The 56286-nt window shown below is 64.6% G+C and carries 56 protein-coding genes (1 of these 56 cut by a window edge); 20 read left to right on the top strand and 36 right to left on the bottom strand.

What is annotated here, in order from left to right:
• Positions 1–340 carry the end of a response regulator gene (locus WD006_RS20765; protein WP_011517489.1) on the top strand. It extends 659 nt beyond the left edge of the window, so only the last 340 of its 999 coding nucleotides appear in the window; the start codon falls outside the window, past its left edge; it ends in the stop codon at positions 338–340.
• 236 nt (positions 341–576) lie between these two features.
• On the opposite strand, the gene WD006_RS20760 is transcribed toward WD006_RS20765, so the two are convergent.
• The 6 genes from WD006_RS20760 to queA form a co-directional block, all read right to left on the bottom strand.
• Positions 577–1827, bottom strand: coding sequence for a CaiB/BaiF CoA transferase family protein (locus WD006_RS20760; RefSeq protein WP_011517488.1), 1251 nt, complete (start codon positions 1825–1827; stop codon positions 577–579).
• A 289-nt stretch (positions 1828–2116) separates the two neighbouring features.
• On the bottom strand, positions 2117–3091 hold the full coding sequence (gene secF, locus WD006_RS20755; RefSeq protein WP_011517487.1) for a protein translocase subunit SecF: 975 nt from the start codon (positions 3089–3091) through the stop codon (positions 2117–2119).
• 24 nt (positions 3092–3115) lie between these two features.
• Positions 3116–4981 (bottom strand): protein translocase subunit SecD, encoded by a 1866-nt coding sequence (gene secD / locus WD006_RS20750; RefSeq protein ID WP_024569086.1) that lies wholly within the window; start codon positions 4979–4981, stop codon positions 3116–3118.
• 204 nt (positions 4982–5185) lie between these two features.
• Entirely contained in the window at positions 5186–5512 is a 327-nt protein-coding gene (yajC, locus tag WD006_RS20745; RefSeq protein ID WP_011517484.1) for a preprotein translocase subunit YajC, read from the bottom strand.
• A 219-nt stretch (positions 5513–5731) separates the two neighbouring features.
• Positions 5732–6862, bottom strand: a complete 1131-nt coding sequence (gene tgt / locus WD006_RS20740; protein ID WP_008641921.1) for a tRNA guanosine(34) transglycosylase Tgt — start codon at positions 6860–6862, stop codon at positions 5732–5734.
• 19 nt (positions 6863–6881) lie between these two features.
• Positions 6882–7943: a tRNA preQ1(34) S-adenosylmethionine ribosyltransferase-isomerase QueA gene (gene queA / locus WD006_RS20735; protein WP_060784829.1), complete on the bottom strand. Its 1062-nt coding sequence runs from the start codon at positions 7941–7943 to the stop codon at positions 6882–6884.
• A 161-nt stretch (positions 7944–8104) separates the two neighbouring features.
• Here queA and recG point away from each other — a divergent pair, with 161 nt between their 5' ends.
• The 5 genes from recG (at position 8105) to ubiA (ending at position 13270) form a co-directional block, all read left to right on the top strand.
• Positions 8105–10264 (top strand): ATP-dependent DNA helicase RecG, encoded by a 2160-nt coding sequence (recG, locus tag WD006_RS20730; protein WP_060784878.1) that lies wholly within the window; start codon positions 8105–8107, stop codon positions 10262–10264.
• A gap of 120 nt (positions 10265–10384) precedes the next feature.
• Positions 10385–11341 carry a LysR substrate-binding domain-containing protein gene (locus WD006_RS20725; protein WP_060784830.1) on the top strand — a complete coding sequence of 319 codons (957 nt, stop codon included), beginning with the start codon at positions 10385–10387 and terminating at the stop codon, positions 11339–11341.
• A 167-nt stretch (positions 11342–11508) separates the two neighbouring features.
• Positions 11509–11700 (top strand): hypothetical protein, encoded by a 192-nt coding sequence (locus tag WD006_RS20720; RefSeq protein WP_008641929.1) that lies wholly within the window; start codon positions 11509–11511, stop codon positions 11698–11700.
• 85 nt (positions 11701–11785) lie between these two features.
• Entirely contained in the window at positions 11786–12271 is a 486-nt protein-coding gene (locus WD006_RS20715) for a Dps family protein (protein WP_008641932.1), read from the top strand.
• Positions 12272–12385: 114 nt separating this feature from the next.
• Entirely contained in the window at positions 12386–13270 is an 885-nt protein-coding gene (gene ubiA, locus WD006_RS20710) for a 4-hydroxybenzoate octaprenyltransferase (protein WP_008641934.1), read from the top strand.
• A gap of 28 nt (positions 13271–13298) precedes the next feature.
• On the opposite strand, the gene proC is transcribed toward ubiA, so the two are convergent.
• Together proC and WD006_RS20700 are read right to left on the bottom strand one after the other, a co-directional pair.
• On the bottom strand, positions 13299–14120 hold the full coding sequence (proC, locus tag WD006_RS20705; RefSeq protein WP_008641936.1) for a pyrroline-5-carboxylate reductase: 822 nt from the start codon (positions 14118–14120) through the stop codon (positions 13299–13301).
• A gap of 85 nt (positions 14121–14205) precedes the next feature.
• Positions 14206–14895: a YggS family pyridoxal phosphate-dependent enzyme gene (locus WD006_RS20700; RefSeq protein WP_060784831.1), complete on the bottom strand. Its 690-nt coding sequence runs from the start codon at positions 14893–14895 to the stop codon at positions 14206–14208.
• 63 nt (positions 14896–14958) lie between these two features.
• Between WD006_RS20700 and WD006_RS20695 the strand changes: the two genes are divergently transcribed.
• From WD006_RS20695 to WD006_RS20685, 3 genes are read left to right on the top strand one after another with little or no spacing between them, the layout of a single operon-like run.
• Positions 14959–16002 carry a type IV pilus twitching motility protein PilT gene (locus WD006_RS20695; RefSeq protein ID WP_008641940.1) on the top strand — a complete coding sequence of 348 codons (1044 nt, stop codon included), beginning with the start codon at positions 14959–14961 and terminating at the stop codon, positions 16000–16002.
• Between the two features lie 17 nt (positions 16003–16019).
• A complete protein-coding gene (locus tag WD006_RS20690) occupies positions 16020–17159 on the top strand; it encodes a PilT/PilU family type 4a pilus ATPase (RefSeq protein ID WP_029307174.1) in 1140 nt (379 codons plus the stop codon).
• A 55-nt stretch (positions 17160–17214) separates the two neighbouring features.
• Positions 17215–17709 carry a glutathione peroxidase gene (locus WD006_RS20685; protein ID WP_060784833.1) on the top strand — a complete coding sequence of 165 codons (495 nt, stop codon included), beginning with the start codon at positions 17215–17217 and terminating at the stop codon, positions 17707–17709.
• 26 nt (positions 17710–17735) lie between these two features.
• Here the strand turns inward: WD006_RS20685 and WD006_RS20680 are convergent, their stop codons facing one another.
• The 10 genes from WD006_RS20680 to WD006_RS20635 form a co-directional block, all read right to left on the bottom strand.
• Positions 17736–18428, bottom strand: a complete 693-nt coding sequence (locus tag WD006_RS20680; protein WP_011517476.1) for a helix-turn-helix transcriptional regulator — start codon at positions 18426–18428, stop codon at positions 17736–17738.
• A 19-nt stretch (positions 18429–18447) separates the two neighbouring features.
• Positions 18448–18828, bottom strand: a complete 381-nt coding sequence (locus WD006_RS20675; protein ID WP_017514351.1) for a VOC family protein — start codon at positions 18826–18828, stop codon at positions 18448–18450.
• A gap of 85 nt (positions 18829–18913) precedes the next feature.
• Positions 18914–19639: an LrgB family protein gene (locus tag WD006_RS20670; RefSeq protein ID WP_008641945.1), complete on the bottom strand. Its 726-nt coding sequence runs from the start codon at positions 19637–19639 to the stop codon at positions 18914–18916.
• Complete coding sequence (locus WD006_RS20665; RefSeq protein WP_008641946.1) at positions 19636–20022, bottom strand: CidA/LrgA family protein; 387 nt, start codon at positions 20020–20022, stop codon at positions 19636–19638. Before WD006_RS20665 ends, WD006_RS20670 begins: the two co-directional genes overlap by 4 nt.
• Positions 20023–20159: 137 nt before the next feature.
• Entirely contained in the window at positions 20160–21431 is a 1272-nt protein-coding gene (glcF, locus tag WD006_RS20660) for a glycolate oxidase subunit GlcF (protein ID WP_011517474.1), read from the bottom strand.
• Positions 21432–21481: 50 nt separating this feature from the next.
• Positions 21482–22585: a glycolate oxidase subunit GlcE gene (glcE, locus tag WD006_RS20655; RefSeq protein WP_011517473.1), complete on the bottom strand. Its 1104-nt coding sequence runs from the start codon at positions 22583–22585 to the stop codon at positions 21482–21484.
• Positions 22586–22618: 33 nt separating this feature from the next.
• Entirely contained in the window at positions 22619–23542 is a 924-nt protein-coding gene (locus WD006_RS20650; RefSeq protein WP_011517472.1) for an ion transporter, read from the bottom strand.
• 52 nt (positions 23543–23594) lie between these two features.
• Positions 23595–25097 carry an FAD-linked oxidase C-terminal domain-containing protein gene (locus WD006_RS20645; RefSeq protein WP_011517471.1) on the bottom strand — a complete coding sequence of 501 codons (1503 nt, stop codon included), beginning with the start codon at positions 25095–25097 and terminating at the stop codon, positions 23595–23597.
• Between the two features lie 213 nt (positions 25098–25310).
• Positions 25311–26201, bottom strand: a complete 891-nt coding sequence (locus WD006_RS20640; protein WP_060784834.1) for a LysR substrate-binding domain-containing protein — start codon at positions 26199–26201, stop codon at positions 25311–25313.
• A gap of 10 nt (positions 26202–26211) precedes the next feature.
• Positions 26212–27630, bottom strand: a complete 1419-nt coding sequence (locus WD006_RS20635) for an FAD-binding oxidoreductase (protein WP_060784835.1) — start codon at positions 27628–27630, stop codon at positions 26212–26214.
• A 158-nt stretch (positions 27631–27788) separates the two neighbouring features.
• Between WD006_RS20635 and WD006_RS20630 the strand changes: the two genes are divergently transcribed.
• From WD006_RS20630 to pabB, 4 genes are all read left to right on the top strand, one after another.
• Entirely contained in the window at positions 27789–28343 is a 555-nt protein-coding gene (locus tag WD006_RS20630) for a cob(I)yrinic acid a,c-diamide adenosyltransferase (RefSeq protein WP_011517468.1), read from the top strand.
• 162 nt (positions 28344–28505) lie between these two features.
• Entirely contained in the window at positions 28506–30452 is a 1947-nt protein-coding gene (gene dnaK, locus WD006_RS20625) for a molecular chaperone DnaK (RefSeq protein ID WP_060784836.1), read from the top strand.
• 174 nt (positions 30453–30626) lie between these two features.
• Positions 30627–31766, top strand: a complete 1140-nt coding sequence (dnaJ, locus tag WD006_RS20620; protein ID WP_008641963.1) for a molecular chaperone DnaJ — start codon at positions 30627–30629, stop codon at positions 31764–31766.
• Between the two features lie 83 nt (positions 31767–31849).
• Positions 31850–33745, top strand: a complete 1896-nt coding sequence (gene pabB / locus WD006_RS20615; RefSeq protein ID WP_060784879.1) for an aminodeoxychorismate synthase component I — start codon at positions 31850–31852, stop codon at positions 33743–33745.
• Positions 33746–33775: 30 nt separating this feature from the next.
• Here the strand turns inward: pabB and WD006_RS20610 are convergent, their stop codons facing one another.
• From WD006_RS20610 to hda, 8 genes are all read right to left on the bottom strand, one after another.
• Positions 33776–34465: an ABC transporter ATP-binding protein gene (locus WD006_RS20610; protein ID WP_011517465.1), complete on the bottom strand. Its 690-nt coding sequence runs from the start codon at positions 34463–34465 to the stop codon at positions 33776–33778.
• On the bottom strand, positions 34462–35160 hold the full coding sequence (locus WD006_RS20605; RefSeq protein ID WP_011517464.1) for an ABC transporter permease: 699 nt from the start codon (positions 35158–35160) through the stop codon (positions 34462–34464). Before WD006_RS20605 ends, WD006_RS20610 begins: the two co-directional genes overlap by 4 nt.
• Before the next feature lie 7 nt (positions 35161–35167).
• Positions 35168–35989 (bottom strand): 3-methyl-2-oxobutanoate hydroxymethyltransferase, encoded by an 822-nt coding sequence (gene panB / locus WD006_RS20600; protein ID WP_060784837.1) that lies wholly within the window; start codon positions 35987–35989, stop codon positions 35168–35170.
• A 136-nt stretch (positions 35990–36125) separates the two neighbouring features.
• Entirely contained in the window at positions 36126–36767 is a 642-nt protein-coding gene (locus WD006_RS20595; protein ID WP_011517462.1) for a deoxynucleoside kinase, read from the bottom strand.
• Positions 36768–36790: 23 nt separating this feature from the next.
• Complete coding sequence (gene folK / locus WD006_RS20590; RefSeq protein ID WP_011517461.1) at positions 36791–37312, bottom strand: 2-amino-4-hydroxy-6-hydroxymethyldihydropteridine diphosphokinase; 522 nt, start codon at positions 37310–37312, stop codon at positions 36791–36793.
• Between the two features lies 1 nt (position 37313).
• Positions 37314–38903, bottom strand: a complete 1590-nt coding sequence (pcnB, locus tag WD006_RS20585) for a polynucleotide adenylyltransferase PcnB (protein WP_011517460.1) — start codon at positions 38901–38903, stop codon at positions 37314–37316.
• Position 38904: 1 nt separating this feature from the next.
• The gene (locus WD006_RS20580) at positions 38905–39579 is read right to left on the bottom strand and encodes an HAD family hydrolase (RefSeq protein ID WP_011517459.1); all 675 of its coding nucleotides are present in this window, start codon (positions 39577–39579) and stop codon (positions 38905–38907) included.
• Between the two features lie 123 nt (positions 39580–39702).
• Positions 39703–40410 carry a DnaA regulatory inactivator Hda gene (gene hda, locus WD006_RS20575; protein WP_011517458.1) on the bottom strand — a complete coding sequence of 236 codons (708 nt, stop codon included), beginning with the start codon at positions 40408–40410 and terminating at the stop codon, positions 39703–39705.
• 192 nt (positions 40411–40602) lie between these two features.
• Between hda and purM the strand changes: the two genes are divergently transcribed.
• Positions 40603–41655, top strand: coding sequence for a phosphoribosylformylglycinamidine cyclo-ligase (gene purM, locus WD006_RS20570; protein ID WP_008641981.1), 1053 nt, complete (start codon positions 40603–40605; stop codon positions 41653–41655).
• 71 nt (positions 41656–41726) lie between these two features.
• Here the strand turns inward: purM and WD006_RS20565 are convergent, their stop codons facing one another.
• The 3 genes from WD006_RS20565 to mutL form a co-directional block, all read right to left on the bottom strand.
• On the bottom strand, positions 41727–42218 hold the full coding sequence (locus WD006_RS20565; RefSeq protein WP_029307178.1) for a GNAT family N-acetyltransferase: 492 nt from the start codon (positions 42216–42218) through the stop codon (positions 41727–41729).
• A 64-nt stretch (positions 42219–42282) separates the two neighbouring features.
• On the bottom strand, positions 42283–43230 hold the full coding sequence (gene miaA, locus WD006_RS20560) for a tRNA (adenosine(37)-N6)-dimethylallyltransferase MiaA (protein ID WP_060784838.1): 948 nt from the start codon (positions 43228–43230) through the stop codon (positions 42283–42285).
• A gap of 16 nt (positions 43231–43246) precedes the next feature.
• A complete protein-coding gene (gene mutL / locus WD006_RS20555) occupies positions 43247–45214 on the bottom strand; it encodes a DNA mismatch repair endonuclease MutL (protein ID WP_011517455.1) in 1968 nt (655 codons plus the stop codon).
• A 136-nt stretch (positions 45215–45350) separates the two neighbouring features.
• On the opposite strand from mutL, the gene WD006_RS20550 reads away from it, so the two are divergent.
• Positions 45351–45998 carry a VTT domain-containing protein gene (locus WD006_RS20550; RefSeq protein WP_029310040.1) on the top strand — a complete coding sequence of 216 codons (648 nt, stop codon included), beginning with the start codon at positions 45351–45353 and terminating at the stop codon, positions 45996–45998.
• A 30-nt stretch (positions 45999–46028) separates the two neighbouring features.
• Here WD006_RS20550 and WD006_RS20545 read toward each other — a convergent pair whose 3' ends face one another.
• Both WD006_RS20545 and murJ read right to left on the bottom strand, forming a co-directional pair.
• Positions 46029–46877: a SirB1 family protein gene (locus tag WD006_RS20545; protein ID WP_060784839.1), complete on the bottom strand. Its 849-nt coding sequence runs from the start codon at positions 46875–46877 to the stop codon at positions 46029–46031.
• 13 nt (positions 46878–46890) lie between these two features.
• Entirely contained in the window at positions 46891–48441 is a 1551-nt protein-coding gene (gene murJ / locus WD006_RS20540) for a murein biosynthesis integral membrane protein MurJ (RefSeq protein ID WP_060784840.1), read from the bottom strand.
• Positions 48442–48829: 388 nt separating this feature from the next.
• Between murJ and rpsT the strand changes: the two genes are divergently transcribed.
• Positions 48830–49096, top strand: coding sequence for a 30S ribosomal protein S20 (gene rpsT, locus WD006_RS20535; protein WP_008644962.1), 267 nt, complete (start codon positions 48830–48832; stop codon positions 49094–49096).
• Positions 49097–49276: 180 nt separating this feature from the next.
• Here rpsT and WD006_RS20530 read toward each other — a convergent pair whose 3' ends face one another.
• Positions 49277–49582: a DUF3579 domain-containing protein gene (locus WD006_RS20530; protein ID WP_029307183.1), complete on the bottom strand. Its 306-nt coding sequence runs from the start codon at positions 49580–49582 to the stop codon at positions 49277–49279.
• A 435-nt stretch (positions 49583–50017) separates the two neighbouring features.
• Between WD006_RS20530 and argF the strand changes: the two genes are divergently transcribed.
• Entirely contained in the window at positions 50018–50941 is a 924-nt protein-coding gene (gene argF, locus WD006_RS20525; protein ID WP_011517450.1) for an ornithine carbamoyltransferase, read from the top strand.
• Between the two features lie 91 nt (positions 50942–51032).
• Complete coding sequence (locus tag WD006_RS20520) at positions 51033–51344, top strand: pyrimidine/purine nucleoside phosphorylase (RefSeq protein ID WP_008644958.1); 312 nt, start codon at positions 51033–51035, stop codon at positions 51342–51344.
• A 57-nt stretch (positions 51345–51401) separates the two neighbouring features.
• Here WD006_RS20520 and murB read toward each other — a convergent pair whose 3' ends face one another.
• Entirely contained in the window at positions 51402–52412 is a 1011-nt protein-coding gene (murB, locus tag WD006_RS20515) for a UDP-N-acetylmuramate dehydrogenase (RefSeq protein WP_060784841.1), read from the bottom strand.
• A 134-nt stretch (positions 52413–52546) separates the two neighbouring features.
• Between murB and WD006_RS20510 the strand changes: the two genes are divergently transcribed.
• Positions 52547–53032: a YajQ family cyclic di-GMP-binding protein gene (locus tag WD006_RS20510; RefSeq protein ID WP_011517448.1), complete on the top strand. Its 486-nt coding sequence runs from the start codon at positions 52547–52549 to the stop codon at positions 53030–53032.
• Positions 53033–53088: 56 nt separating this feature from the next.
• Here the strand turns inward: WD006_RS20510 and WD006_RS20505 are convergent, their stop codons facing one another.
• The 3 genes from WD006_RS20505 to WD006_RS20495 form a co-directional block, all read right to left on the bottom strand.
• Positions 53089–53529 (bottom strand): DUF192 domain-containing protein, encoded by a 441-nt coding sequence (locus WD006_RS20505; RefSeq protein WP_060784842.1) that lies wholly within the window; start codon positions 53527–53529, stop codon positions 53089–53091.
• Between the two features lie 155 nt (positions 53530–53684).
• Entirely contained in the window at positions 53685–53885 is a 201-nt protein-coding gene (locus tag WD006_RS20500) for a hypothetical protein (protein ID WP_008644951.1), read from the bottom strand.
• Between the two features lie 106 nt (positions 53886–53991).
• Entirely contained in the window at positions 53992–54636 is a 645-nt protein-coding gene (locus WD006_RS20495) for a pseudouridine synthase (RefSeq protein ID WP_060784843.1), read from the bottom strand.
• Between the two features lie 238 nt (positions 54637–54874).
• On the opposite strand from WD006_RS20495, the gene icd reads away from it, so the two are divergent.
• Positions 54875–56125 (top strand): NADP-dependent isocitrate dehydrogenase, encoded by a 1251-nt coding sequence (icd, locus tag WD006_RS20490; RefSeq protein ID WP_011517445.1) that lies wholly within the window; start codon positions 54875–54877, stop codon positions 56123–56125.
• Positions 56126–56286: the final 161 nt, after the last annotated feature.

Genomic DNA, 56286 nt, shown 5'->3' with positions numbered 1-56286 from the left:
GAAGCTGGCAGAGTTCCGCGCGCGACTGGCTGGTCGTGGCGCTGGTGACGCGACGGCGGTGCTGGCGGAAGTGCTGGGTGCAGCGGTACGCCGCGACGGCGATGTCGTCACGTGGGCCGCGCCGGACGCGCTCGGTGAGTTCGTGGCAAGACCCGTGGCCGATGCTGTATCCGACGAGCACGCGGCATGGCTGGCGGCGCTGCTGTGGCTGGAAGAGGCTGGTGGGGCGCTGCAACTGCAGCGCGAAGGCGACGCGATCACGGCACGCGCGACAACGCGGACTGAGTCGTTCGCCAAGGACCGGCTGGCCGTGTGGATCGAGCAGTTGACGGAAGCCTAAGCGTACGTGAGCGTAGTGGCTCCCTCTCCGCAAACGCGGGGGGAGGGGGCCTGAATCGATGCCGCGCGAGCCGGCGCGGTCATCGAATGTCTTTCTCCAACACGCTGTTTCGCGATGACGCGAAGCAGCTCTGGCAAGGCCCCGCAACGACGCCACAATCGTCTTGAAACGGCTTCCAATGCCTGTCCCCTTCGCCGGGCGGTCCTGCGCGGACCATGCCGGCGGGCGGAGAAGACTCAGGAGTTGGCAGGTGCCTCGGGCAGTGTGAGAACGCCGAGCGCCTGCAGTTCTTGCAGTTGCGCGTCACTCATATCCAGAAGACTCTGCAATACCGCGCGCGTGCCCTCGCCAAGCGTCGGCGGTGCATTGCGAATCGGCGGGCGCTTTCCGTCCAGACGGTACGGCGGCGCAAATACATGCGTCGTGCCTGCCACCGGATGCGGCATCTCACGCATCAGCCCACCCCTGCGAGTCCGTTCGCTGGTCAGTGCCTCGTGCAGCCCGGCCACCCTGCCGCACGGGATACCGCAAGCGGTCATGCGTTCCAGCAGAAGGTCGCGGGGAAACGCATGGATCAGACCCGTGATCAGCGGTGTCAGGGTGACGCGGTTCTTCGCGCGCTCGACGTTCGTGGCGTAGCGTGGATCCTCGACGATATCGGGGCGCTCGATGACCTGGCGGCAGAACTTGTCGAACTGGTTGTTGTTTCCCACCGCGATGATCAGTGGACCATCGGCAGCCTCGAACATGCCGTAGGGCACGATGGACGGATGGGCGTTCCCGTAGCGTGCCGGGTCGCGCCCCAGCAGCATGGCATCCAGGCCGTAGTAGCCCGTCACCATCACGCCGCAGTCGTACAGCGCCATCTCGATCAGTTGGCCCAGGCCCTTTCGCTCGCGGCGGAAGAGGGCGGCCAGTACGGCTTGTGCCGCATACATGCCGGTCATGAGGTCGACGACCGCAACGCCGAATTTCAACGGCGGCTGATCGGCCTCGCCATTGAGCGCCATGAGGCCGGCCTCGCCCTGGATGACGAGGTCGTAGCCGGGGCGTTTCGCTTCCGGGCCGCTGGTGTCGTATCCAGAAATGGCGCAGTAGATGAGGTCAGGCTTGATGGCCTTGAGCTGCTCGTAGCCCAGGCCCAGCTTCTCGGCGCCGCCCGTCTTGAAGTTGTGGATGACGACGTCGAACTTCGGCAGCAGTTCGTAGACGATCTGCACGCCTTCCTTGCTCTGCAGATCCAGCGTGATGGACCGCTTGTTGCGGTTCATGCTGTTGTAGTAAGTCGTCTCCGTCTTGCCAATGCGCATCCCCCAATCACGGGTGTCATCGCCACGGCCGGGATGTTCCACCTTGACCACCTCGGCACCGAAGTCGGCCAGGACTTGCCCGCACAGCGGGCCAGCGAAGACGCGGGACAGGTCAAGCACGCGCACGCCGTCGAGAGGCAGTTCGGTGTCCTTGGATGGTTCAATGGTCTGCTGCATGGCTTGTCTCCTGCCTCCGCCATTCACGTATGCCGTGACGTGGCGATCATCTGCTTGTGGTTAATCGGACATTCTTGCCCGCATAAATAATTAGAACAATCACAATGGTGATTGACGCAATGTCCAATTTGGCTTGACGGTCATTCAGCCAAGGGTGGGTTTGCGGGCGAGTTCGTTCCCTCGCACAGCGCTTTTTGCCACGGGTGCTGACGGGTATGGCAGTCCCGGACTCCTCGCCAAACGAAAAAGGCACCCGAAGGTGCCTTTTTCGTTCAACCCGAGCGCCGCGTCAAGCTTGCGCGCCGAAGTTCGGGTCGTTGCGGTCAGTTACGTCGCCGCCTTTCTTGTCGCCCTTGACGAGGTCTTCGCGCTTCACGCCGAGCCACATCGCCAGCGCCGCGGCCACGAACACCGACGAGTAGATACCGAACAGAATACCCACAGTCAGGGCCAGGGCGAAGTAGTGCAGCGTCGGGCCGCCGAAGAAGAACATCGACAGCACCATCATTTCGGTCGAGCCGTGGGTGATGATGGTCCGCGACATCGTGCTGGTGATCGCGTGGTCGATGACTTCATGCGTAGTCATCTTGCGGTACTTGCGGAAGGCTTCGCGGATCCGGTCGAAAATCACCACCGATTCGTTCACGGAGTAGCCCAGCACCGCCAGGATCGCCGCCAGCACCGAGAGCGAGAACTCCCACTGGAAGAAGGCGAAGAAGCCCAGGATGATCACCACATCGTGCAGGTTGGCGATGATACCGGCGACCGCGAACTTCCATTCGAAGCGGAACGACAGGTAGATCACGATACCGGCCACCACGCACAGCAGCGCCAGCAGGCCGTCCGTGGCCAGTTCCTTGCCCACCTGCGGGCCGACGAACTCCACGCGTTGCAGCTTGACGTCAGGCGAGGCCGCCGTCAGCGCGCCCATGACCTGCTCGCTCTGCTGCGCGGAGGTCACCTGCTTGCCGTCCGGGCCCTTCTGCAGCGGCAGGCGGATCATCACGTCGCGCGAGGTGCCGAAATTCTGCACCTGCACATCGGAGTAGCCGAGCTTGCTGACCTGGCCACGGACCTTCTCGAGATCGACGGCCTGCTGGTAGTTGACCTCCATCACCGTGCCGCCGGTGAATTCGATCGACAGGTGCAGGCCCTTGTGCCAGAGGAAGAAAACAGCGGCGGCAAACGTCAGGAAGGACACCACGTTGAAGATCAACGCGTGCTTCATGAACGGAATGTCGCGCTTGATGCGGAAAAATTCCATGATGGGTTCCTGATGTGTCCTGGCTTACTTGGCGACCGGGGTGTCGGTGGTGTCCGGCTTCCAGATCTGACCGATGGCCAGGCCCTGGAGCTTCTTCTTGCGGCCGTACCAAAGGTTGACCAGGCCGCGGTTGAAGAACACCGCCGAGAACATCGAGGTCAGAATGCCCAGGCAGTGCACCACGGCAAAGCCGCGCACCGGGCCCGAGCCAAAGGCCAGCAGCGCCAGGCCAGCGATCAGCGTGGTCACGTTCGAGTCGAGAATCGTGGCCCAGGCACGCTCGAAGCCGATGGCGATCGACATCTGCGGCGATGCGCCCGCGCGCAGTTCCTCGCGGATCCGCTCGTTGATCAGCACGTTCGCGTCGATGGCCATGCCGAGCACCAGCGCGATAGCGGCGATGCCAGGCAGCGTCAGCGTGGCCTGCAGCATCGACAGCACCGCCACCAGCAGCAGCAGGTTCACACCCAGCGCGATCACGGAGAACACGCCGAACAGCATGTAGTACAGCACCATGAAGACGGCGATCGCGGCGAAGCCGTAGGCCACCGAGTCAAAGCCCTTCTGGATGTTGTCCGCGCCCAGCGACGGGCCGATTGTGCGTTCCTCGATGATTTCCATCGGGGCGGCCAGCGAGCCGGCGCGCAGCAGCAGGGCCAGGTCGTTGGCGGCTTCGGTCGAGTAAGAACCGGTGATCTGGAAGCTCGAGCCAAGCTCGGACTGGATCGTCGCCACAGTCAGCACTTCGCCCTTGCCCTTCTCGAACAGGACGATGCCCATCGGCTTGCCAATGTTCTCCCGCGACACGTCACGCAGCATGCGGCCGCCTTGGGCGTCGAGCTTGATGTTGACGGACGGGCGCTGGTTCTGGTCGAAACCGGCCGAGGCGCTTTCGATACGGTCGCCGGTGAAGATCACCTGCTTGCGCAGCAGCACCGGGGCGCTGTTGCCTTGCGTGAACAGCTCGTCGCCGAACGGCACGGGGTCACCCGGGCGCGGGTTGCGCACATCCGGATCGGCTAGGCGCGCCTCGAGCGTGGCGGTACGGCCGATGATGTCCTTGGCCTTGGCGGTGTCCTGCACGCCCGGCAGCTGCACCACAATGCGGTCGGAGCCTTGCTGCTGGATCACCGGCTCTGCCACGCCAAGTTCGTTCACACGATTGTGCAGGGTGGTGATGTTCTGCTTGACGGCGCCGTCCTGCACGGTCTTGCGGGCGGCTTCCGTGAACGTGCCGACGATGTTCGTGCCGTCCATCGTGAAGGCCAGCTCGCGCAGGTTGTCGGCCAGGATGCCGCGCGCGCGTTCCGCGTCGTCGCCATTGCTGAAGCGCACGGTCAGACGCTCGCCGTCACGGTCAATGCCGCCGTGGCGGATGTTCTTGTCGCGCAGCAGCGTGCGCGCATCGCCGGCCAGGCTGTCGAGCTTCTTGTCGACGGCGCCCTTCATGTCCACCTGTAGCAGGAAGTGCACGCCACCGCGCAGATCCAGACCCAGGTACATGGGCAGCGCGTGCAGCGCGGTCAGCCAGCGCGGCGAACCGGACAGCAGGTTCAGCGCCACGACATAGGTCGCATCGTTCGCGTCGGGGTTCAGCGAGCGCGACAGCACGTCCTTGGCCTTGAGCTGCTCGTCAGTGGTGCGGAAGCGCGCCTTGACCGAGCCGGACTGGCCGGACACGTCGAAGAACACCCCGTCAGGCTGCAGCTGGTTCTGCGCCAGGATCTCCTCGACATGCTTCTGCATGGACAGGTCGACCTTGACCGTGGCCTTGGCCGACGATACCTGGACGGCGGGCGCCTCGCCGAAGAAGTTCGGCAGGGTGTAGGTGATGCCGATGGCCAGAGCCACCAGAATCACGATGTATTTCCAAATCGGATAACGATTCATCGTTGGCCAGTCATTGCGGTTGGCGTGGTCGATAATCGCGCGCATCGCGCGCCGGATCGGCCGGACCGGTTGGCAAACAGCCGCCTGGCAATCCGTAGGAGGGTCCGGACGGGACCCCTGTGCGGATTCAGGCGGCTGCGCAGGGCATGGTCGGAGGCGTCGTGCGCCACGTCCATGCCTGATTCAGGCGGAAAACGTGCCGGATCAGAGCGACTTCAGCGAGCCCTTCGGCAGCACAGTGGTCACCGCATTCTTCTGCACGGTGATTTCCGTACCTTCGGCCACTTCCAGGGTCACGTAGTTCTCGTTGACCTTGGTGACGCGGCCCAGGATGCCGCCCGCCGTCACGACTTCGTCGTTCTTGGCCAGCGCTTCCATCATTGCCTTGGTTTCCTTCTGGCGCTTCATCTGCGGGCGGATCATGATGAACCACAGCACCGCGAACATCAGGATGATCGGCAGAAAGCTCATCAGGCCACCGGCGCCGCCGCCGATACCAGCAGTCTGGGCAAAAGCGTTAGAGATAAACACGTTACTTCTCCGTCACAAAGTTCAATCAGGGAATCGGGCATTCTATCACCCGGTCATTGTCCCGCCTTGGCATTCTAGGGCGAATTGCGGGTTTGTTCGGGGTGCGTTCCGCGTACTTTGCGGAGGATGCGGAAAGCCACCCCGAAGCGGCCGATTTCAGGCCAGCTATTCGACCTTGGCCGCGCCGAAAGTTCTCAGCCGGCCCGGTCCGAGAGACACTCAGCGTGTGCCGCGCGCGCGATTTTCGGCGAACTGGCGGCGGAATGCCTCGAAGCGGTGCTCTTCGATGGCCGTGCGCATCTCGCGCATCAGTTCCAGGTAGTAATAGAGGTTGTGGATCGTGTTCAGGCGCGCGCCAAGGATTTCGCCCACGCGGTGCAGGTGGTGCAGGTAGGCCCGGGAGAAGTTACGGCAGGTGTAGCAGCCGCACTGTTCGTCCAGCGGGCGCGGGTCGTTGCGGTGCGCCGCGTTGCGGATCTTCACGTCACCAAAGCGCGTGAACAGCCAGCCGTTGCGGGCGTTGCGGGTCGGCATCACGCAGTCGAACATGTCGACGCCGTGCGCCACGCCGGCCACCAGGTCCTCGGGCGTGCCAACGCCCATCAGATAGTGCGGCTTGTGCGCCGGCAAGCGGGGACCAACGTGCTCCAGCACCCGCATCATGTCTTCCTTCGGCTCACCAACCGACAGGCCGCCGATCGCGTAACCATGGAAGTCCAGTTCCGACAGGCCCGCCAGTGATTCGTCGCGCAGGTCCTCGAACATGCCGCCCTGCACGATGCCGAACAGCGCGTTGGGATTGGCCAGATGGTCGAACTCGTCGCGCGAACGCTTGGCCCAGCGCAGGCTCATCCGCATGGAGCGGGCGGCCTCGTCGTGCGTGGCGGGACGGCCGTCGATCTCGTACGGCGTGCACTCGTCGAATTGCATCACGATGTCTGAGTTCAGCGTGCGCTGGATCTGCATCGAGATCTCGGGCGACAGGAACAGCTTGTCGCCATTGACCGGCGATGCGAACGTGACACCTTCCTCGGTGATCTTGCGCAGTTCTCCCAGCGAAAACACCTGAAAACCGCCCGAATCGGTCAGGATCGGCTTGTCCCAGCCGATGAACTTGTGCAGGCCGGCGTGGGTGTCAACGACGTCGAGCCCCGGGCGCAGCCACAGGTGGAACGTATTGCCGAGGATGATTTGCGCGCCGATCTCGTTGAGTTCGAGCGGCGACATTGCCTTGACCGACCCGTAGGTGCCTACGGGCATGAAGATCGGCGTTTCCACAACGCCGTGGTTCAGCGTGACGCGGCCACGGCGGGCGTTGCCATCAGTGGTCAGCAGTTCGAAATTGAGCATGGTGTGTTCTCGGGGGCGGTCAGGCGCGGCGGTCGCGGCGGGTGAGCAGCATGGCGTCGCCGTAGCTGAAGAAGCGGTAGCGCGCGTCCACGGCATGACGGTAGGCGTCGCGAATCGCCTCCACGCCGGCCAGCGCGGAGACCAGCATCAGCAGCGTGGACTTGGGCAGATGGAAGTTGGTGATCAGCGCGTCGACGATGCGGAAGGCGTAGCCGGGCGTGATGAAGATGTCAGTATCGCCGCTGCCCGCCTCCAGCGTGCCATCTTCGGCGGCGGCCGATTCCAGCGCGCGCAGCGACGTGGTGCCGACGGCGATCACGCGTCCGCCACGCGCGCGGGTCTCGCGCACGGCATCCGCCAGTTCGGGCGAGATGGCATACCACTCCGAATGCATCTTGTGCTCGGACAGGTTTTCGGTACGCACGGGCTGGAACGTGCCCGCGCCAACGTGCAGCGTCAGGAAGGCGCGGCGGATGCCGGCGGCGTCCAGCCGGGCGAACAGGGCGTCGTCGAAGTGCAATCCGGCCGTGGGCGCGGCCACCGCGCCGGGGTTGCGCGCGTAGACGGTCTGGTAGCGCGTTTCGTCGTAGGCGTCGGGGTCGTGGGTGATGTACGGCGGCAGCGGCAGGCGGCCGTAACGTTCGATCAGGTCGAGCGCGGGCTCGGGAAAGCGCAGTGTGAAGAACTGGTCGACGCGGGGGCCCACGGTCACTGCGAAGGCGTCATCCGCCAGGTGCAGCAGGCTGCCCTCGACAGGCGTCTTCGACGCGCGCACCTGGGCCAGCACCGTGTGGGTATCGACCACCCGTTCCACCAGCACTTCGATCCGGCCGCCGCTCGGCTTGTGGCCGAAAAAACGGGCCTTGATCACGCGCGTGTCGTTGAACACGAGCAGGTCGTCCGTATTCAGATATTCAAGGATGTCGCTGAAGGCGCGGTCGACCAGCCGCACCGCCTCGGACGTGTCCTCGGGGGCGGTCCGCTCCACCACCAGCAGACGGCTGGCGCTGCGGTCAGGCAGGGCGGACTGCGCGATCAGTTCGGGCGGCAGCGGAAAATCGAAATCGGACAGGGTCAACATGGCTGGATACAACGGCCAAAACCGTGCACGGCGGCAAGCTTTGTGGGCGTGCTACCGCGGTGATCGGTACGGCATGGGTAAAATCGGCGAATCCGACATTGTAAGGCTTGGGCGCCAGGCTTCGCCTGCTTGCCCATGTTGCCGCCCATATTCCCGCGCTGATGCCAGGCTCCGCCACCGAACCGATCGACGAACCCGCCTCCGCCGCCAGGAAATCCGCCAAGGCTGCCGATGCCAAGCCGTCCACGGCCGCAGCGCGGCTGGCCAAGCTCGGCCTGCGACGCAGTGTCGACCTCGTGCTGCACCTGCCGCTCCGCTACGAGGACGAAACCACGCTCGAGCCGATCCGCGACGCGATCCACCGTGCGGGTATTGGCCTGCCGGCGCAGATCGAAGGCGAAGTGATCTCGAACGAGGTGACGTTCCGCCCGCGCCGCCAGCTTGTGGTCAAGGTGGCCGATGAAACCGGCGAACTGACGCTGCGTTTCCTCAATTTCTACGGCGGCCAGACCAAGCAGATGGCCGAAGGCACGCGTCTGCGCGTGCGCGGCGAGATTCGCGGCGGCTTCTTTGGCGCCGAGATGGTCCATCCAACCGTGCGGGCGGTGACGCCGGGCGAGCCGTTGCCGGACCGCCTGACGCCGGTCTATCCGGCCACCGCCGGGATTTCTCAGGCTTACCTGCGCAAGGCCATCGGCGGGGCGATGCAGCGCACGCCGATGCCGGAAACCCTGCCCCAGGCGGTGCTGCGCGGGCCGCTGGCGCAGTTGAAGCTGCCGCCGCTGATCGATTGCCTGCGCCTGCTGCACAACCCGCCACAGCAGGAAAGCGAGGCCGCGCTGGCCGATCGCTCGCATCCGGCGTGGGTGCGGATCAAGTTCGATGAACTGCTCGCGCAGCAGATTTCGCTGCGCCGCTCGCAGGCCGCGCGCAAGGAGAAGAACGCGCCGTCGATGCCGCGCCGTGCGGGTGGCTTGCTGACCAGCTTCCTTGGCGCGCTGCCGTTCCGCCTGACGGGCGCGCAGCAGCGGGTGGTCGAGGAAATCGCCGCCGACATGGCCCGTCCGCACCCCATGCATCGTCTGCTTCAGGGCGACGTGGGCAGCGGCAAGACGATCGTCGCCGCGCTGGCCGCGTGCCAGGCGATCGACGCCGGCTATCAGGCCGCGTTGATGGCGCCGACCGAAATCCTGGCCGAGCAGCATTTCCGCAAGTTGTCCGCATGGCTCGAACCGCTTGGCGTGCCTGTGGTCTGGTTGGCGGGCAGTCTGAAGGCGAAGGAGAAGCGCGAGGCCGTGGCGCGCGCCGAATCGGGCGAGGCGAAGCTAGTGATCGGCACCCATGCGCTGATCCAGGACACCGTCCGGTTCGCCCGGCTCGGTCTGGCCGTGGTCGACGAGCAGCATCGCTTCGGCGTTGCCCAGCGGCTGGCGCTGCGTGGCAAGGCCGCGGAAGCGGACCAGCCGGGCGAGCCGGCGCGACCGGCGGAGGAAAAAGTGGTGCCGCACCAGCTCATGATGTCGGCCACGCCGATCCCGCGCACGCTGGCGATGACCTACTACGCCGACCTCGATGTGTCGGTGATCGACGAATTGCCGCCCGGCCGCACGCCAATCGTCACGCGGCTGGTCAATGACGCGCGCCGCGACGAGGTGATCGAGCGCGTGCACCATGCGGCCGCCGAAGGGCGCCAGGTCTACTGGGTGTGTCCGCTGATCGAGGAAAGCGAGGCGCTGCAGCTCCAGACGGCAGTCGAGACGTACGAAACGCTGGTTGCGGCGCTGCCCGATCTGCGTGTCGGGCTGGTTCACGGGCGGCTGCCACCGGCCGAGAAGGCCGCCGTGATGGACGATTTCACCGCCAACCGGCTGCAGGTGCTGGTGGCCACCACCGTGATCGAAGTGGGCGTCGACGTTCCCAATGCATCGCTGATGGTGATCGAACACGCCGAACGTTTCGGGCTGGCGCAACTCCACCAGTTAAGGGGGCGCGTGGGGCGGGGAAGCGCCGAGTCGGTCTGCCTGCTGATGTACCAGGCGCCGCTGTCGCCCACAGCGCGCGAGCGGCTGGCGACGATGCGCGAAACCACCGACGGCTTCGAGATCGCACGGCGCGACCTGCAGATTCGCGGCCCCGGTGAATTCCTGGGTGCCCGGCAGTCGGGCGAGGCGATGCTGCGATTCGCCGACCTCGAAACCGATGCCTGGCTCGTCGATTACGCCCAGGAGGCCGCCGAGCTGATGTTGGAACGGTACCCGGAAGCGGTGGAGGCGCATCTGTCGCGCTGGCTGGGTGGCCGGGAGCACTTCCTGAAGGCCTGATGTCGCGCCTTCGCCATATTGGAGACGTCTGAAAGTGGCTAATAAGTTTCTTTTGCCTGTCGATCTGACAAGGACGGGAATCGAAGCTAAAATCTATCGCCTAACCGGAATTGATTGATCATGACGCTCACCGAACTCAAGTACATCGTCGCCGTGGCGCGCGAGCGCCATTTCGGCCGGGCTGCCGAGGCCTGCTTCGTGTCGCAGCCGACCCTGTCGGTCGCCATCAAGAAGCTGGAGGACGAGCTGACCGTGCAGATCTTCGAGCGGGGCACCTCCGAGGTGTCGGTGACGGCCATCGGCGAGCAGATCGTCGCGCAGGCGCAGCGTGTGCTTGAGCAGACCATGGCGATTCGTGAGATCGCCAAGCAGGGCAAGGACCCGCTGGCCGGGCCGCTGCGATTGGGCGTGATCTACACGATCGGGCCGTACCTGCTGCCGGCACTGGTCAAGCAGATGATCGAGACCGTGCCGCAGATGCCGCTGATGCTGCAGGAGAACTACACGAACAAGCTGATCGAACTGCTCAAGCAGGGCGAAATCGACTGCGCGATCATGGCCGAGCCGTTCCCGGACTCCGGCCTGACGGTGCGTCCGCTGTATGACGAGCCGTTCGTGGTGGCCGTGCCGCGCGGGCACCAGCTTTCCCAGCAGACCAAGGTGGATCCGGACGAACTGAAGCAGCAGACCATGCTGCTGCTCGGCAGCGGCCATTGTTTCCGCGATCACGTGCTGAGCGTGTGTCCGGAACTGTCGCGCTTCTCGCAGGCGGCCGACGGCATCCAGAAGACGTTCGAAGGTTCGTCGCTCGAGACCATCCGCCATATGGTGGCCAGCGGCGTCGGTATCACCGTGCTGCCGCGCACCTCGGTGCCCGACCTCAAGCCGCACAACGACATGCTGTCCTACGTGCCGTTCGCCGAGCCCGTGCCGGACCGCCGCGTGGTGCTGGCCTGGCGCAAGAGCTTCACGCGCCTTCCCGCCATGGAAGCGCTGGCCAACGCGGTGACCGCGTGCGAACTGCCCGGCGTGCGCAGGCTCAGCGACACGGAGACGGTCGAGGCCGTCGCGGCCTGAATCCCATCCCGGCCTGACCGCCGGGCCATATCCCTTCTGCAAGCATAGGTATCGTCTATTCGATATATGAAATTTATCGAATAGACGATTCAATAGTCGCCTAATACACTTCTTCCATCGGGTTCCGGGAACCCGTCCAGAAACGCGATGGACTATGGAGTGACATCATGGCAATGCTCAATCTTTTCGTATCAGGCTTCCGCCAACTCCGCGCACAAGCGCGCGACGCCGGCCGTGGTGAGGCCTCTCGCCTGCGCCGCAAGGTGGTACGCAAGGAAATCGGCATGGCAATCGTCGCGCTCGGCGCGATGGCGATGTTCCTCGATGCCGCAAGGGGGCTTTCTTCCCTTGTGGCGTAGTCCTGGTGCGATAATGGCCACTGTCCGCCCGCGTCACATTGGGGCGCCGATCCTCGTGGCTTGAACAAAATGGAGCTGAACGACCATGGCAAAGAAGAATGAGATGAGCGTGAACATCGGTATCTCGGACAAGGACCGCAAGAAGATCGCGGAAGGCCTTTGCAAGCTGCTGGCCGATACGTACACCCTCTACCTCAAGACCCATAACTTCCACTGGAACGTGACGGGTCCGATGTTCAACACGCTGCATCTGATGTTCGAGACGCAGTACAACGAGCTGGCGCTGGCCGTGGACGCAATCGCCGAGCGTATCCGCGCATTGGGCTATCCGGCCCCGGGCACCTACAAGGAATACGCCAAGTTGTCCTCGATCGCCGAGGAAGAGGGCGTGCCCGAAGCCACCGAGATGATCCGCAAGCTCGTGGAAGGCCAGGAAGCCGTGGTGCGCACCGCGCGCTCGCTGTTCCCGGCGATCGATGCCGCTGGCGACGAACCGTCGGCGGACCTGCTGACCCAGCGCATGCAGACGCACGAGAAGACCGCGTGGATGCTGCGTTCGCTGCTGGCCTGATCCCCGTCATGCCAGTCACCGGTTGCCACGTCGCTTGCGGCAACCGGGCCAACGCGTCACGGCCCAACTGGCCGCGGCGCGTTTTTGCTTGAGTCTTGCCAGAAGTACGCCGCCATGTCCCATCCCTCCACCGCCCCCGCCCACCCGAGCCGTCTGGCGCTATACGCGCGCCTGGTTCGCATCGACAAGCCGATTGGCACGCTGCTGTTGCTATGGCCCACGCTCTGGGCCATGTGGATGGCCGCCGGCGGGCCGCCGGGATGGACCCTGTTCTGGATCTTCTTCGCTGGCACGTTCCTGATGCGTTCGGCCGGTTGCGCCATGAACGATTGGGCCGACCGCGATTTTGACAAGCACGTGAAACGCACGAAGGAGCGGCCGCTGACCGCCGGGCTGATTGCCAGCTGGGAAGCGCTGGCCGTGGCGGCGGTGCTGGCGCTGATCGCGCTGGCGCTGATTCTGCCATTGAATTCGCTGACCAAATGGTTGGCAGTGGTGGCCGCCGTCCTGGCGGGTACCTATCCGTTCTTCAAGCGGTTTTTCGCGATCCCGCAAGCGTACCTGGGTATCGCATTCGGCTTCGGCATCCCGATGGCCTTCGCGGCGATCCAGGATCAGGTGCCGTTCGTGGCCTGGCTGATGCTGCTGGCCAATGTGTTCTGGGCGATTGCCTATGACACCGCATACGCGATGGTCGATCGCGATGACGACCTGCTGCTGGGCATGAAGACGTCGGCGATCACGTTTGGCCGGTTCGACGTGGCCGCGATCATGATCTGCTACGCCGCCTTCCTGGGTTTGATGGCCTGGGCAGGATCGCTGCTCGGACTGGGCTGGCCGTACTATGCCGGCCTGGTGGCAGCCGCGGGGATGGCGGGCTATCACTACACGCTGATTCGCGAGCGCGACCGCATGAAGTGTTTCGCGGCCTTCCGGCACAACAACTGGCTGGGTGCCTGCGTGTTCGCCGGGACGTTCGTGGCGTATCTGCTGAAGTAAGAAACCGGGGCCAGGCCCCGGTTTTTTCTTAGTCCTTCCCGAACTCCGCTCCCATCTCGCGGCCCCGCGCGGCGGCGGCCAGCATGGCGCGAACGAAGGCGTCCTGGATGCCGCTGGCGTCCATCGAGGTCAGCGCGGCATAGGTCGTGCCGCCTTTCGACGTGACACGCTCACGCAGCGTCGATACTGGTTCGGACGACTCCGCTGCCAGCGCGGCGGCTCCGCGGAACGTTTCGACGGCCAGCTTGCGACCCTGCTCGGCGGACAGGCCCATCTCGGTGGCGGCGCGTTCCATCGCCTCGACGAAATAGAACACGTACGCCGGGCCGCTGCCGGAAATCGCCGTTACGGCGTCGATCTGGTCGTCGCCCTCGACCCACACGCACTGGCCGACGGCCTCGGCCACGGCCTTGGCGATGGCGCGGTCTTCGTCGGACAGACCCGGGGCGGCGGCCAGTCCGGTCATCCCCATGCCGGCCAGCGCGGGCGTATTGGGCATCGCGCGGACAAGCCGGTTGGTGCCCAGCCAGCGTTGCATGTCCTGAAGCCGGATGCCAGCCGCCACGCTGATGATCAGGCTGTTCTTCAACTGCGGCGCCAGGGCTCCCACTGCGTCCTTGAACTGCTGCGGCTTGACCGCCAGCACGATCACGTTGCTGGCGCCAAACGCGGCGTCCGGTGCAGCCAGGGTCTGTACGCCAAGCGTCGTGGCCAGGCGTTGGCGGGCGTCTTCGAACGGATCGACCACGCGAATCGCGTTGGCTGGCACGCCACGGGCTACCAGGCCACCGATCAGGGCAGAGGCCATATTGCCGCCGCCGAGGAAGCCGAAAGTAAGGGAGTCGAGCATCATGGTTCCAGTCTGCCGGCACGACGCATGTCGGCTGGCGTTGATGAATCTGTTGAGCGTGGAGGGTGTGAAGCGACGGGCGCCGTCAGCCTCGTGCGCCGAATATCGCGGTGCCGATCCGCACCATCGTCGCGCCCTCGGCGATGGCCGCGGGCATATCGGCGGACATCCCCATCGAGAGCGTATCCACATCCAGTCCGGACTGCCGCAGTTCCTCGAGCAACCGGCGCAGCGCGGCAAATGGCACGCGCTGGGCGGCCAGGTCCGCTGCCGGCGCGGGAATCGCCATCAGGCCGCGCAATCGCAGGTTCGGCAATGCGGCCACGGCGCGCGCCAGCGCCAGCACTTCCTCGGGAAGCACGCCGCTCTTGGTGTCTTCGTTGCTGATATTGACCTGGATGCAGACCTGCAGGGGCGCCAGATCCGCCGGCCGCTGCGCAGACAGCCGCTCCGCGATCTTCAGGCGGTCGATGGCGTGGACCCAGTCGAATTGCTCGGCCACGGGGCGGGTCTTGTTGCTTTGCAGCGGGCCGATGAAGTGCCACGCGATGCGGCTGCGCAGATCGCCCAGCGCGGCGATCTTGTCCAGACCTTCCTGCACGTAGTTCTCGCCAAACGCTGGCTGTCCGGCCTCGAAGGCCTCGCGCACGCGATCAGGTGAGACGGTCTTGGAGACGGCCAGCAGGGTCACCCCGGAAGGGGCCCGGCCGGCTTGTTGTGCAGCCGCCGCGATGTCATTCTTCACGGCTTGCAAGTTGGCGGCGATTACAGACATAATCCGGCGAACATACCAAAGAAGTACAACAAAAAGCAGTCTTTTAGGGTGGGGTCATTATAGATGGACATCGCGCAGCTATTGGCTTTTGCGGTCAAGAACAAGGCATCCGATCTCCACCTCTCGGCTGACATGCCGCCGATGGTGCGTATTCACGGGGATATGCGCCGCATCAACGTCGCGGCAATGACGCACAAGGACGTCCACGCCATGGTGTACGACATCATGAGCGACGTTCAGCGCAAGTCTTATGAAGAGCGCCTTGAGGTCGATTTCTCCTTCGAGATCTCTGGTCTGTCCCGTTTCCGGGTCAACGCCTATACCACCCAGCGCGGCGCGGCCGCGGTGTTCCGGACGATTCCGTCGAAGGTCCTGACGCTCGAGGACCTGCGCGCGCCCGCCGTGTTCGCCGATCTGTGCATGAAGCCGCGTGGCCTGGTGCTGGTCACCGGGCCCACGGGCTCGGGCAAGTCGACCACGCTCGCCGCGATGGTCGACCATCGCAACGACAACGACATGGGTCACATCCTCACGGTGGAGGATCCAATCGAATTCGTGCATCAGTCCAAAAAGAGTCTGATCAACCAGCGCGAGCTTGGCCCTCACACCCATTCGTTCGCCAACGCGCTGCGCTCGGCACTGCGCGAGGACCCGGACGTGGTTCTGGTGGGTGAATTGCGTGACCTGGAAACGATCCGCCTGGCGCTGACCGCCGCGGAAACCGGTCACCTGGTTTTCGCCACGCTGCACACGAGTTCGGCCGCCAAGACGATTGACCGTGTGGTCGACGTGTTCCCGCCGGAAGAAAAGGACATGGTGCGAACCATGCTGTCGGAGTCGCTCGAGGCCGTGATCTCGCAGACGCTGCTCAAGACACGCGACGGCAACGGTCGGACGGCGGCACATGAAATCATGATCGCCACGCCTGCGATTCGCCACCTGATCCGCGAAAACAAGATCGCGCAGATGTACTCGATGATGCAGACGTCGAGCGGCCTGGGCATGCAGACGCTGGACCAGTGCCTGAGCGACCTGATCAAGCGGGGCATGATCAACTACAGCGACGCGCGGGCGATTGCGAAAAATCCCGACGCCTTCATGGGTTAAGGGGGAAGGGAATGACCATACTCGACCGCGAATCCGCTGCAAAGTACATCAACGAAATGCTGGGGCTGATGGTCAAGAACCGTGGCTCCGATCTGTTCATCACCGCGGAATTTCCTCCGGCCGTCAAGGTCGACGGGAAGATCACGCCGGTTTCCCAGCAGCCGTTGAATCCGACTCACGCGCTGACCCTGGTGTGTTCGATCATGAACGAACGCCAGACCAAGGAGTTCGAGGACACCCGCGAATGCAATTTCGCGATCGCCGTGCCGGACGTCGGACGTTTCCGTGTCTCGGCCTTCATCCAGCAAGGCCGCGCAGGCATGGTGCTGCGGACCATCAACACCCGCATTCCATCGGTCGAAGACCTGGACCTGCCGCCGACGCTGCATGAGATCGTGATGTCCAAGCGCGGTCTGGTGATCGTCACCGGCGCCACTGGCTCGGGCAAGTCGACCTCGCTGGCGGCCATGCTCGACCACCGCAACGCGCATTCGTACGGCCACATCATCACGATCGAGGACCCGATCGAATACGTCCACGCGCATCAGAACTGCATCGTCACGCAGCGCGAGGTGGGGATCGACACCGAGTCGTGGCACGTCGCGCTCAAGAACACGCTGCGCCAGGCGCCGGACGTGATTCTGATCGGCGAAATCCGCGATCGCGACACGATGGAATACGCGATGCAGTACGCGGAAACGGGCCACCTTTGCCTGGCCACGCTGCACGCGAACAACGCCAACCAGGCGATCGACCGTATCGTCAACTTCTTCCCAGAGGAAAAGCGCCAGCAGCTTCTGATCGACCTGTCGCTGAACCTGAAGGCGATGATCTCGCAGCGCCTGCTGCCACGTGCCGGCCGCAAGGGCCGCGTGCCGGCGGTGGAGATCATGATCGGCACGCCGCTAGTGGCCGACCTGATCTTCAAGGGCGAGATTCACGAGCTCAAGGAAGTCATCAAGAAGTCGCGCGAGCAGGGCATGATCTCGTTCGACCAGGCGCTGTTCGAACTCTACGAGACGGAGAAGATCACGTACGAAGACGCGCTCAAGAACGCTGACTCGCTCAACGACCTGCGCCTGATGATCAAACTCCACAGCAAACGCCATCGCGACAACGATCTCGGCGCCGGCACCGAACACCTGAACGTGATCTGAGCGGACGCGGTATTCTCACGGCCTGTACTGCCCCCATACACCGCAGGAGACCACGATGAGCAATGTGTACCAGTTCGAAGCCAATTCGCTGTCCGGCCAGCCTCAGCCGCTGGCCGACTACCGCGGCAAGGTGCTGCTGATCGTCAACACCGCGAGCGAATGTGGCTTCACGCCGCAATACGCGGGCCTGCAGACGCTGCAGGCGTCCTATCAGGCGCGCGGCTTCGACGTGCTTGGCTTTCCCTGCAACCAGTTTGGCAAGCAGGAGCCTGGTGACGCCGAACAAATTGGCGCGTTTTGCGAATCCCGATTTCACGTCACGTTCCCGATGTTCGAGAAAATCAACGTGAACGGCGCGGACGCGCATCCGCTCTACAAGTGGCTGACGTCGGAGAAGCGGGGGTTCCTCGGTACCCAGGCGATCAAGTGGAATTTCACCAAGTTCCTGCTGCGCCGCGACGGTACCGTCTTCAAGCGTTATGCGTCCACAACCAAGCCCGAGGAAATCCGCGCGGACATCGAGTCGCTGCTCGCCGAACAACCGGCGTGAGATAAACCGGTCGGCGCCGTGCCCGACTATCCCTGCGTGTCGGAATGGATGGTGCGGAGGAATCCGTTGAGCGAACGCTCTGACGTCTCGAGGAAATGCTCGTCGAGCATCGTCAGGGCGCGGCAGCGGTCCAGCCGGAAGCTGCGGTAGTCGGAGCGCGTCGTGCACCACGCCGCCAGCAGCCAGACATTACCCCAGAAGAACAGGCCCAGTGGTTGCACCACGCGCACGCTTTCGCGTTGCTGCGCGTCGCTGTAGTCGATCCGCAGCAGGCGTTGCGCGCCGATGGCCGTATGCACGATGTCGAAAGCCTCGCGCACGGCGGGCTGGTTGACGTACTCGGGCGCGAAAATGCGGCTCTGCTGCGCAGCCACGCGCCGTTGCGGCGGTAGCGCGGCCATCAGTTTTTCGAGCGAGGGGTCGGCTGCGGCGGCCAGTGCGCCGCCTCCCCAGGCCTTGAGCAGGCGCAACCCGGCCACCATGGCCTCGACTTCCATCGACGTGAACATCAGTGGCGGCACGTCGTAGTCGGGCCGCAGCCGGTAGCCAATGCCGGCCTCGCCTTCAACCGGCACGCCCGAGAGCGACAGCGCCTGGATATCCCGATAGACCGTGCGTTCGGAAACGCCCAGGCGCTGGGCCAGCAGCGCCGCCGTGGTCAGGCGGCGGCCTCGCAGGACCTGGACGATCTGGAACAGGCGGTCGGCGCGTCGGCTCACGGGGTGCTCACTTTCCTCGTCAGTGGGTGCCCGGCTCGTGCAGGCCGATCCGGTTGCCCTCGCTGTCCTTGATATGCGCGTAGCGCCCAAGGTTGTCAGGCAGGTTGACCGGCCCTTCGAGCGTATGGCCGCCGGCGTGGCTGACACGTGCCAGCACGTCGTCAAGTTGCGGGGCGTTCAGGTACGGCACCGGGCCATAGAACGCGCTCGCGCGGTACTGGTCGCCCTGGACCAGCGCGCCCGATCCGTCGCCGTGGGTGAACACGGCCATATCGACTTTACCCATTGTCTCGCGGCGCAGCGGATGCTCGAACACGGCTTCATAGAACTGGACCGCGCGCTGCATGTCGGTCACCGGGATTTCCAGCCAGTTGACCAGGGTGGTGTTGGGGGTGGACATCTTGGCTCTCCTCGTTACGAAGTTGGGAGAACGGATCATGCGCGCGGGCTCCTGACAGCGTACTGTCAGGAGCGTGTCAGGGGTGTCAATGCGGCATCCAGGCCGCCAGCACCGGCACCATGATGGCCGTCAGTACGCCATTCAGCCCCATCCCGAGTGCCGAGAAGGCCCCGGCTTCCTGGCTGACCTGGAATGCCCGTGCCGTGCCGATGCCGTGCGCGGCCACGCCCGTGGCGAAGCCGCGCACCGTGTAGTCCCGCACGCGCAGCAGGTTAAGCAGGCCGGTGGCGGTGACGGCGCCGATGATGCCGGTTGCCATGACCAGCACCGCAGTCAGCGAGGGCAGGCCACCGATCTTTTCCGATACCCCCATCGCAATCGGGATGGTCACCGATTTCGGCGCAAGCGATCGAATCACGTCAGGCGTCGCGCCGAGTGCGTAGGCGATGCCCACCGCCGACACGACGGCCGCGAACGAACCGGCCACCAGGCCACACAGCAGGGGGAACACGTTGGTGCGCAGCTTCGGCAATTGCGTGTAGAGCGGCACGGCCAGCGCCACCGTCGCGGGGCCGAGCAGGAAGTGCACGAACTGCGCGCCGTCGAAGTAGGTCTTGTACGGCGTACCCGTGACGGTCAGCACGGTCACAAGGATCGCCACCGAGATCATCACCGGATTGGCCAGCGGCGAGAAACGCGCGCGCTCGTAGATGCGGAACGCGAACACGTAGGCGATCAACGTGGCGGTGAGCCCGATCAGCGGACTCGCTGCCAGGTAGACCCAGATTTCGTTCAGGCGTGGCGACATCATGGCTGTGCTCCCGTGTCCGCCGACGTGTCGACAGGCGTGTCGGCAGGAGGCTTGCGCATCAGCGCGCGCGTGACCAGCGCCGTGACCGCGATGGCCACCCAGGTGGAAACCACCAATGCGATGACGATGGGGAGCCATTCGCTGCCGATTCGGTTGGCGTGCACCATGATGCCGACGCCGGCCGGCACGAACAGCAGCGACAGGTGCTTGAGCAGTTCATTCGCGGAGTTCTGGACGACGGGCAGCAACCGGTTGTCGAAGACCAGCCAGCCGAACAGCAGGAGCATGCCGATCACGGGACCCGGCACGGGCAGGTGCAGCGCGTAGCTGATCACCTCGCCCACGGTCTGAAAGACCAGCAGGATGGCAAACGTCTGAAGCATGGGGCGCGTAGGGAGACGAAATGTGCCGACATGGTACTCCCGTACAAGATGCGTGCAAGCCGGACGTCAGTGCTGTCGTTGGCTTCCTGCTCCCCTCGCCCATGCACGGGAGAGAGGAGACAGCCATCACCCGTGGCTTACGCCGCCTGTGCCGCCACAACCGGCGCCAGCATCCGGTCCACCAGCTCGACCCAGTGCATCACTGGTGTTTCGGTGCCGCTTTGCAGATGCGTGATGCAGCCGATATTGGCCGTGACGATGGATTCCGGCGAGGTGGCCTGCAGCTTGGCGAGTTTGTCGTCGCGCAGCTTGTACGACAGTTCGGGCTGCAGCACCGAGTAGGTGCCGGCGGAGCCGCAGCACAGGTGGCTGTCCGCGCAGAGGCGCACGTCCACACCCAGGCGGGTCAGCAGCGCTTCGACCTTGCCGCGGATCTGTTGCCCGTGCTGCAGCGTGCACGGCGGATGCCACGCCACGCGGCGGCTATCGCGCGGCACGGCGCCGGCCAGGCGGTGCAGTTCATCGGTAAAGTCGGGCAGCAGCTCCGACAAGTCGCGCGTCATGGCCGATACACGCGCGGCGCGCGATGCGTACGTCGGATCGTTGCGCAGCAGGTGGCCGTAGTCCTTGACCATGGCGCCGCAGCCCGACGCGGTCATGACGATCGCTTCGGCTCCGGCCTCGATATGCGGCCACCATGCGTCGATGTTCGCGCGCATATTGTCGAGCCCGCCTGGATGGTCGCCATTGTGGAAGCGGATGGCGCCACAACAACCGGCTTCCCGCGCCACCACCAGTTGTACGCCGAGTTTGTCGAACACACGTGCCGTGGCGGCATTGATGTTGGGCGACATGGCCGGTTGCACGCAGCCGTCGAGCAACAGCATTTTGCGGGGATGCTCGGTGCGTGGCCAGGTGCCCGCCACGGGCTCGCTCGCGGGTACCTTGTTGCGCAGCATCTGCGGCAGCCAGGGGCGCACGATCTGGCCGAGTCTCAGTGCGGGGCCGAACAGCGCTGGGCGCGTCAGGCCTTCGCGCAGCACCCAGCGCACGATGCGTTCCTTGGCCGGGCGCTTGATGCCTTGCGCCTCCAGCCGGTCATCAACGATCTTGCGGCCGATGTCCACCAGGTGGCCATAGGTCACGCCAGACGGGCAGGTGGATTCGCAATTGCGGCAGGTCAGGCAGCGATCCAGATGCAGGCGCGTGCTTTCCGTGACGGGGTTGCCCTCGAGCACCTGCTTCATCAGGTAGATGCGGCCGCGCGGCCCGTCGAGTTCGTCGCCGAGCAACTGGTAGGTCGGGCACGTGGCCGTGCAGAAACCGCAGTGCACGCATTTGCCGACGATGGATTTCGCCTCTTCGCCCTCGGGCGTGTTGCGCAGGAAATCGGCCAGTGTGGTTTGCATGATATGGGGTCGCTGTGGTCGCGAAGGTCGCTATGGGGTTGCCTGCGGACTCAGAGTCCGTTGTACATGCGCTGCGGATTGAAAATGCCCGCAGGGTCGAAGGTGTCCTTGAGCCGCTTGTGGATCGCGGCCAGCGGCGATGACAGCGGCGTGAACACGCCAACGGACTTGTCGCCATTGCGGAACAGCGTGGCGTGACCACCGGCTGCCTGCGCTGCGGCGCGTACCCGATCCGCCGATGCGGCGCTGTCATCCGGAGCGATCCACCAGCGCTGGCCGCCACCCCATTCCACGAGCTGAGCGCCGGGCAGGTCCAGCGGCTTGCAGACCGTCGGTACGGCGATGCGCCACAGGGCGCGGCCTGTATCGTTTGCTGGGGAGAAGAACGCGTGCGTCTGTTCGCGCAAGACCATCCACAACTGCTGGGCGTGGCTGGCGTCGACGACCTCGCCGCCCAGGTTGTCACGCGCGGCGCAAACTGCGGCGGTCGCGCCGCTGAGTCGCACATGCAGGAATCCGTCGTGCCACGCCGACGCCGCGATCGGCAACGGCTGGCCGCCCCATTTGTTGAGCTGGTCGATCGCCTCGGCCTGGTCCATCGCGAAGCGCAACGTGGCGTCATCGAATGGCACGGGCAGCACCTTCAGCGAGACCTCGAGAATCAGGCCGAGCGTGCCGAGCGAGCCGGCCAGCAGGCGCGACACGTCATAGCCGGCCACGTTCTTCATCACCTGGCCACCGAAGTTCATGATCTCGCCGTGGCCGTCCATCAATTGCGCGCCCAGCACGAAGTCGCGCAGCGCTCCCGCGGACTGACGGCGAGGACCGGACAACCCGGCCGCCACCGCGCCGCCGATCGTGGCCGTGCTGGCCTGGCCGCGCAGCGCGAAATGCGGCGGCTCGAAGGCCAGCATCTGGCGCTTCTGCGCCACCGCGTCCTCGATCTCGGCCAGCGGCGTGCCGCAGCGTGCCGTGATCACGAGTTCGGCGGGATCGTATTCGACGATGCCGCGATAGGCCCGCGTATCGAGCACGGTGCCGGCCAGCGCCTGGCCATAGAAGTCCTTGCTGCCGCCACCGCGCAGGCGCAGCGGTGTGCGGGTGTCGCCGGCTTGGCGGATCGCATCGCGAAAGGCGTCGAGAGTGGCTTGCATGAGGACGTTGTCGTAATTGGGAATTGGGGGGCGTCAGCGGGATCGGCTACCGTCGTCGCCGCGTCGGTCGGTGGCCAGTTCGGTTCGATACTCTGGCAACGCGGTGCCACAGTGCTTGCAGAACGTGGCGTCGGGCTCGTGGCCTTCGGTCAGGCAGTGTTCGCACGAGCGCGTGGTCAGCGGGCGCCGGATGATGCTTGCAGCCAGTTCCGCGCCAACGATGCCAGTCGGAAACGCGATGATTCCGTAGCCGAGCAGGATCGTGATCGACGTAATGAACTGACCGATCGGCGTCTTCGGCACCATGTCGCCGAAGCCCGTGGTGGTGAGTGTGACGATGGCCCAGTACATGCTGACCGGGATGCTCGTGAAGCCGTGCGTGGGGCCTTCCACCACGTACATGATCGTGCCCAGGATTACCGTGATGATGAATACGGTGCCCAGGAACACGAAGATCTTGCGGCGGCTGTTGGACAGCGCGAGCATGAGGATCTCGGCTTCCTCGAAATAGACCGTCAGCTTGAGAATCCGGAAGACACGCAACAGCCTCAGCAGGCGCACGTCGATCAGGAAGGCGAGTTCCGGCACGAAGAACGACGCCCAGGTCGGAATGATCGACAAGAAGTCGATGATGCCGTAGAAGCTGAAGACGTAGCGCAGCGGGCGCCGCACGACGCTCAGCCGCATGATGTATTCGGTCGTGAACAGCAGCGTGAACAGCCACTCGAGCGCGGTGAACACCGTGCCCAGGCGCGCGTGAATGGCCTGGATGCTGTCGAGCATGACCACGGCTACGCTGGCGATGATGGCCACCAGCAGCACGATGTCGAACGTGCGGCCCGGGCGCGTGTCCGCTTCGAAGATGATCGTGTACCAGCGCTGGCGCCATCCCGACTCGGGTTGGCCGAGCCGTTGACGAATGCGCGCGTTTTGATCGGATCGTGTGGATCGTGACATGTGCAAGGCGGAGAAGGGTTGCGGACTCTCGCGCCTTCCCGTCTGGATAGTGTCAGAAACGCGGCAGGTCCGGATGCGGCAGCAGGCCGCGCTTGACGTGCATCTTGCCGTATTCGGCGCAGCGCGCAAGCGTGGGGATTGCCTTGTCCGGGTTCAGCAGCCGGGCGGGATCGAATGCGGCCTTGACCCCGAAGAACGCGTCGCGCTCGGACGGGGAGAACTGCACGCACATCGAGTTGAGTTTTTCCACGCCCACACCGTGCTCGCCGGTCACGGTGCCGCCGAGTTCCACGCAGGCCTCCAGGATGTCCGACCCGAACAGCTCCGCGCGCTGCCACTCGTCGTGATCGGCGCCATCGAACAGGATCAGGGGGTGCATATTGCCATCGCCCGCATGGAAAACGTTGATGCAGCGCAACCCGTATTTGTGCTCCATCTGCTCGATGCGCTTGAGCAGCGTGCCGATGTGCTTGCGGGGAATCGTGCCGTCCATGCAGTAGTAGTCGGGCGAGATGCGGCCCGCGGCCGGGAAGGCGTTCTTGCGGCCGCTCCAGAAGCGCAGGCGCTCGGCTTCGCTTTGCGACACCGTGATGCGCGTCGCGCCTGATGCGCGCAGCACCTCGCTCATGCGGGCGATTTCCTCGGCCACTTCCTCGGGCGTGCCATCCGACTCGCACAGCAGGATCGCGGCGGCGTCGAGGTCGTAGCCGGCCTTGACGAACTCCTCCACGGCGGCCGTGGCGGGCTTGTCCATCATCTCCAGCCCGGCCGGGATAATGCCAGCGGCGATCACGTCGGCCACGGCATTGCCGCCTTTTTCCACATCATCGAAGCTGGCCATGATGACCTGCGCGAGTTGCGGTTTGGGAATGAGCCTCACGGTGACTTCCGTGACCACGGCCAGCATGCCCTCGGAGCCGATCATCGCGGCCAGGAGGTCGAGGCCCGGCGCGTCGGGCGCCTCGGACCCGAACACGACCACCTCGCCTTCCATCGTCACCGCGCGCACGCGCAGCACGTTGTGGACCGTCAGGCCGTACTTGAGGCAATGCACGCCACCCGAGTTCTCGGCCACGTTGCCGCCGATGGAACAGGCGATCTGCGAGGATGGATCGGGCGCGTAGTAGAGGTTGTGCGGGGCGGCAGCGTCGGAGATTGCCAGGTTGCGCACGCCGGGCTGAACCACCGCCGTGCGGGAATACGGATCGAGCGACAGGATGCGCTTGAACTTGGCCAGCGACAGAACCAGTCCGCCGGCGATCGGCATCGCGCCGCCAGACAGGCTGGTGCCGGAGCCGCGCGGCACCACCGGCACGCCGAGCTCGTGGCACAGGCGCAGCACTGCGCAGACCTGCTCCTCGGTATCGGGCAGCACCACGGCGTCTGGAACCTGGCGATAGGCGGCCAGGCCGTCGCATTCGTACGGCACGGTGTCCTCGGCCTTCCACAGCACGGCCGTGTCGGGCAGGATGCGGGCGAGGCCGGCCAGCAGCGTGGCGCGTCGCGTCTCCGCGGATTCACCGGCGACAGTTTGGGCGTCTTGCGGGGCGTTCATGACAACTCCTGTGACGGACCGGCCGACGCGCACGATTCCCGCGTGGATGCGTGCTCGTACCGGGGCCGGGACGGCAGACTATAGCGCAGGCACCCCGCCGGGAGCGCCCTGGCGCACGTGAATTCGGCACGACGACCCGATCAAAAAGGTTCATGCCGGGTGCAAATGCCCAAGGTCGCGGACGAAGCCGCTTCCAGCGTAGTGGCTTGCCCGCTACCAGTCCAGCCCGAGCAGCCAGTCGATGAAGTAGCGCGCCTCGGGCATCAGCGGCGCCTGCTCGCGTTCGACGATGTAGTAGCCGTGTGGCGATACCGACTCGATATCGAGCAGCTTCACCATCTGGCCCGCCGCCAGCCACTGCCGCGCCATGCGCTGGCGCACCAGTCCCACGCCCTGGTTCGAGACGATCGCCTCCAGCATCAGGCCGATATCGTTGAACTGCGCGCCAGTCTGCGGCTCCGGCCAGTCCAGGCCGGCGGTTTCGAACCACGGCCGCCACGGTTCCAGCGGGCTGCGCAGCAGCGTCAGATTGTGCAGATCCTCGGGTTTGGTGACCGCAAAGCCGTTCACGCGCTCGTAGTACTCGCGCCCGCACGCCGGAAACACGGGCTCGACCAGCAGTTTCGTGGTCTTCAGGTCGGGGTAGCGGCCGGTGCCGTAGCGGATTTCGATATCGGTGTCCTCGGCCTTGACGTCGAGGAACGGCACGGCCAGGTGCAGTTCGAGATCGATATGCGGATAGAGCGCGGTGAACTCGGGCAGGCGCGGCACCAGGTGCTGGCGACCGAATGTCGGCGGAATCGCCACGCGCAGCCGTGTGCGCAGCTTGTTGTACTCGGGGCGCGCCAGTTCGTTGAGCGACTTCAGCGCATCCTGCACGTTGCGCTGGTAGCGCGTGCCGGCCGCGGTCAGCCGCAGCGCGGCGTTCGAGCGCACGAACAGGTCGTCGCCCCAGAGTTCCTCAAGGTTCTTGATCCTGTGCGAGACCGCGCTCGGCGTCACCGAGAGCTCCTCGGCAGCACGCGCGAAGCTGCCCAGCCGGGCAGCCGCTTCGAACGCGATCAGCAGGTGCAGGGGTGGGACGCGATGGAAAACCGATGCCATGGCCGCGTGCTCAGCGCGTGGCGCTGAAGATCTTGCCCGGATTCAGGATGTGGTTCGGGTCGAGCGCATCCTTGATCGCGCGCATCAGGTCGAGCGCATCCTCGCCATGCTCCTGCACCAGAAATCCCATCTTGTGCAGGCCCACGCCGTGCTCGCCGGTGCAAGTGCCGCCCATCGCCAGCGCGCGCTGCACGATGCGGCGGTTGATGTCCTCGGCCTCGGCCATTTCCTCGGGCTTGTCCGGGTCCACCAGGATCGCCACGTGGAAGTTGCCATCCCCGACGTGACCGACGATCGGGCAGGGCAGCGACGACGCATTCAGATCGCGCTCGGTTTCGGTCACGCAGTCGGCCAGCCGAGAGATCGGCACGCAGACGTCGGTGGTGACCGATTTGCAGCCCGGCTTCAGCTGGAGCATCGCGAAATAGGCGGTGTGGCGAGCATTCCAGAGCCGCGACCGGTCCTCGGGCCGTGTGGCCCATTCGAAGCCCTGGCCGCCGTGCTCGGCGGCGATGTCCTGCACGGTCTCGGCCTGTTCGCGCACGCCGGCCTCGGTGCCATGGAACTCGAAGAACAGGTGGGGCGTTTCCGGCAAGGTCAGATTGTCATGGCGGTTGATCGCACGGATTGCCAGGGCGTCGACGAACTCCACGCGGGCCACGGGCACGCCAAGCTGGATCGTCTGGATGGTGGCACGCACGGCGTCGCCCATGCTCGGGAAGGCGCAGACGGCCGCGGAGATCGCTTCCGGCTGTGGATAGAGCCGCACCGTAACTTCGGTGATGATGCCGAGCGTGCCTTCGCTGCCGACAAACAGGCGCGTCAGGTCATAGCCCGCCGACGACTTGCGCGCATTGGTGCCGGTGCGGATGACCCGGCCGTCGGCCGTGACCACGGTCAGCGCCAGCACGTTCTCGCGCATGGTGCCGTAGCGGACCGCGTTGGTGCCCGAGGCGCGCGTGGCGCACATGCCACCCAGCGATGCATCGGCGCCTGGGTCGATCGGGAAGAACAGGCCCGTGTCCTTGATCTCCTGGTTGAGCTGTTTGCGCGTGACGCCGGGCTGGACGGTGACGGTCAGATCCTCGGGGTGCACGGCCAGCACCCGGTTCATCTGCGACAGGTCGAGGCTGATACCGCCGGCCACGGCCAGCAGGTGGCCCTCGAGCGAGGAGCCGGCGCCGTAGGGGATCAGCGGCACGCCATGCGTGTTGCAGAGCTTCGCCAGTTCGGCCACTTCCTCGGTGCTATGGGCAAAGACCACGGCGTCCGGCAGTTCGGGCGGGAACGGGGATTCGTCGCGGCCATGATGCTCGCGCACGCCGGCCGAGGTGGTGAAGCGGTCGCCGAAGCGGGCGGCGAGGGCATCGGCCAGTTCCGATGGGAACGGCCGGCGCGCCAGGGCGGTGGCAGGTGTGGGGTGGTTCATGCGGGTCTCCGGCTCGGGCCGTATAGCTCTGTATGCAAGGGAATGCCGCCATTCTACGTCGCCTTCCACGTCTCCCATACGTCCCCGGTACGCGCCGCCCGGCCCCGGAGGGTCCATAATTGCGCCACTTCTAAAACACTGACCACAAGGAGACCGGCATGGGTAATCGCCTGTCCAAAATTGCCACGCGCACCGGCGATGCCGGCACCACGGGCCTCGGCGATGGCAGCCGGGTCGGCAAGAACAGCCTGCGCATCGTCGCGATCGGCGACGTGGATGAGCTGAATTCCCATATCGGCCTGCTGCTGACCGAACCGGATCTGCCCGAGGACGTCCGCGCCGCGCTGCTCCATATCCAGCACGACCTGTTCGACCTGGGTGGTGAACTCTCCATCCCGGGCTATACCTTGCTCAAGGCACCCCAGGTGGCCCAGCTCGACGACTGGCTGGCCCATTACAATGCCGCCCTGCCACGGTTGGCCGAATTCATCCTGCCGGGCGGAAGCCGGCCCGCCGCGCAGGCCCACATCTGCCGTACGGTCTGCCGCCGGGCGGAACGTGCGCTTGTGGAGTTGGGCGCCGCCGAAGCGCTCAACGAGGCGCCGCGCCAGTACCTGAACAGGCTGTCAGACCTGCTGTTCGTGCTGGCCCGTGTGCTGAACCGCGCGGGTGGCGGGAGCGACGTGCTCTGGCAGCGTGAGCGGGAGTCCTGAATAGTTACGTATGAGCCACTTATTAGCCTGACTCGTTTTTCCGAGAAATTTACTCGGATTTGCGAATTTCGCCCTTGAAATGGCCCGCGATGGCCACATTTCGCATTCAGGTTGAATTGCAGCCCTGATCTCAAGAAGCAGGGCTCAATAGGAGAGAACACTATGGGTAAGATCATCGGTATCGACCTCGGTACCACCAACAGCTGCGTGTCCATTCTGGAAGGCAACACGCCGAAAGTCATCGAGAACTCCGAAGGCGCACGCACCACGCCGTCGATCATCGCCTACATGGAAGATGGCGAGATCCTGGTTGGCGCGCCTGCCAAGCGCCAGGCCGTCACCAACCCGCGTAACACGCTGTACGCGGTGAAGCGCCTGATCGGCCGCAAGTTCGAAGAGAAGGAAGTCCAGAAGGACATCGGCCTGATGCCGTACGCGATCGTCAAGGCCGACAACGGCGACGCCTGGGTTGGCGTGCGCGACCAGAAGCTGGCCCCGCCGCAGGTTTCGGCCGAAGTGCTGCGCAAGATGAAGAAGACCGCCGAGGACTACCTGGGCGAGCCCGTGACCGAAGCCGTGATCACGGTGCCGGCGTACTTCAACGACTCGCAGCGCCAGGCAACCAAGGATGCCGGCCGCATCGCCGGGCTGGACGTCAAGCGCATCATCAACGAACCGACCGCTGCAGCGCTGGCGTTCGGCATGGACAAGAACGAGAAGGGCGACCGCAAGATTGCCGTGTATGACCTCGGCGGCGGCACGTTCGACATCTCGATTATCGAAATCGCCGACGTGGATGGCGAAAAGCAGTTCGAAGTGCTGTCGACCAACGGCGACACGTTCCTCGGTGGCGAGGACTTCGACCAGCGCATCATCGACTACATCATCGGCGAGTTCAAGAAGGAACAGGGCGTCGATCTGTCGAAGGACGTGCTGGCGCTGCAACGCCTGAAGGAAGCCGCTGAAAAGGCCAAGATCGAACTGTCGAGCTCGCAGCAGACCGAGATCAACCTGCCGTACATCACGGCCGATGCCTCGGGTCCGAAGCACTTGAACCTGAAGATCACGCGCGCCAAGCTCGAAGCGCTGGTGGAAGAACTGATCACCCGCACGATCGAACCGTGCCGTACCGCGATCAAGGATGCAGGCGTCAAGGTCAGCGACATTGACGACGTGATCCTGGTCGGCGGCATGACCCGTATGCCGAAGGTGCAGGAACAGGTGCGCGAGTTCTTCGGCAAGGAAGCCCGCAAGGACGTGAACCCGGACGAAGCCGTGGCCGTGGGTGCCGCCATCCAGGGTTCGGTGCTGTCGGGCGACCGTACCGACGTGCTGCTGCTGGACGTGACGCCGCTGTCGCTGGGCATCGAAACGCTGGGTGGCGTGATGACCAAGATGATCAACAAGAACACGACCATCCCGACCAAGCACGCACAGGTTTTCTCGACCGCTGACGACAATCAGCCGGCCGTGACGATCAAGGTGTACCAGGGCGAGCGCGAGATGGCCACCGGCAACAAGATGCTGGGCGAGTTCAACCTGGAAGGCATTGCGCCGGCACCGCGTGGCACGCCGCAGATCGAGGTCTCGTTCGACATCGACGCCAACGGCATTCTGCATGTGGGCGCCAAGGACAAGGCCACCGGCAAGGAAAACCGCATCACGATCAAGGCGAACTCGGGTCTGTCGGAAGACGAGATCCAGCGCATGGTGAAGGATGCCGAAGCCAATGCCGAGGAAGACAAGCGCGCCCGTGAGCTGGCCGATGCCCGCAACCAGGCCGACGCGCTGATCCACTCGACGCGCAAGGCGCTGGGCGAGTACGGCGACAAGCTCGAAGCTGGCGAGAAGGAAAAGATCGAAGCCGCGATCAAGGACCTGGAAGACGCCGCCCGCGGCGGTGACAAGGCCGAGATCGATGCCAAGGTCAACGCGCTGTCCGAAGCCAGCCAGAAGCTGGGCGAGAAGGTCTACGCCGACATGCAGGCCCAGGCCGGTGAAGGTGCGGCGGCAGGTGCCGGCGCAGCCGGCGGCGCTCAGCAGCAGGCCCAGCCGCAGGACGACAACGTCGTGGATGCCGAGTTCAAGGAAGTGAACGACAAGAAGTAATCGGGACGGCGGGTGGCGGCGCGGGTGATGCCGGCGCCGCCACCCGTTCCCGACGCCGGGCGACGGTTGTCTGACACCAGGTGCAAACCTCGGTCGGACACTGCGCTCGGCTTTTTTGCTTATCGCGCGGCGGGCATGTAAGCGCTCCGTCGGGCCAATCAGGTATGAGCCACCATGGCAAAACGTGACTACTACGAAGTGCTCGGGGTAGGCAAGAACGCGAGCGACGACGAGATCAAGAAGGCTTATCGCAAGCTCGCGATGAAGCACCATCCGGACCGCAATCCGGATAACAAGGAAGCCGAGGAGAAATTCAAGGAGGTCAAGGAGGCCTACGAGATGCTCTCCGACCCCGAGAAGAAGGCGGCTTACGATCAATACGGCCACGCTGGCGTGGACCCGAACATGGCCGGTGGATTCGGCGGCGGCGGGTTTGGCGGCGGTGGCTTCGCGGAAGCGTTCGGCGATATCTTCGGCGACATCTTCGGCCAGGCAGCCGGCGGCGGACGCCGTGGCGGCGGCCCGCAGGCCTACCGTGGCGCCGACCTGCGCTACAGCATGGAGATCTCGCTGGAGCAGGCCGCGCATGGCCACGAGGCGCAGATCCGCGTGCCGCACTGGGACGATTGCGAACACTGCCACGGCAATGGCGCCGAGCCGGGTTCGTCGGTCGAAACCTGCCCGACCTGTAATGGCGTGGGCCAGGTGCGTGTGTCGCAAGGCTTCTTCACGATGCAGCAGACCTGCCCGAAGTGCCACGGCAGCGGCAAGTTCATCCCCAAGCCGTGCACCAAGTGCCACGGTCAGGGCAAGCTCAAGTCGCAGAAGACGCTCGAGGTCAAGATTCCGGCCGGTATCGATGAAGGGATGCGTATCCGTTCGTCGGGCAACGGCGAGCCGGGCATCAACGGTGGCCCGCCGGGCGATCTCTACGTCGAGGTGCATATCAAGCAGCACCCGGTGTTCGAGCGCGACGGCGACGACCTGCACTGCCAGATGCCGATCTCGTTCGCTACGGCGGCGCTGGGCGGCGATATCGAAGTGCCGACGCTGGGCGGCCGGGCCAGTTTCCCGGTGCCGGAAGGCACCCAGGCCGGCAAGACGTTCCGCCTGCGCGGCAAGGGCATCAAGGGTGTGCGCTCGGGATATCCGGGCGACCTCTATGTGCATGTGAACGTGGAGACGCCGGTCAAGCTGACCGAGGCCCAGAAGGACATACTGCGTCAGTTCGACCGCTCGGTGCACGAGGGCGGTTCGCGTCACAGCCCGCAGGAGCAGTCCTGGCTCGACAAGGTGAAGAGCTTCTTTAGCTGATCGCCTTATCGACCCGTCGACAGGACGATGAAACCGGCCACGTGTCCAGCGTGGCCGGTTTTTTTATGCCCAACGCAGCGATAATGCCGACTGCAGCGTTTTCGCATCCAGTCTTCGTGGTACCCATCCCTTCGCCCCCCTTCGTTCTGCTCGACGACGCCACAGCCGGCTCTGGCGTGACGGCTTCGCGCCTCTATACCGATTTCGTCCGGGAGGACGTGCTGGCGGCCGGTGCCGACGTATCGGCGCTTGACACGCTGCTGGCCAGCGGTTGGCGGGACGGGTTGCACGCCACGTTCTTTGCGCCCTACGAATTCGGTGGTGCGATCGTTGGCGCACCCGTGCACGTTGGCGATGCGCTGCCGTTTCACGACGGCGCCCTGCGCGTGCTGTGGTTTCGCACGTTGCGCCGGCTCGATACGGAAGGTGTGGCGCAGTGGCTAGCCGCAGGCGCACAACCAGGCCCGACGGGCGCGCTCGACGTGACGGCCAGCACCACGCGGACGCAATACACCGAAGCGATCGCGCGTATCCACGATTACATCGAGGCGGGCGATACCTATCAGGTTAACTTCACGCAACGACTACGCTGTCGCGTGTTTGGCGATCCGATGGCGTTCTATGCGGCGTTGCGCGCGGCACAGCCGGTGCCGTTCGGCGTGCTTGCGCATCTGCCCGGTGGCGGTTGGGTGCTGTCGCTATCGCCCGAACTGTTCGTCGAGCACGATGGCCACGGACATCTCGTCGCACGTCCAATGAAGGGCACCGCGCCGCGCTCAGGGGATGCCGAACAGGATGCGCGCGCCGCGAAACGACTGGCCACCGATGCCAAGAACCGCGCCGAGAACGTGATGATCGTCGACCTGCTGCGCAACGACCTCGGTCGCGTGGCGATCCCCGGGAGCGTGGCGGTGCCCGAGCGCTTCGTCGTCGAACCGTTCGGTCGCGTGTTGCAAATGACGTCGACAGTCACCGCGACCGCGCGCCCGGGTACGTCGTTCGGTGCGTTGATGGCCGCGCTGTTCCCGTGCGGCTCGATTACCGGCGCGCCCAAGCGGCGCACGATGCAGATCATCGCCGAGCTCGAGACGTCGCCACGTGGGTTGTACACGGGCGCGATCGGTTGGCTCGATGCGACATCGCATAAGACTACGGAGGTCATAGGCGTCGGCGCCTTCGGCATGTCTGTGGCAATCCGCACGCTGGTGCTGGCGCCGCCCGGGGCCGATGGTCTGCGCGCGGCCGAGATGGGCGTGGGCGGTGGCATCGTGCACGACAGCGTGGCCGACGATGAGTACGCCGAATGCGGATGGAAAGCGCGGTTCCTGATCGGTCATGACCCCGGCTTCACGTTGTTCGAGACCATGCATGCGCGCGATGGCGCAGTGCTACATCGCGAGCGCCATTTGCAGCGACTAGCGAACTCGTCGGCGGCGTTCGGCTTCGCGCTGGACTTGCCTGAAGCCCGCGCGGCGGTGCTGGCTGAAGCCGCGCGACTGGGCGATGGCGACTGGCGCCTGCGCGTGAGTGTGGACCAGCGCGGCACGCTGGTATTTGCCAGCGGGGCATTGGCTCCGCTCGCGCATGGCGTCGTGGGGCTCGAAATCGCACCGACATGCCTGCCCGTTCACGATCCGCTGCGCCGGCACAAGCTCAGCGCGCGCGCCGTGTTCGATCAGGGATGGCAGGCCGCGGAGCGGGCAGGCGGGTTCGATAGCCTGTTCTTCAACACGTGCGACGAACTGCTCGAAGGCGGCCGCAGTTCGGTGTTCATCAAGGTAGATGGTCATTGGATGACACCGCCACTCTCGGCGGACATCCTGCCGGGCGTGATGCGTGCCGTGGTGCTCGAAGAAGGGGACGCATTGATCGACGGACCGGTGCAGGAAGCCACCGTGACGCGTGACATGGTGCAACGCGCCGAAGCCATCGTTATCGCCAACGCATTGCGCGGCACGCTGCGCGCGCGCCTGATCTGAGCAACGTGTCTAGGGTGTCTGCCGCAGCGACTACTTGTGTCGCGTATCAAGCCGGCCTTCGCCGAGCTTCCAGCGCACCACGCCGGGCAGGTTGATCAGCTCGCGGTCGTGACAGACCATTACGACGGTTCGCCCTTCGGCGGCCAGTTCGCCGATCAGTGCGATGACCTGTTCGCGCGCGTGACCATCGAGGCTTGACGTCGGCTCGTCGAGCAGCAGCAGATCGGGCTCCAGCACCTTCGCGCGCGCCAGTGCCACACGCTGGATTTCTCCACCGGATAGCTTGTCGGGCGCAGTGTCCTGAACGTGCACCACGCCGGCCCAGCCCAGCGCCGCGCCCACCCGCCGATCAATCTCGTCGCGTGGCAGGCCGTGGTGACGCAGGCCATAGGCGATGTTCTCGCGCACTGAGGTGCGAAACAGGTATGGATGCTGATGCATGTAGGCGATGCGACGGCGTAGCGACATTGGCAACGGCGAAAGCGGCACGGTGTGCGCGGTGCCATCCGCATCGGTCCAGCTTGCGGTCGCGCCGGGCGCCGGCTCGAGCCCGGCCACTATCCGCAGCAGCGTCGACTTGCCCGCACCGTTGACACCGGTCAGCGCGATGGCCGTCGCGCGCGGGAAATCCAGTTCGGCGATGTCGAACAACTTGCGTGCGCCGACGCGCCGCGACAATCCTCGCACCGTCAGCAGCGGGGCAGGTGTCCGCGTCCTCATCGGCGAAAACCTCCGGCGCCCTGCAACCAGGCCATCAGCACATTGACGATCAGCGCCAGTGCCACGAGCACGATGCCCAATGCGATGCCTTCGGCGAACTCGCCCTTGCTCGTTTCCAGCGCGATGGCCGTGGTGATCGTGCGTGTGGTGCCTTCGATATTGCCGCCAATCATCAGCGCCGAACCGACCTCGGCAATCACGCGGCCGAAACCCGCGACCACTGCGGCCATCAGGCCGAAACGCAGCTCGCGCAGCACGGTCATGCAGGTCTGCCAGCGTCCTGCGCCGAGCACCCACGCTGTCTCACGCAGACGTGGATCGGCCGACTGCAGCGTGGATAGCGCGAACGCCAGGATGACGGGGAAGGCGATCACGGCCTGGCCGATCACCATGCCCGCGGGCGTGAACAACAGCGAGAAGCCGCCCAGCGGCCCCTGGCGCGTGAACAGCAGGTAGAGAATCAGGCCGACCAGCACGGTCGGGAACGAGAGAAATGCCTGGGCGACGACCACGACGGCGCGCCGGCCAGGAAATTGCTGCGTGGCGATCAGGTAGGCCGCGCCGATGGCCGGCACCGTGGCCAGTGCCAGTCCCAGCCCGGCCACCATCAGCGAAGTCCAGACAATGAACCATAAGGCGCCGTTGCCGCTGGCCAGCAGGCGGAATGCTTCGAGCGTGGCGGCGCCGATCTCCACGCGGGGTTCAGGCCGAGAACGTGTGCTCGACGGCCGGGAAGCTGCCGTCCTTCACAGCAGCCACATAGGCGCGGATCGCCGCTTCGATCGAGGGCTGTCCCTGCATGAAGTTGCGTACGAACTTGGCCTTGCGGCCCGGGTAGATGTTGATCATGTCCTGCAGCACCAGCACCTGGCCCGAGCAATCGACACCAGCGCCGATACCGATGGTCGGGATGGAGAGTTGCGCCGTCACTTCGGCGGCGAGCTTGGCCGGCACGGCCTCCATGACGATCAGCTGCGCGCCGGCTTGCTGCAGCGCCAGCGCGTCACGCTTCAGCTGCGCGGCGCTCTCGTCGGTCTTGCCCTGCACCTTGAAGCCGCCGAGCGCGTGTACCGATTGCGGTGTCAGCCCGATGTGCGCGCATACCGGAATGCTGCGCTCGACCAGGAACTTCACCGTCGGCGCCAGCCAGTCTCCGCCTTCGAGCTTGACCATCTGCGCGCCAGCACGCATCAGCGCGGCGGCGCTTTCGAAGGCCTTCTCGGGGGTGGGATACGTGCCGAACGGCAGGTCGGATACGAGCAGCGCGGTCTGGTTGCCGCGCGACACGCATTCGGTGTGATAGACCATGTGCTCGAGCGTGACGGGCAGCGTGGTCTGCTGGCCCTGCATCACGTTGCCGAGCGAATCGCCGACCAGGATCACTTCCACGCCGCAGAGATCGAGCAGCGCGGAGAAGCTGGAATCGTAGGCGGTGAGCATGGCGATCTTTTCGCCGGCTTCACGCATGGCCTGCAGTTTGGGGATGGTGACGGTCTTGCGGGAGGGATCGAGGAGGTAACTCATGGCAGTACCCGTGGTTGATCGGTTCGGACCCGTGCATCGGATGGCCAGGGTCGACCGCTGTCTTTTTCGTGTGTTGTGCTGCCTGGCGAAAGCCGCTTCACGTGTGGAAACGGCTCGACAGACGCGTCGGGACGACTCAGGACGCTACGAGATTCAGAAAGGCCCTGCGGCCTCGCATGTTCTCGATGCGCGACAGTAGTGTACGGAAATCGACGTCGTTGTCTACCGGGTTGAAATGTGCGGTATCGACGATCAGCACCGGGGCTTCGTCGTAGCGGTGGAACAACTCGCCATAGGCATCGGTGAGCCGCTGCAGATATTGCTCGTCGATACCGCTCTCGCCGGGCAGGCCGCGCCGCGCGATTCGCTCACGCAGCAGCGAGGGCGTGGCCTGCAGCATGATGACCAGATCCACGCGCTGCGCTGGCGCTTGCAGGCGTGCCGCCAGCGCGTCGTAGAGCGCGAGTTCGTCAGCTTCGAGTGTCAGCGAAGCGTAGACACGGTCGCGCGCAAACAGGAAGTTGCCGATCATGCGCTGGCCGGCCAGCATCGCCGAATGCCACTGCTGGAGCTGGGTCACGCGCTGGTTCAGGCAGGCGAGCTGCATCGCCAGCGCATAGCGCTGTGGTTCGCGGTAGAAGCGTTCGAGGAAGGGGTTGTTGCGCGCGCCATCGGGGAGTTCGGCCGCCTGGAGATGGCGCGCCAGGCGTTGGGCCAGCGCGGCCTTGCCGGAGCCGACCGGGCCTTCGATGACAATACGACGCAGATGATCGAGCATGTGTCAGCCGCGGCGTGGCGCGCTCATGGCCGCGCGCCGTCGCCTTCCTTCATGCGCGAGCATTTGCATGAGGAAAACTTCTCGATGCGCTGTTCTTGCACGTCCGGCAGGAAACCGGCCGCGGGGCCAACTCCGGGAATCTCGATCGCGGGATCGAGCTCGACCAGCGGCACCAGCACGAACGCACGCTCGGTGATGCGCGGATGCGGAACGGTCAGCGCTTCGGTATTGATCGACTCCGCGCCGAACAGCAGCAGATCCAGGTCGAGCGTGCGCGGTGCGTTCCGGAACGGCCGTTCCCGGCCGAACTGGTCTTCGATGTGGTGGCAGATACGCAGGAGCTGCGCTGCCGTGAACGGCGTCTCGATCTTCACCACCGCATTGAAGTAGTCCGCGCCCGTGGCGTCGACTGGTGCGGTGCGATAGAACGACGACTTGGCGACCACCGTAATGCCGACCTGCTGGGCCAGGCACACGATGGCGTCTTTTACTGCCTGGCGTGCATCACCAAGATTGGCGCCGATGCCGATGAAGGCGAGCGTCATGTTATTCCTCCGGCTGGGCGCGGCGGGATTGTGCGACGGCCTGACCTCCTTCTGCCGAATCCGCCTCGCTGCGGGAAGACACTTTATCTGATTTCCGCGGACCGCGTCGGCGACGCCGTTTGCGGGCCGGCGCATCGCCTTCCGCACCTTCCACGCCTTCGCCAGCTTCCGGTTCGTTTGCGCCGCTCTGTCCACCCTGGCCGCCCTGGCCACCCTTGCCACCCCTGGAACGGGCCGGGCGCGCGGCCTCGATCATCGCTTCGCGCTCATCGGGGGGCGCGTTCTGGAAGTCGGTCCACCACTGGCCCAGTTCGGCCGCCTGTTCCCCGGCTTCGCAGCGCAGTTGCAGGAAATCGTAGCCGGCGCGGAAGCGCGGCGATTCCAGCAGGCGGAACGGCATGCGGCCAACGCGCTTCTCGAAACGCGGCTGCATTCCCCAGATATCGCGCATGTCGGTGACAAAGCGGCGCTGGATGGCAAGCTGGCCGGTCTGCTTTTCCAGCACCTGATCCATCGCGGTGTTGAGCGCGGCGATCGGGTGCTCGCCTTGCTCGCGCAGCTTGTTCCAGCGCTGCAGCACGTGGTGCCAGAGCAGCGATGCGAACAGGAAGCCCGGAGAAACCGGCTTGCCGGCCTGCACGCGGCGGTCGGTGTTGTCGAGGGCGAGTTGCACGAAGCGCTGGCCCATCGGTTGTTCCAGCGCGACGTCCAGCAGCGGCAGCAGGCCCTTGTGCAGGCCCGCCTTGCGCAGTTCCTGCAGCGAGGCCCACGCATGGCCGGACATCAGCAGCTTGAGCATTTCGTCGAACAGGCGCGCGCTGGGCACATTGTGGATCAGCGAGGCCAGACCGACGATCGGCTCGCGGGTGTGGTCGTCGATCGAAAAGCCCGTCTTGGCCGCAAAACGCACCACGCGCAACATGCGCACGGGGTCCTCGCGATAGCGCGTGACCGGGTCGCCGATCATGCGCAGCGTGCGCGCGCGGATGTCTTCCATGCCGTGATGGTAGTCATGCACGGTCTGCGCGGCCGGATCGTAGTACATCGCGTTGATCGTGAAGTCGCGGCGTTCCGCATCCTCGGCCTGCGTGCCCCAGACGTTGTCGCGCAGCACGCGGCCGCTGGCGTCGATCGCGTGGGTCTTGCTGTCGAGTTCCGCGCGCTTGAGGCGGCGGCCTTCGGGCAGCGTCTCGCTGGCGACGGCATCGACCAGCGCGCGGAAGGTCGAGACTTCAATGATCTCCTGCTCGCGGCCGCCGTAGAACGTGACGTGCACGATCTGGAAGCGCCGGCCGATGATGCGTGAGCGGCGGAACAGCGCTTGCACCTGCTCGGGCGTGGCATTGGTTGCCACGTCGAAGTCCTTCGGCTTGATGCCGAGCAGCAGGTCGCGCACGGCGCCACCCACGATGAAGGCCTGGTAGCCGGCCTGCTGCAGGGTGGAGGTCACCTTGACCGCGTTGCGCGAGATCAGCGCCGGGTCGATTCGGTGTTCGTCAACGCCGACGACGCGCGCCGCATGGGCGCGTCCAGTGCGGCGCTGCTTGGGCCCCGGCTTGCCAAGCAGCCGGTTGATGAGCTTTTTGATCACTTCAGAACAGATCCATGATGCGCCAGCCGGCCGAGGCTGCATGGGTGCGCAGGCGATCGTCCGGGTTGGCGGCCACCGGCTCGCTGACTTTCTCGAGCAGGGGCAGGTCGTTGGCCGAGTCGCTGTAGAACGTCGTCGAGCCGAAGTCGTCCCAGCGGGCGCCCAGGCCCTTCAGCCAGCTTTCCACGCGGGTGATCTTGCCTTCCCGGAAGCTCGGCACGCCGAATACTTCACCGGTGAAGGCGCTTTCCGGCTTGCCGTCGATGGTCTCAGGCTCGGTGGCGATCAGGTGCTTGATCCCGAATGCCTGGGCGATCGGGGCCGTCACGAAGCTGTTGGTGGCAGTCACCACCGCGCACAGGTCGCCGGCTTCCAGGTGCTTGTAGACCAGCGCGCGGGCCTGCGGCGTGATGACGGGTTCGATTACCTCGTGCATGAAGCGCACACGCCATTGATCCAGGCGGTCGCGCGGATTGGCGGCCAGCGGGGCCAGCGCGAAGCGCAGGAATGCCCCGATGTCGAGCGTGCCAGCCTTGTATTGGCTATAGAACTCATCGTTCTTGCGACGATACGATTCCTCGTCGACGACGCCCATGCGAACTAGGAAGCGGCCCCACTCATGGTCGCTATCGGTGGGGATCAGGGTGTGGTCGAGGTCAAACAGTGCCAGATTCATGGGCGGCGATTTTACATGAGAGTGCAACAGGCAGTCGGGGCCGGGAGCCGGCCTTGCCAGCCCGGCGGTGTCCTGAGCCCGGACCGGGCGGATTTCGTGCCAGTCAGGCCGGCGGGGCGTCGGTTACTCCCGGAATTCGGCGAACATTTCCCGCAGCAGCGGCAGCGTCACCGCGCGTTTGCGTTCGAGTGAGTAGGTGTCGAGTGCGTCCAGCAGCGCCATCAGGCTGGGCATGTCACGGTAATGGCGTGTGACGAGCCAGTGCGGGATTTCGGGCGACAACTGCAGGCCACGCTCGCGTGCGGCTTGCAGGAGCGCGGCCATCTTGTCCTCGTCCGAGAGCGATTCCACCTGGTATACCAGGCCCCAGCCGAGCCGGGTGCGCAAATCTTCACGTACCGGCATGGCCCGCGGCGCCAGGCCCCCGGCCACCACGAGCGCGCACCGCACATGGGCGCGGACCTCGTTGTACAGTGAGAACACCGCGATCTGGCGGGCTTCGTCGAGCAATTCGACGTCGTCGACCGTATAAATCTGGCACGACGGATCGAACATGAAGTCGGACAGGGCGTGGTGCGGGCTCAGGTACCGGCAATTCAGGCCGGTGTGCAGCGCGGCGTCGCATACGGCATGCAGCAGGTGCGTGCGGCCGGAGCCGATCTCGCCCCACAGGTAGATCAGGCGGTCCGTGGCCTGCTCGCGCGCGACAAGGCCAGGCAGTTCGCGCAGGCGCTGCACGGACTCGCGATTGGCGGCCACGAAGAAATTCTCGAATGTGGACGGCGGCGGGCTGCCCAGTTCGAGCGAGAGCTGCTTTTGACGCGGTGACATGACGAATGCGTTACTTGCCCGATTCTGCGGCTGACGGAGAGTGACCGCGATAGCTGGTCGCCGGGAGCCTGTATCCGTTAAAATTGCGATTTTACTGGACTCGAGCCCGCCTTCTACGCCAGATTTGGCGAAAAGCGCGTCAGCCGAGCGCCGGAATCCACACTTCACCTCCTCAAAGACAAGCAGGTTCTCATGAGCGCATCCCCGACCGCCGGCCAGGCAGGCCTTTCCTACCGCGATGCCGGTGTTGACATCGAAGCCGGCGACGCGCTGGTTGACCGGATCAAGCCGTTTGCCAAGCGCACCATGCGCGAAGGCGTGATGGCCGGCATCGGCGGTTTCGGCGCGCTGTTCGAGCTGTCGAAGAAGTACCAGGAACCGGTCCTGGTTTCTGGCACCGACGGCGTGGGCACCAAGCTCAAGCTGGCGTTCCAGCTCAACCGCCATGACACGGTGGGCCAGGATCTGGTGGCAATGAGCGTCAACGACATCCTCGTGCAGGGTGCCGAGCCGCTGTTCTTCCTCGACTACTTTGCCTGCGGCAAGCTGGATGTGGAAACCGCGGCCACCGTGATCAAGGGCATCGCCCACGGCTGCGAACTGGCTGGCTGCGCGCTGATCGGCGGCGAAACCGCTGAAATGCCGAGCATGTACCCGGACGGCGAATACGACCTGGCCGGTTTCGCGGTCGGCGCCGTGGAAAAGAAGAAGATCATCGATGGCAGCACGATCACCCCGGGTGACGTGGTGCTGGGCCTGGCTTCGTCGGGCGCGCATTCGAACGGCTACTCGCTGGTGCGCAAGATCATCGACGTGGCCCGCCCGAACCTGGACGCGGACTTCCACGGCCAGCGCCTGCAGGACGCCATCATGGCGCCGACGCGCATCTACGTGAAGCCGCTGCTGTCGCTGATCGAAACGCTGCCGGTCAAGGGCATGGCCCACATCACTGGTGGCGGCCTGACCGAGAACGTGCCGCGCGTGCTGGCCGACAACGTCACCGCCGTGATCCAGCGCGACGCCTGGACGCTGCCGCCGCTGTTCCAGTGGCTGCAGGCCGAAGGCCGCGTGGCCGACGCCGAAATGCACCGCGTGTTCAACTGCGGTATCGGCATGGTCGTGATCGTGGCGAAGGAAGACGCTGAACGCGCCATCCGCCACCTGCAGGCGGCCGGCGAGGCCGTGTGGCAGATCGGTGAGATCCGCGAGCGTGCCGAAGGCCAGGCGCAGACCGTGGTGGTCTGATCAGCCTTGCTGACGTATCAACAAAAAGCCCGGCCGAGAGGCCGGGTTTTTTGTTTTCTGGGCGTCAGGGATCACGCACCCAGCTTCGTCAGCGCATCGCCCGTCACGCGGCAGATGCGCCAGTCCGGCATCACGTCGGCACCCATCGCGCGGTAGAAATCGATCGACGGCTGGTTCCAGTCGAGCACCGACCATTCGAAGCGGCCGCAGCCGCGCTCCACGGCCAGCGCCGCCAAGTGCTTGAGCAGGGCCTTGCCCAGCCCGTGCCCGCGCCATGCCGGGTCGACGAACAGGTCTTCCAGGTAGAGCCCCGGCTTGGCCAGGAATGTCGAGAAGTTGTGGAAGAAAAGCGCGAAGCCGACCGGCAGCTTGCCGCTTTCCGTATCCACTTCGAGAATCACGGCCTCGGCGCCCGGATGCGCGCCGAACAGCGCATCGCAGAGCTTCTGCGGCGTGGCTTCCACCAGATGCGTGAGCTTCTCGTATTCGGCCAGCGCCGAAATCAGGTTGTACAGGGTCTCGCTATCGGCGGGGGCGGCGGGGCGGATGGTGAACGTGGTCATCTGGGGCGGGCGGCAAGCAGGCCAAAAAGGTTTGAGCGACGATTATCGTCCACTCCGCACGCCGTCACCACCCCGCCGCGTCGGCAACCCTTGCAACGTAGTCCGGCGCCAGGCAGTCGATGCCAATGCGCTCCGGGGTGCTGCGCAACCAGGTCAGCTGTCGCTTGCATAGCTGGCGCGTGGCGGCGATGCCGCGCTCACGCATCGTGGCGAAGTCGCAGTCGCCATCGAGGTATTCCCACACCTGGCGATAGCCCACGCAGCGGATTGACGGCAGACCCAGGTGCAGGTCGCCGCGCGCGCGCAGCCGCTCCACTTCCTCGATCAACCCGCCCTTGAGCATCGCGTCGTAGCGGTCGGCAATGCGCGCGTGCAGCACGGCGCGGTCCGACGGCTCCAGGGCGATCACGCGGTAGCGTGCGTCGGCCGCGCCAGTGAAGGTGCGGGCGTCGGCTTGCCGTGCCAGCAGCGCGGACATCGGCTGACCGCTGAGGCGATGAATTTCCAGCGCGCGCTGGATGCGCTGGGCATCGTTGGGCGCGAGCCGCGCAGCCGTGATGGGGTCGACCTCGGCCAGCATCGCATGAAGCGCCGGCCAGCCGCGCTCGGCCGCCAGCGCGTCGAGCTCCGCGCGCACCGTGGCATCGGCCTGAGGCAGGTCGTTGAGCCCCTGCGTCAGCGCCTTGTAATAGAGCATCGTGCCGCCAACGATCAGCGGCGTGCGGCCGCGTGCGCGGATCTCGCCGATCAGCCGCTCGGCGTCGGTCACGAACTGCGCCGCCGAATAGCTTTCGAGCGGATCGATGATGTCGATCAGGTGATGCGGCACGCTGGCCAGTTCCTCGTGCGTGGGCTTGGCCGTGCCGATGTCCATCTCGCGATAGACCAGCGCTGAATCGAGGCTGATGATCTCGACCGGCGTGCGTGCGGCCAGTTCGAGCGCGGCCGCCGTCTTGCCCGATGCGGTGGGGCCGAGCAGGCAGACGACGGGCGGGTGGGACTGTGCGGACATCTTGAAGCTGGGGAGATTACTGGCCGCGGAGGAACAGGCGGTCGAGTTCCGCAACTGTCAACTGCACCCATGTCGGGCGGCCGTGGTTGCACTGGTCGGCGCGTTCGGTCTGCTCCATCTGGCGCAGCAGGGCGTTCATCTCTTCTACGGTCAGCTTGCGATTGGCGCGCACGGCGCTGTGGCAAGCCAACGTGGCCAGCAATTCATTCTGGCGCTCGGCCAGCACGCGCGAGCCTCCGTAGGCCTGCAGGTCGCGCAGCACGTCGCGTGCCAAGGCTTCGGTATCGGCCTGCTTGAGCAGCGCGGGAATCGCGCGCACGGCGAGCGTCGTGGGGGATACGGGCTTGATGTCGAAGCCGAGCAGTTGCAGCGTTTCCTGGTGTTCTTCGGCCGCGCCGATTTCCACCGGACTGGCCGGCAGCGTGACCGGAATCAGTAGCGGCTGCACCGCCAGTTCGCGCGCCTCAAGGGCGGTCTTGATCTGTTCGTACAGGATGCGCTCGTGCGCCGCGTGCATATCGACCAGCACCAGCCCGCGAGCGTTCTGCGCTAGCACATAGATGCCGTGCAACTGCGCCACTGCGTAACCGAGCGGATGATCATCGTCGCCTTCGCCTGCCGCGGGCAGGGTGGAAGGCTGCAGCGGTTGCTGCGGTAATCGGTCGAGCAGGCCCGGCGGTTCGTCTGCGCGTGCCGCCTGTGCGTCGGCCAGCCATGCGGGCGGCTGCGGCGACGGTTGCCAGGGCCGCGCGCTACCTTGCCCGGCGGCGTCGCGGACCATGCCCAGATAGGCTTGGCGCGGCTGTGCGATACCAAGCTCGGTCTGGCGGCCTGCCGAATAATTGACCCACTGCGGCGCGGCTCCCGGCGCACCCGGCGCGCCGACTGGGCGGGCCGCAGGCATCGAAGGCCGTCCTGCCTCATCGGCGATCTCCGAATGCAGGCTGTCGCCTTGCTCGCCGGCCTGGCGTGCAAGGCATCGCTGCACTGCGTGATAGACGAACTGGTGCACCGCACGCGATTCGCGGAAGCGAACCTCGATCTTGGACGGGTGAACGTTCACGTCGACCAGTTCGGGCGGCAGGTCCAGGCAGATCACATACGATGGGAATCGGTCCCCATGCAGCACGTCCTGATAGGCGCTGCGCACGGCATGGTTGAGCAGCTTGTCGCGCACGAAACGGCCATTGACGAAGAAATACTGCTGGTCAGGCCGGCCTCGCGATGCAGTGGGTAGCCCGGCAAAGCCATAGAGGTGCAGCGCGTCGGCCTGTTCGTCGAGCGGCAGGCGGGCGCGTGCGAAGTCGCTGCCGAGCACCTGCGCCGTGCGCGTGGCCACGTCGCCGGCATTCCAGTGCTCCAGCGGCTTGCCGTTGTGATGCACCGAAATCGTGACGTCGGGCCGTGCCAGCGCGGCGCGGCGGATCATCTCCAGGCAATGCCCCAGCTCGGTTTGTTCCGATTTCAGGAACTTTCTACGGGCTGGCGTGTTGAAGTACAGGTGCTGCACGTCGATCATCGTGCCAACTCCGCCTGAAGCGGGTTGCAGATGGCCGGTGTCCGCGCTGATCTGGGTGGCGTGCGTGGCGGTGGCCGTGCGGCTGGTCAGCACGAGATGGGAGACCGAGGCAATCGAGGCCAGCGCCTCGCCGCGGAAGCCCAGTGTCAGGACCGATTCGAGTTCGTCCAGCGAGGCGATCTTGCTGGTGGCGTGGCGCATCAGCGCGACGGGCAGTTCGTCGGCGGGGATGCCGCAGCCGTTGTCGGTGATGACGATGCGTCTCACGCCGCCTTCCTCGAGCCGGATACCCAGTTGCGTGGCGCCGGCGTCGAGTGCGTTCTCGAGCAGTTCCTTGACGACCGACGCGGGCCGTTCCACCACTTCACCGGCGGCGATCTGGCTGATCAGCTGGTCCGGCAGCGGGCGAATGGGGCGGTTGGGTTGGGCGGTGCGAGGATGGGTACGGTCGGCTTCGGCAGGCATGTGGGCGATTATACGTGCGCGAGGACACGAATTCGGCACAGTCCGGGCACTTTTCCGGGCGCCAGGTGACGGATCAAACCGGGCGCTCTTGTATGATGTGGACCTTCATTGAATGGGGACAAATTTGGATACCGCATTGCAACTGCTCGACATGGTTCTCCATGTCGACAAATTCCTCGGACAGTTCGTCCAGGACTATGGCGTCTGGGTCTACGGCATCCTGTTTGCGATCGTCTTTGCCGAGACGGGGCTGGTGGTGCTGCCCTTCCTGCCGGGTGACTCGCTGCTGTTCATTGCCGGCGCGATGTGCGCGACGGGCGCGATGAACGAATGGGTGCTGGCGGGGCTGCTGCTGTTGGCGGCGGTGACCGGCAATACGGTCAACTACATGGTCGGTAGCTGGATCGGGCCGAAGGTATTCGATCACCAGTGGCGATTCCTGGACCAGAAGGCGCTGCTCAAGACGCACATGTTCTACGAGAAGCATGGCGGCAAGACGCTGGTGATGGCACGTTTCATCCCGATCGTGCGCACGTTCGCGCCGTTCGTGGCCGGCGTGTCGCAGATGACGTTCGCGCGATTCCAGCTGTTCAATGTGATCGGCGCGGTGATCTGGGTGTTCGGCCTGGTATTCGCCGGCTACTTCTTCGGCAACCTGCCGTTCATCAAGCAATACCTGAACCTGATCGTGCTGGCTGGTATCGGCGCGGCCGTGGTGCCACTGGTGCTCGGCGGGTTGTGGAAGTTGGTGCGCGGCAAGGCGCGCGATACGCGCGCTTCCTGAGCGCAGCAGGGCCGGATGGGCCAGCAGCCGTTAGTTGAGGCTGCGGCTCATCATCCGCAAGGCTGGCATCCGATCGCGAATCTGCGTGGAGTCGGCCGCATCCGGGCGGGCCTGGACATAGGCTTCCAGATCCTCCAGTGCCGGGCGGAAGCATTCCAGGTTGGCATACGCCAGCCCCCGGTCGCGTACTTCCTCGATCGAGTCCGGCAGCAGGATCACCAGGCGGTTCTGCACCGCCAGCAGCCGCTGCCAGCGTGACTCCTGCAAATAGATCGCCTTCAAGTTGCGTAGCATCCGCGCGATGATCTCGCGATGGCTGGCCGTTTGCAGAAACAGGCCGAGCGGCACTTCGCTCGAATTAGTGATCCCCTCGTGCTCGAGATAGGGGTCGAGCATTTCCTGCAACTGTTCCTTCGAAAGCGTCTCGCCAGTCAGCGGGTCGAGCACGACCTCGCCCGCCGGAATCGTCATGCGAACCAGAAAGTGGCTGGGGAAGGCAACACCCTTGAGCGGCAGGCCGATCTGTTGGCCGAGTTCCATGTAGAGGATGGCCAGCGAGATCGGAATACCCCGGCGCTGCTTGAGCACCATGTTCAGGTACGAATTGTCCGGATCGTAGTAGTCGTTCGCGTTGGGGCCGAAGCCGAGATCGCGATAGAAGAAATGATTGAGCAGGCGCAGGCGCTGGATGGCCGCTGTTCCCTCCGCGATCCGGCGCTTCAGACGCAGGGCCAGAACATCCAGGGCTGCCAGTTCGGCTTGCAGGTCCAGGTCAGGATAGGCGTCCTGGGCGATCGCCAGCGCGGTCTCGGTGAGCGGGATCGCGTCGTCGTCGGCCACGAGGCTGGCGAAGTAGTCCAGGACTTTCGTGGAGGTCATGGCGGGTTCCTGACTAGCCCGCGCGGCGCCGGAAGGAGGAGTAGCGCAGGCCCATGAGCCACAGTGTACCGAAGTAGACCGTCGCCGCAAGTACCAGGCAGGCGCCCATCAGCGCGATGCGCAACCCCGGGGTGGCGCCCAGCGCGATCCAGTCGAAGTTGCGTGCGAACCAGAGCAGCACGCCCGACAGGATCAGCATCGCGGCCACCAGTCGCAGCAGGAACAGGCCCCAGCCCGGCGCCGGGTGGTAGTAGCCGCGGCGGCGCAGGCCATAGAACAGCAGCAGGGCGTTCACCGTGGCGCCAAAGCTGATCGACAGCGGCAGGCCCGCGTGCTGGAGCATCGGCACGAACACATAGTTGGATGCCTGCGTGATGATCAGCACGAGAATGGCGATCTTGACCGGCGTCCGGATGTCCTGGCGGGCGTAGAAGCCCGGCGTCAGGATCTTGATCAGAATCAGCGCAAGCAGCCCGACGCCGTAGGTGGTCAATGCCTGCTGCGTCATCTCGACCGCATGGGCGTCGAACCGGCCATAGTGGAACAGCACGGACGTGATCGGCGTGCCGAACAGCATCAGTCCGGCCGCGCACGGCAGCGCCAGCAGGAACGTCAGGCGCAGGCCCCAGTCGAGCAGGCCAGAGTATTCCTCGCGATTGTCCTCGGCGCTTGCCCGAGACAGGCTCGGCAGCAGGATCGTGCCGAGCGCGACGCCCAGCAGCGCGGTGGGGAATTCCATCAGCCGATCGGCATAGGTGATGTACGACACCGCGCCGGCTCCGAGTCGCGACGCGATATTGGTATTGATGATCAGGCTGATCTGCGCCACCGATACGGCCAGCAGCGCCGGCAGCATTTGCGTGATCACGCGGCGCACGCCAGGGTTTGCCCAGGCGGCGCGCAGGTTGAGCGACACACGCGGCATCACGCCGAGCTTGCGCATCGCGGGTACCTGGATCACCAGTTGCAGCACGCCGCCGACCAGCACGCCCCACGCCTGCGCGTAGATCGGCTGGCTCATGTGCGGGCCCACGAACAGGGCGGCCACGATCAGGCAGAGGTTCAGCAGGACGGGCGTGAACGCCGGCACGGCGAAGTTGCGCCAGGTGTTCAGGATGCCCGAGGCCAGGGCCACCATCGAGATCAGGCCAATGTACGGGAACATCACGCGCGTCATGAAGACGGCGGCGTTGTAGGTTTCGGAGTCGCCACGGAAGCCGGTGGCGACCACGGTCATGACGATTGGCGCGCCGATCACCCCGAGCAGCGATACTGCGGCCAGCACCCAGGTCATCACCGTGGCCACGGCATCGACCAGGCTCATGGTCTCGTCATGGCCGCGCTTGCCGTGGTACTCGTTCAGGATCGGCACGAAGGCCTGCGAGAACGCGCCTTCGGCAAAAATGCGGCGCAGCAGGTTGGGAATGCGGAACGCCACATTGAAGGCGTCGGTCATGTCCGAGGCGCCAAAGGCACGGGCGATCAGGATTTCGCGCACCAGACCGGTGATGCGGGAGAGCATCGTCAGGCTGCTGATGGTGGCAAGCGCTTTGAGCAGGTTCAAGATGAGAATTCGGGGAAGCGTGAGGCCGGCGTGCGGTCTGCGCCGGGGCGGCAAACGGGTTTGAGACGCTCGGCCGGCCGTAAAGTTGCCGCGACACCACGCTTCCTGCGCGGCTGCGACTGCTCATGTGGCGGGTATTATACGGATGCAGCCTTGCGGATCGACCGTGACTTGCCCCCGTACGGCGGGGCAGGGGCGGGCGTAGCGCGACAGGTACGGGTTGTTCTTGCCTGTCCTGTTGCGATGTGTGTATAATCGCCGATTCGCAAGGACAGTCGCGTTCCGGATTCGTTTGTCCGAACATCCCGGGTCGCAGATGTGACTTAATTGTTGCGTCCCATTTTGTTGCGTCGCCCCGGGCGCGCATTCTGAATTCAGGAAGAGATACATGGCAAATTCCGCACAAGCTCGCAAGCGCGCGCGCCAAGCCGTCGCCGCGAACGCCCACAACTCCAGCCTGCGCTCGCGCCTGCGTACCGCCGTCAAGGCTGTTCGCAAGGCTATCGACGCTGGTGACAAGGCCGCTGCTGCTGAGATCTACAAGCAGTCGCAAGTCGTGATCGACAGCATCGCCGACAAGAAGATCGTGCACAAGAACAAGGCTGCACGTCACAAGTCGCGCCTGTCGGCCGCCATCAAGGCCATGGCTGCCTGATAGCTGCCTGGGTCACTCCGGTGACCCTGTGGTACAAAAAAGCTCGTCATTGCGACGAGCTTTTTTTGTTTTCGGCTTCTGATCCCGGCTTCGGATCCGCCTTCCTTCCTCTTGCTTCCTATTAGGTTTGCCTGATGGCACTGTCCGGGCCGCGCTTGTCGCGACCCGTGACCCCGTCGCTTAGTCGCCGACCGAGCAGGCTTCGACGACCTGGAGGTTGTTGTCGCGCGCGAAGTTCAGGACGAAGTCGAGCGCCTTGGGCTCGATATCCCGCAGCCGGGTGTCCACCACCACGTTCTTGACCCCGGCCACGATCATCGGTCGCACATACGGTGAGTAGGTCAGGCGAGGGTCGCCGGTGTCGCCCTCGGGGCGAAATTGCGCCATCACCCCGCACAGTCGCTCAGCCCAGTCGCTCGGGCGGAAGGTCTTGCCTTCCTTGGTCACACCTTGGATGAAATATTCGCGAACTTGGGGGGTCGTCATGGGACTGCGGGGATCTGCTTGGTGACTCGACGGTAAACCCGCTTCAACGGGCGCCCGTTTGACGCATCCGGAGCGCGAAGGTTCTCGCTCTCCGGGCTGGAGCAGCAGGGCGGTGGTGTCGGCGGGGGCACTTTTGATGCCGGCGGCGGGCGGTGGCATGGGTATGCCGGGCCCCGCGTGAATCAGCGAGTATTATATCTTATATAAGAGTTGCGCATAGCGGGAAATCCTGTCGGAAACCTGTCAATGGCGGCCCGGGCGCGTGCCGCCGGCGGGCGCTCCGGGCTCGCCAAAGCAGGAATAATCCCTTATGATTCTTGCAATTACATTGCGTAAGCGACGCGAAAGGCGGCTCCGCGACACGCTCTGGCCCTGAAGGATCGCCCGGTCTGGCGTCCGGGCCACGTGTCCAAACCGAGCCGCCTTATTTGTTTTATGAGCCCAACCCCGATCAAGCATTACCTCCAGTTCAGCGATCTCAGTGCCGACGAGTACGAGTACCTGCTGGACCGCGCGCGGATCCTCAAGGCGAAGTTCAAGAACTACGAAACGTGGCACCCGTTGCATGACCGCACGCTGGCCATGATCTTCGAGAAGAATTCCACGCGCACGCGCCTGTCGTTCGAAGCCGGCATCCACCAGCTCGGCGGTCACGCGGTGTTCCTGAACACCCGCGATTCGCAACTGGGCCGTGGCGAGCCGATCGAGGATGCCGCCCAGGTGATCTCGCGCATGGTCGACATCATCATGATCCGCACGTTCGGACAGGAAATCATCGACCGCTTCGCCAAGCACTCGCGCGTGCCGGTGATCAACGGGCTCACCAACGAATACCACCCGTGCCAGGTACTGGCCGACGTGTTCACGTACATCGAACAGCGCGGCACCATCGCCGGCAAGACCGTGGCGTGGATCGGCGATGCCAACAACATGGCCTACACCTGGATCCAGGCCGCCGAGCGCCTTGATTTCACGTTCCATTTCTCGGCGCCTCCGGGCTATCAGCTCGATCCGGCGATGGTGCCGGACTGGGCCGCATCGCGCGTGAAGGTGTTCGATAATCCGCTCGACGCCTGCCAGGGCGCGCATCTGGTCACCACCGATGTGTGGACCAGCATGGGCTTCGAGGCCGAGAACGATGCGCGCAAGCGTGCATTCAAGGATTGGATGGTGACGACCGCGATGATGGATCGCGCCGCGGACGACGCCCTGTTCATGCACTGCCTGCCCGCGCACCGTGGCGAGGAAGTGGAAGCGGCGGTGATCGACGGCCCGCGTAGCGTGGTGTGGGAAGAAGCCGAGAACCGTCTGCACGTGCAGAAGGCGCTGATGGAATACCTGCTCTGCGGCCGCTACTAAGCGCCTGCCGGAGCTGATCAAAGGGGGCCGTCCAGGCTCCCTTTTTTACGCCCACCGATTTAATGAAACCCGAAGACTCGAGGAGATTGAGATGAGCCAGTTCGACAACGTATCCGTGGTCAAGAAGGCCAACCTGTATTTCGATGGCAAGTGCGTTAGCCATACGGTGACCTTTGCCGACGGCACCCGCAAGACGCTCGGCGTCATTTTCCCGGCCGCGCTGACGTTCAACACCGGTGCGCCAGAAATCATGGAAATCAATGCCGGCGTCTGCCGCGTGCGTCTGGCGGGTTCGGACGAGTGGAAGACCTATGGCGCTGGTCAGCAGTTTGACGTGCCGGGCAACAGCAGCTTCGATATCGAAGTGACCGAGACCCTGGATTACGTCTGCCACTTCGGTTAAGCCGTACCGAGAATTTACCCCTCTTCCACAACGTGGGAGAGGGGAGCAAGACACCCTCTACAGAATCACCGGTTCCGGCTCGATCCGGACCCCGAAGTGCGCCTGCACCGCGTCTGCGATGCGGTTAGCCAGCGCTAGCAGCGCCGCCCCAGTTCCACCGCCGTGGTGCACCAGCACCAGTGCTTGCTTGCCGTAGACGCCCACCGGGCCGTCGTCGACACCCTTGAATCCACACTGGTCGATCAACCAGCCTGCGGCCAGCTTGTAGCTGCCATCGGGTTGCGGATAGCTGACGAGGGCAGGGTGGTCGGCCAGCAGGGCATTGCGCAGCGAGGCGTCGACGACCGGATTCTTGAAGAAGCTCCCGGCGTTGCCGATCTTTGCCGGATCCGGCAGCTTGCGCGAGCGGATCGCAACGATCGCGTCGCGGACTTGCGCTGCATCGGGCGTGCTCACACCTTCCAGTTCACGCGTCAGCTCGCCGTAGTTCAGTACCGGTTGCCAGGCCTTGGGCAGCCGCAGTGTGACCGCCGTGATGATGTAGCGGTCGCGGCCTTCGCGCTTGAACAGGCTGTCCCGGTAGCCGAACGCGCATGTGTCCAGGTCGATCGTGACGAAGTCGCCGGATTGCCGGTCATAGGCACGTAGCCGGGCGAAACGTTCGCGCAACTCCACGCCGTATGCGCCAATGTTCTGGATCGGGGCGGCGCCGGCCGTGCCCGGGATCAGCGCCAGGTTTTCCAGGCCAGGCATCCCTTCGTCGATCGTGCGGTTTACCAGCCCGTGCCAGGTTTCCCCGGCGCCGGCCGTGACGAGCCAGCTGGCATCATCCTCCGCCACGTCGTACCCGGGGATCTCCATCAGCAGCACACATGCATCGAGATCGCCGGTCAGTACCACATTGCTGCCGCCACCGAGCACGACGATGGGCAGATTGCCGATCCGATGGTCGGACAGGGCCGAAACTAGGTCCGATTCGTTGCGAATATGGACGGCTAGGCGCGCGCGCGCATCGAACCCGAATGTATTGTGGGTGCGCAGGGGATAGAATTCGAGGAAATCTGCCATGCAAGGACGGGAAAAGCGGGCGCCGAAGCGGCGAAATGGCCTCCCCGGACTGAGAGGCAGGCCCGATTATACGTAACCGTTACGGACCGGCCGCCGCTTAGTGCCAGCGGCCATGCAATACCAGGAGAATTGAAATGCCGTCGTTTGACGTAGTGTGTGAAGCCAATATGGTCGAAGTGAAGAACGCCGTGGAGCAGGCCAACAAGGAAATCTCCACGCGTTTCGACTTCAAGGGTTCCGATGCCCGGGTCGAGCAGAAGGAGGGTGAGCTGACCGCCTTTGCCGATGACGATTTCAAGCTGGATCAGGTCAAGGACGTCCTGATCAACAAGATGGCCAAGCGCAACGTGGACGTGCGCTTCCTGGACTACGGCAAGGTCGAGAAGATCAGCGGCGACAAGGTCAAGCAGGTCATCACGATCAAGAAGGGCGTGACCGGCGATCTGGCCAAGAAGATCGTGCGTATGATCAAGGACAGCAAGATCAAGGTCCAGGGCAGCATCCAGGGCGATGCGGTGCGCGTATCGGGCACCAAGCGCGACGATCTGCAGGCGGTAATCGCCATGCTGCGCAAGGACGCCAACGAGGCGCCCCTCGACTTCAACAACTTCCGCGATTAAGCGCGTCGCAGCCCGCAACCACCCAGCTCGCGGGCTGCCTTACAGCGCTATTGAGGCTACTTCGGCTGAGGCAGTCCGCCGATCTTCGCGCCCGGCTTGAGGCCCTTCTGGGCAAACCAGCCCTTGTTCATTTCCAGCGCGTAGCGCACGGCCGCGCGCGGGCAGTGATTGTCCTCGGTCTGCGGCTTCATTTCCTCGATGTTCACGATGCTGCCGTCATCGGCCAGGAAGGCGATCGACAGCGGCAGGTCGGTGTTCTTCATCCAGAAACAGTGGCCGGCCTTATCCTCGAACACGAACAACATGCCGGCATTGGCTGGCATGTTCTTGCGGAACATCAGGCCGCGTTCGCGCACCTCGGGCGAGGCTGCCACCTCCGCCTGGATGGCATACATGCCAGCGGTCAGCGGAATCACGGGCAGCGCGCTTTGTGCGTGGGCGAGCGTGGCCAGCACCGTGGTGCCTGAGGCCAGCAGAGTCTTGATCATGCGATGCATGGCGTTATCGGAAGTGAGAGGGTCGACTGCAGCCGAGAGCATAGCGCAGCGCGCGTGCGTCAGTCGTTCGCGCAATAAAAAAGGCAGGCCGTCGAAACGTGCCTGCCCTTCGCGTGAGCGCCGGACCGATGCCGGCGAGTCGCGCGCGAACCGCCTTACTGAGCAGCCGGAGCCGAAGCTTCAGTCTTCTTCGAGCTATGCTTCTTGCTGCTGTGATGCTTCTTGCTGGTGGACTTCGCGGGCTTGGCTTCCTTGGCGGCCGGTGCAGCAGCATCAGCAGCGGCGGGAGCCGAAGCCTGGGCGAAAGCGCCGGTAGCGAACAGACCAACAACCAGGGCAGCGATCAGTTTTTTCATTTGCGAGTACCTCGAGAATTTGTGTCCAGCATTTGGTGAGTGCGACGCGTAGTAGAACGTGTCACTCGAAAAAACGAAGCGGCAAGGCTGGCCGTTGACGCCATATTTACTTGAATTTGTAACTGCGTCTTGCCGGTCCCGATGTGGGCGCGCGCTCAGGTCTTGCAGTCGAAACATGCGGATTGCCGCTTGAAAGTCCTAGTCTCGAGACATCTGTTTCGCACCATTGGCCGGGCATCAGTCCCAGCTCCGGCAGTTTCAGATTGCCAATAGATATGCGGACGAGTCGAAGCGTGGGGAGCCCCACCGCGGCAGTCATGCGGCGCACCTGTCGGTTCTTGCCTTCGCGGATCGACAACTCGATCCACGTAGTGGGAATGGCTGCGCGATAGCGGATCGGAGGATGGCGCTCCCACAACCATGCCGGCTCATCGACGACGCGCGCCTTTGCTGGCAGCGTCTTGAAATCTCCCAGGTCCACGCCGGTGCGAAGGGTGGCAAGCGCAGCCTCGTCTGGAACACCTTCCACCTGAGCGAGGTACGTCTTGACGAGCTTGTGTCGCGGATCGGCGATGCGTGCCTGCAGCGCGCCATCGTCGGTGAGCAGCAGCAGGCCTTCGCTCTCGGCATCGAGCCGGCCGGCAGGATAGACGCCAGGCACATCGACACAGTCAGCCAACGTCGCGCGCGAGGGGTGCGCTGAGAACTGGCTCATGGTCTGGTAGGGTTTGTTTAGCGCGATCAGGGTCATGGGCGCGAAGTATGCACGAGCCGCCGAATCATTTGGCGCGCCCACGGCGTTTATGCATAATATGCGGATGCTCTTGGGTCTTATATAAGACTGACATGAAATGCCGAGCGAGATGTGATCGCGGCCGGTCACGTGGCGAACCCGATTCGCCCGTTACAATGCCTTGCACGACACAATCGCATTGCCGGGCTCTGCGGCCTGGTGCTGTCCTTACCCCCATCCGCAGTTGGAGACAAATATGTATCAGCACATCAAGGTGCCGGCAGGCGAGAAGATCAAGGTCAACGCCGATCTTTCGCTGAACGTGCCGGATAATCCGATCATTCCCTACATCGAAGGTGACGGCACGGGTGTCGATATCACCCCGGTGATGCTGAAAGTGGTGGATGCCGCCGTGGCCAAGGCGTATGGCGGCAAGCGCAAGATCTCGTGGATGGAGATCTACGCGGGCGAGAAGTCGACCAAGGTCTATGGCCCGGATGTGTGGCTGCCGGAAGAGACCATGGAAGTGGTCAAGGAATACGTGGTGTCGATCAAGGGCCCGCTGACCACGCCGGTCGGTGGTGGCATCCGCTCGCTGAACGTGGCACTGCGTCAGCAGCTCGATCTCTATGTCTGCTTGCGCCCGGTGCGCTATTTCAAGGGTGTGCCGTCCCCGGTGCGCGAGCCGGAGAAGACCGACATGGTGATCTTCCGCGAGAACTCGGAAGACATCTATGCCGGCATCGAGTGGGAAGCCGAAAGCGAAGGCGCGAAGAAGCTGATCGCCTTCCTGCAGAACGAAATGGGCGTGAAGAAGATCCGCTTCCCGGAAACGTCAGGCATCGGCATCAAGCCCGTCTCGAAGGAAGGCACGCAGCGCCTGGTGCGCAAGGCGCTCCAGTACGCGATCGACAACGACAAGCCGTCGGTGACGCTCGTGCACAAGGGCAACATCATGAAGTTCACCGAAGGCGGCTTCCGCGACTGGGGCTATGAACTCGCGCAGCAGGAATTTGGCGCGGAACTGGTCGATGGCGGCCCGTGGTGCAAGTTCAAGAATCCGAAGACTGGCCGCGATATCGTCGTCAAGGACGCTATCGCCGACGCATTCCTGCAGCAGATTCTGCTGCGTCCAGCTGAATATTCGGTGATCGCCACGCTGAACCTGAACGGTGACTACATCTCCGACGCCCTGGCTGCCCAGGTGGGTGGCATCGGCATCGCACCGGGCGCGAACATGTCCGATTCGGTCGCCATGTTTGAAGCCACGCACGGCACCGCGCCGAAGTATGCAGGCAAGGACTACGTGAACCCAGGTTCGGAAATCCTCTCCGCGGAAATGATGCTGCGCCACATGGGCTGGACCGAAGCGGCCGACCTGATCATCCGCTCGATGGAGAAGTCGATCCAGTCGAAGAAGGTCACGTACGACTTCGCCCGGCTGCTCGAAGGTGCGACGCAGGTGTCGTGCTCGGGGTTTGGTCAGGTGATGATCGACAATATGTAAGCGCGACGGCCACTCCGCCGGAGACAGAAAGCCCCGCAGATGCGGGGCTTTTTCACGTCTATTGGCTGACGGAGATCACCCGATCGTCGCGGCGCTGGCCTGATAGCGAAATTCGATTAGGGCAAGGTCTTCGGTCCTTGCGTTGCGGATAGTCAGCCGCG

The sequence above is a fragment of the Cupriavidus sp. Met-2 genome, from assembly GCF_049843575.1.
In the GTDB taxonomy this organism is placed as follows: domain Bacteria; phylum Pseudomonadota; class Gammaproteobacteria; order Burkholderiales; family Burkholderiaceae; genus Cupriavidus; species Cupriavidus metallidurans.
This window is presented reverse-complemented; position numbering and strand designations above follow the sequence as displayed.

Coding starts and splice junctions, on each gene's coding strand:
- WD006_RS20760 (WP_011517488.1), bottom strand. CDS start 1,827: ATGCAGCAGACCATTGAACCATCCAAGGACACCGAACTGCCTCTCGAC.
- secF (WP_011517487.1), bottom strand. CDS start 3,091: ATGGAATTTTTCCGCATCAAGCGCGACATTCCGTTCATGAAGCACGCG.
- secD (WP_024569086.1), bottom strand. CDS start 4,981: ATGAATCGTTATCCGATTTGGAAATACATCGTGATTCTGGTGGCTCTG.
- tgt (WP_008641921.1), bottom strand. CDS start 6,862: ATGCTCAATTTCGAACTGCTGACCACTGATGGCAACGCCCGCCGTGGC.
- queA (WP_060784829.1), bottom strand. CDS start 7,943: ATGTTGACCCTGTCCGATTTCGATTTTCCGCTGCCGCCCGAACTGATC.
- recG (WP_060784878.1), top strand. CDS start 8,105: ATGCCAGGCTCCGCCACCGAACCGATCGACGAACCCGCCTCCGCCGCC.
- WD006_RS20725 (WP_060784830.1), top strand. CDS start 10,385: ATGACGCTCACCGAACTCAAGTACATCGTCGCCGTGGCGCGCGAGCGC.
- WD006_RS20720 (WP_008641929.1), top strand. CDS start 11,509: ATGGCAATGCTCAATCTTTTCGTATCAGGCTTCCGCCAACTCCGCGCA.
- WD006_RS20715 (WP_008641932.1), top strand. CDS start 11,786: ATGGCAAAGAAGAATGAGATGAGCGTGAACATCGGTATCTCGGACAAG.
- ubiA (WP_008641934.1), top strand. CDS start 12,386: ATGTCCCATCCCTCCACCGCCCCCGCCCACCCGAGCCGTCTGGCGCTA.
- proC (WP_008641936.1), bottom strand. CDS start 14,120: ATGCTCGACTCCCTTACTTTCGGCTTCCTCGGCGGCGGCAATATGGCC.
- WD006_RS20700 (WP_060784831.1), bottom strand. CDS start 14,895: ATGTCTGTAATCGCCGCCAACTTGCAAGCCGTGAAGAATGACATCGCG.
- WD006_RS20695 (WP_008641940.1), top strand. CDS start 14,959: ATGGACATCGCGCAGCTATTGGCTTTTGCGGTCAAGAACAAGGCATCC.
- WD006_RS20685 (WP_060784833.1), top strand. CDS start 17,215: ATGAGCAATGTGTACCAGTTCGAAGCCAATTCGCTGTCCGGCCAGCCT.
- WD006_RS20675 (WP_017514351.1), bottom strand. CDS start 18,828: ATGTCCACCCCCAACACCACCCTGGTCAACTGGCTGGAAATCCCGGTG.
- WD006_RS20670 (WP_008641945.1), bottom strand. CDS start 19,639: ATGATGTCGCCACGCCTGAACGAAATCTGGGTCTACCTGGCAGCGAGT.
- WD006_RS20665 (WP_008641946.1), bottom strand. CDS start 20,022: ATGCTTCAGACGTTTGCCATCCTGCTGGTCTTTCAGACCGTGGGCGAG.
- glcF (WP_011517474.1), bottom strand. CDS start 21,431: ATGCAAACCACACTGGCCGATTTCCTGCGCAACACGCCCGAGGGCGAA.
- glcE (WP_011517473.1), bottom strand. CDS start 22,585: ATGCAAGCCACTCTCGACGCCTTTCGCGATGCGATCCGCCAAGCCGGC.
- WD006_RS20650 (WP_011517472.1), bottom strand. CDS start 23,542: ATGTCACGATCCACACGATCCGATCAAAACGCGCGCATTCGTCAACGG.
- WD006_RS20645 (WP_011517471.1), bottom strand. CDS start 25,097: ATGAACGCCCCGCAAGACGCCCAAACTGTCGCCGGTGAATCCGCGGAG.
- WD006_RS20640 (WP_060784834.1), bottom strand. CDS start 26,201: ATGGCATCGGTTTTCCATCGCGTCCCACCCCTGCACCTGCTGATCGCG.
- WD006_RS20635 (WP_060784835.1), bottom strand. CDS start 27,630: ATGAACCACCCCACACCTGCCACCGCCCTGGCGCGCCGGCCGTTCCCA.
- WD006_RS20630 (WP_011517468.1), top strand. CDS start 27,789: ATGGGTAATCGCCTGTCCAAAATTGCCACGCGCACCGGCGATGCCGGC.
- dnaK (WP_060784836.1), top strand. CDS start 28,506: ATGGGTAAGATCATCGGTATCGACCTCGGTACCACCAACAGCTGCGTG.
- dnaJ (WP_008641963.1), top strand. CDS start 30,627: ATGGCAAAACGTGACTACTACGAAGTGCTCGGGGTAGGCAAGAACGCG.
- pabB (WP_060784879.1), top strand. CDS start 31,850: ATGCCGACTGCAGCGTTTTCGCATCCAGTCTTCGTGGTACCCATCCCT.
- WD006_RS20610 (WP_011517465.1), bottom strand. CDS start 34,465: ATGAGGACGCGGACACCTGCCCCGCTGCTGACGGTGCGAGGATTGTCG.
- panB (WP_060784837.1), bottom strand. CDS start 35,989: ATGAGTTACCTCCTCGATCCCTCCCGCAAGACCGTCACCATCCCCAAA.
- WD006_RS20595 (WP_011517462.1), bottom strand. CDS start 36,767: ATGCTCGATCATCTGCGTCGTATTGTCATCGAAGGCCCGGTCGGCTCC.
- folK (WP_011517461.1), bottom strand. CDS start 37,312: ATGACGCTCGCCTTCATCGGCATCGGCGCCAATCTTGGTGATGCACGC.
- WD006_RS20580 (WP_011517459.1), bottom strand. CDS start 39,579: ATGAATCTGGCACTGTTTGACCTCGACCACACCCTGATCCCCACCGAT.
- hda (WP_011517458.1), bottom strand. CDS start 40,410: ATGTCACCGCGTCAAAAGCAGCTCTCGCTCGAACTGGGCAGCCCGCCG.
- purM (WP_008641981.1), top strand. CDS start 40,603: ATGAGCGCATCCCCGACCGCCGGCCAGGCAGGCCTTTCCTACCGCGAT.
- WD006_RS20565 (WP_029307178.1), bottom strand. CDS start 42,218: ATGACCACGTTCACCATCCGCCCCGCCGCCCCCGCCGATAGCGAGACC.
- miaA (WP_060784838.1), bottom strand. CDS start 43,230: ATGTCCGCACAGTCCCACCCGCCCGTCGTCTGCCTGCTCGGCCCCACC.
- mutL (WP_011517455.1), bottom strand. CDS start 45,214: ATGCCTGCCGAAGCCGACCGTACCCATCCTCGCACCGCCCAACCCAAC.
- WD006_RS20545 (WP_060784839.1), bottom strand. CDS start 46,877: ATGACCTCCACGAAAGTCCTGGACTACTTCGCCAGCCTCGTGGCCGAC.
- rpsT (WP_008644962.1), top strand. CDS start 48,830: ATGGCAAATTCCGCACAAGCTCGCAAGCGCGCGCGCCAAGCCGTCGCC.
- WD006_RS20530 (WP_029307183.1), bottom strand. CDS start 49,582: ATGACGACCCCCCAAGTTCGCGAATATTTCATCCAAGGTGTGACCAAG.
- argF (WP_011517450.1), top strand. CDS start 50,018: ATGAGCCCAACCCCGATCAAGCATTACCTCCAGTTCAGCGATCTCAGT.
- WD006_RS20520 (WP_008644958.1), top strand. CDS start 51,033: ATGAGCCAGTTCGACAACGTATCCGTGGTCAAGAAGGCCAACCTGTAT.
- murB (WP_060784841.1), bottom strand. CDS start 52,412: ATGGCAGATTTCCTCGAATTCTATCCCCTGCGCACCCACAATACATTC.
- WD006_RS20510 (WP_011517448.1), top strand. CDS start 52,547: ATGCCGTCGTTTGACGTAGTGTGTGAAGCCAATATGGTCGAAGTGAAG.
- WD006_RS20505 (WP_060784842.1), bottom strand. CDS start 53,529: ATGCATCGCATGATCAAGACTCTGCTGGCCTCAGGCACCACGGTGCTG.
- WD006_RS20500 (WP_008644951.1), bottom strand. CDS start 53,885: ATGAAAAAACTGATCGCTGCCCTGGTTGTTGGTCTGTTCGCTACCGGC.
- WD006_RS20495 (WP_060784843.1), bottom strand. CDS start 54,636: ATGACCCTGATCGCGCTAAACAAACCCTACCAGACCATGAGCCAGTTC.
- icd (WP_011517445.1), top strand. CDS start 54,875: ATGTATCAGCACATCAAGGTGCCGGCAGGCGAGAAGATCAAGGTCAAC.